At 66.1% G+C, this 56087-nt stretch carries 52 protein-coding genes; 43 read left to right on the top strand and 9 right to left on the bottom strand.

The window, feature by feature from the left end; genetic code table 11:
• From fusA to ACTIMF_RS14190, 6 genes are all read left to right on the top strand, one after another.
• The coding region (gene fusA / locus ACTIMF_RS14215; protein WP_442350947.1) for an elongation factor G at positions 1 to 1714 on the top strand (1714 nt) is incomplete at its 5' end.
• A gap of 202 nt (positions 1715 to 1916) precedes the next feature.
• A complete protein-coding gene (tuf, locus tag ACTIMF_RS14210; protein ID WP_442350946.1) occupies positions 1917 to 3107 on the top strand; it encodes an elongation factor Tu in 1191 nt (396 codons plus the stop codon).
• 219 nt (positions 3108 to 3326) lie between these two features.
• Complete coding sequence (locus tag ACTIMF_RS14205; RefSeq protein ID WP_442350945.1) at positions 3327 to 4154, top strand: mycofactocin-coupled SDR family oxidoreductase; 828 nt, start codon at positions 3327 to 3329, stop codon at positions 4152 to 4154.
• A gap of 79 nt (positions 4155 to 4233) precedes the next feature.
• Positions 4234 to 4986 (top strand): alpha/beta fold hydrolase, encoded by a 753-nt coding sequence (locus tag ACTIMF_RS14200; protein WP_442350944.1) that lies wholly within the window; start codon positions 4234 to 4236, stop codon positions 4984 to 4986.
• A 42-nt stretch (positions 4987 to 5028) separates the two neighbouring features.
• A complete protein-coding gene (locus tag ACTIMF_RS14195; protein WP_442350943.1) occupies positions 5029 to 5490 on the top strand; it encodes a flavodoxin in 462 nt (153 codons plus the stop codon).
• A 60-nt stretch (positions 5491 to 5550) separates the two neighbouring features.
• Complete coding sequence (locus ACTIMF_RS14190) at positions 5551 to 6231, top strand: nitroreductase (RefSeq protein WP_442350942.1); 681 nt, start codon at positions 5551 to 5553, stop codon at positions 6229 to 6231.
• A 28-nt stretch (positions 6232 to 6259) separates the two neighbouring features.
• Here ACTIMF_RS14190 and ACTIMF_RS14185 read toward each other — a convergent pair whose 3' ends face one another.
• A complete protein-coding gene (locus ACTIMF_RS14185; RefSeq protein ID WP_442350941.1) occupies positions 6260 to 7222 on the bottom strand; it encodes an oxygenase MpaB family protein in 963 nt (320 codons plus the stop codon).
• Between the two features lie 130 nt (positions 7223 to 7352).
• On the opposite strand from ACTIMF_RS14185, the gene ACTIMF_RS14180 reads away from it, so the two are divergent.
• The 10 genes from ACTIMF_RS14180 (at position 7353) to ACTIMF_RS14135 (ending at position 15547) form a co-directional block, all read left to right on the top strand.
• On the top strand, positions 7353 to 8414 hold the full coding sequence (locus tag ACTIMF_RS14180) for an o-succinylbenzoate synthase (RefSeq protein ID WP_442350940.1): 1062 nt from the start codon (positions 7353 to 7355) through the stop codon (positions 8412 to 8414).
• Between the two features lie 114 nt (positions 8415 to 8528).
• Positions 8529 to 9866 carry a cytochrome P450 gene (locus ACTIMF_RS14175; protein WP_442350939.1) on the top strand — a complete coding sequence of 446 codons (1338 nt, stop codon included), beginning with the start codon at positions 8529 to 8531 and terminating at the stop codon, positions 9864 to 9866.
• A complete protein-coding gene (locus tag ACTIMF_RS14170; protein ID WP_442350938.1) occupies positions 9866 to 10465 on the top strand; it encodes a TetR/AcrR family transcriptional regulator in 600 nt (199 codons plus the stop codon). Before ACTIMF_RS14175 ends, ACTIMF_RS14170 begins: the two co-directional genes overlap by 1 nt.
• Before the next feature lie 59 nt (positions 10466 to 10524).
• Positions 10525 to 11409, top strand: coding sequence for an SDR family NAD(P)-dependent oxidoreductase (locus ACTIMF_RS14165; RefSeq protein WP_442350937.1), 885 nt, complete (start codon positions 10525 to 10527; stop codon positions 11407 to 11409).
• 10 nt (positions 11410 to 11419) lie between these two features.
• Positions 11420 to 11986, top strand: a complete 567-nt coding sequence (locus ACTIMF_RS14160; protein ID WP_442350936.1) for a hypothetical protein — start codon at positions 11420 to 11422, stop codon at positions 11984 to 11986.
• The gene (locus ACTIMF_RS14155; RefSeq protein ID WP_442350935.1) at positions 11983 to 12477 is read left to right on the top strand and encodes a hypothetical protein; all 495 of its coding nucleotides are present in this window, start codon (positions 11983 to 11985) and stop codon (positions 12475 to 12477) included. Before ACTIMF_RS14160 ends, ACTIMF_RS14155 begins: the two co-directional genes overlap by 4 nt.
• Complete coding sequence (locus tag ACTIMF_RS14150; protein ID WP_442350934.1) at positions 12474 to 13058, top strand: hypothetical protein; 585 nt, start codon at positions 12474 to 12476, stop codon at positions 13056 to 13058. The genes ACTIMF_RS14155 and ACTIMF_RS14150 overlap by 4 nt, the downstream gene beginning before the upstream one ends.
• Positions 13055 to 13540: a hypothetical protein gene (locus ACTIMF_RS14145; RefSeq protein ID WP_442350933.1), complete on the top strand. Its 486-nt coding sequence runs from the start codon at positions 13055 to 13057 to the stop codon at positions 13538 to 13540. Before ACTIMF_RS14150 ends, ACTIMF_RS14145 begins: the two co-directional genes overlap by 4 nt.
• A 78-nt stretch (positions 13541 to 13618) precedes the next feature.
• A complete protein-coding gene (locus ACTIMF_RS14140; RefSeq protein WP_442350932.1) occupies positions 13619 to 14821 on the top strand; it encodes an NAD(P)/FAD-dependent oxidoreductase in 1203 nt (400 codons plus the stop codon).
• On the top strand, positions 14822 to 15547 hold the full coding sequence (locus ACTIMF_RS14135) for a DNA alkylation repair protein (RefSeq protein ID WP_442350931.1): 726 nt from the start codon (positions 14822 to 14824) through the stop codon (positions 15545 to 15547).
• 4 nt (positions 15548 to 15551) lie between these two features.
• On the opposite strand, the gene ACTIMF_RS14130 is transcribed toward ACTIMF_RS14135, so the two are convergent.
• The 3 genes from ACTIMF_RS14130 to mftR all read right to left on the bottom strand — a co-directional run bounded on the left by ACTIMF_RS14130 (position 15552) and on the right by mftR (position 17760).
• The gene (locus ACTIMF_RS14130; protein WP_442350930.1) at positions 15552 to 15950 is read right to left on the bottom strand and encodes a DoxX family protein; all 399 of its coding nucleotides are present in this window, start codon (positions 15948 to 15950) and stop codon (positions 15552 to 15554) included.
• A 69-nt stretch (positions 15951 to 16019) separates the two neighbouring features.
• Complete coding sequence (locus ACTIMF_RS14125; RefSeq protein WP_442350929.1) at positions 16020 to 17078, bottom strand: 2Fe-2S iron-sulfur cluster-binding protein; 1059 nt, start codon at positions 17076 to 17078, stop codon at positions 16020 to 16022.
• 76 nt (positions 17079 to 17154) lie between these two features.
• On the bottom strand, positions 17155 to 17760 hold the full coding sequence (mftR, locus tag ACTIMF_RS14120) for a mycofactocin system transcriptional regulator (RefSeq protein WP_442350928.1): 606 nt from the start codon (positions 17758 to 17760) through the stop codon (positions 17155 to 17157).
• 141 nt (positions 17761 to 17901) lie between these two features.
• On the opposite strand from mftR, the gene mftA reads away from it, so the two are divergent.
• The 4 genes from mftA to mftD all read left to right on the top strand — a co-directional run bounded on the left by mftA (position 17902) and on the right by mftD (position 21138).
• Positions 17902 to 17994: a mycofactocin precursor MftA gene (gene mftA, locus ACTIMF_RS14115; RefSeq protein ID WP_442350927.1), complete on the top strand. Its 93-nt coding sequence runs from the start codon at positions 17902 to 17904 to the stop codon at positions 17992 to 17994.
• Positions 17994 to 18368 carry a mycofactocin biosynthesis chaperone MftB gene (gene mftB / locus ACTIMF_RS14110; RefSeq protein WP_442350926.1) on the top strand — a complete coding sequence of 125 codons (375 nt, stop codon included), beginning with the start codon at positions 17994 to 17996 and terminating at the stop codon, positions 18366 to 18368. Before mftA ends, mftB begins: the two co-directional genes overlap by 1 nt.
• A gap of 20 nt (positions 18369 to 18388) precedes the next feature.
• Positions 18389 to 19642: a mycofactocin radical SAM maturase gene (gene mftC, locus ACTIMF_RS14105; protein ID WP_442350949.1), complete on the top strand. Its 1254-nt coding sequence runs from the start codon at positions 18389 to 18391 to the stop codon at positions 19640 to 19642.
• A 278-nt stretch (positions 19643 to 19920) separates the two neighbouring features.
• Positions 19921 to 21138 carry a pre-mycofactocin synthase MftD gene (gene mftD, locus ACTIMF_RS14100; RefSeq protein ID WP_442350925.1) on the top strand — a complete coding sequence of 406 codons (1218 nt, stop codon included), beginning with the start codon at positions 19921 to 19923 and terminating at the stop codon, positions 21136 to 21138.
• 49 nt (positions 21139 to 21187) lie between these two features.
• Here the strand turns inward: mftD and ACTIMF_RS14095 are convergent, their stop codons facing one another.
• Positions 21188 to 24736, bottom strand: coding sequence for an indolepyruvate ferredoxin oxidoreductase family protein (locus tag ACTIMF_RS14095; RefSeq protein ID WP_442350924.1), 3549 nt, complete (start codon positions 24734 to 24736; stop codon positions 21188 to 21190).
• Between the two features lie 230 nt (positions 24737 to 24966).
• On the opposite strand from ACTIMF_RS14095, the gene ACTIMF_RS14090 reads away from it, so the two are divergent.
• From ACTIMF_RS14090 to purH, 11 genes are all read left to right on the top strand, one after another.
• A complete protein-coding gene (locus ACTIMF_RS14090) occupies positions 24967 to 26553 on the top strand; it encodes a carboxyl transferase domain-containing protein (RefSeq protein ID WP_442350923.1) in 1587 nt (528 codons plus the stop codon).
• Between the two features lie 49 nt (positions 26554 to 26602).
• The gene (locus ACTIMF_RS14085) at positions 26603 to 28648 is read left to right on the top strand and encodes an acetyl/propionyl/methylcrotonyl-CoA carboxylase subunit alpha (RefSeq protein WP_442350922.1); all 2046 of its coding nucleotides are present in this window, start codon (positions 26603 to 26605) and stop codon (positions 28646 to 28648) included.
• Between the two features lie 64 nt (positions 28649 to 28712).
• On the top strand, positions 28713 to 29861 hold the full coding sequence (locus tag ACTIMF_RS14080) for an acyl-CoA dehydrogenase family protein (RefSeq protein ID WP_442350921.1): 1149 nt from the start codon (positions 28713 to 28715) through the stop codon (positions 29859 to 29861).
• A complete protein-coding gene (locus ACTIMF_RS14075; protein WP_442350920.1) occupies positions 29858 to 30376 on the top strand; it encodes a MaoC family dehydratase in 519 nt (172 codons plus the stop codon). The genes ACTIMF_RS14080 and ACTIMF_RS14075 overlap by 4 nt, the downstream gene beginning before the upstream one ends.
• Before the next feature lie 5 nt (positions 30377 to 30381).
• Positions 30382 to 31245 (top strand): HpcH/HpaI aldolase/citrate lyase family protein, encoded by an 864-nt coding sequence (locus ACTIMF_RS14070; RefSeq protein ID WP_442350919.1) that lies wholly within the window; start codon positions 30382 to 30384, stop codon positions 31243 to 31245.
• A gap of 28 nt (positions 31246 to 31273) precedes the next feature.
• The gene (locus ACTIMF_RS14065) at positions 31274 to 32929 is read left to right on the top strand and encodes an AMP-binding protein (RefSeq protein WP_442350918.1); all 1656 of its coding nucleotides are present in this window, start codon (positions 31274 to 31276) and stop codon (positions 32927 to 32929) included.
• 37 nt (positions 32930 to 32966) lie between these two features.
• Complete coding sequence (locus ACTIMF_RS14060; protein WP_442350917.1) at positions 32967 to 34916, top strand: acetoacetate--CoA ligase; 1950 nt, start codon at positions 32967 to 32969, stop codon at positions 34914 to 34916.
• Positions 34917 to 35054: 138 nt separating this feature from the next.
• Complete coding sequence (locus ACTIMF_RS14055) at positions 35055 to 36029, top strand: DUF5336 domain-containing protein (RefSeq protein ID WP_442350916.1); 975 nt, start codon at positions 35055 to 35057, stop codon at positions 36027 to 36029.
• Between the two features lie 13 nt (positions 36030 to 36042).
• Positions 36043 to 37554, top strand: a complete 1512-nt coding sequence (locus ACTIMF_RS14050; protein WP_442350915.1) for a cell division protein PerM — start codon at positions 36043 to 36045, stop codon at positions 37552 to 37554.
• Between the two features lie 91 nt (positions 37555 to 37645).
• A complete protein-coding gene (gene purN / locus ACTIMF_RS14045) occupies positions 37646 to 38281 on the top strand; it encodes a phosphoribosylglycinamide formyltransferase (protein WP_442350914.1) in 636 nt (211 codons plus the stop codon).
• A complete protein-coding gene (gene purH, locus ACTIMF_RS14040; RefSeq protein WP_442350913.1) occupies positions 38278 to 39843 on the top strand; it encodes a bifunctional phosphoribosylaminoimidazolecarboxamide formyltransferase/IMP cyclohydrolase in 1566 nt (521 codons plus the stop codon). Before purN ends, purH begins: the two co-directional genes overlap by 4 nt.
• A 100-nt stretch (positions 39844 to 39943) precedes the next feature.
• Here the strand turns inward: purH and ACTIMF_RS14035 are convergent, their stop codons facing one another.
• The 3 genes from ACTIMF_RS14035 to ACTIMF_RS14025 are packed head-to-tail and all read right to left on the bottom strand — an operon-like array spanning position 39944 to position 41948.
• The gene (locus tag ACTIMF_RS14035; protein WP_442350912.1) at positions 39944 to 40663 is read right to left on the bottom strand and encodes a hypothetical protein; all 720 of its coding nucleotides are present in this window, start codon (positions 40661 to 40663) and stop codon (positions 39944 to 39946) included.
• The gene (locus ACTIMF_RS14030; RefSeq protein ID WP_442350911.1) at positions 40660 to 41568 is read right to left on the bottom strand and encodes an ABC transporter ATP-binding protein; all 909 of its coding nucleotides are present in this window, start codon (positions 41566 to 41568) and stop codon (positions 40660 to 40662) included. Before ACTIMF_RS14030 ends, ACTIMF_RS14035 begins: the two co-directional genes overlap by 4 nt.
• Complete coding sequence (locus tag ACTIMF_RS14025; RefSeq protein ID WP_442350910.1) at positions 41565 to 41948, bottom strand: GntR family transcriptional regulator; 384 nt, start codon at positions 41946 to 41948, stop codon at positions 41565 to 41567. The genes ACTIMF_RS14030 and ACTIMF_RS14025 overlap by 4 nt, the downstream gene beginning before the upstream one ends.
• A gap of 90 nt (positions 41949 to 42038) precedes the next feature.
• Between ACTIMF_RS14025 and ACTIMF_RS14020 the strand changes: the two genes are divergently transcribed.
• The 8 genes from ACTIMF_RS14020 to mug all read left to right on the top strand — a co-directional run bounded on the left by ACTIMF_RS14020 (position 42039) and on the right by mug (position 48994).
• On the top strand, positions 42039 to 42422 hold the full coding sequence (locus ACTIMF_RS14020; protein WP_442350909.1) for a YchJ family protein: 384 nt from the start codon (positions 42039 to 42041) through the stop codon (positions 42420 to 42422).
• An 85-nt stretch (positions 42423 to 42507) separates the two neighbouring features.
• The gene (locus ACTIMF_RS14015; RefSeq protein WP_442350908.1) at positions 42508 to 42867 is read left to right on the top strand and encodes an ArsR/SmtB family transcription factor; all 360 of its coding nucleotides are present in this window, start codon (positions 42508 to 42510) and stop codon (positions 42865 to 42867) included.
• Positions 42864 to 43358, top strand: coding sequence for an SRPBCC domain-containing protein (locus ACTIMF_RS14010; RefSeq protein WP_442350907.1), 495 nt, complete (start codon positions 42864 to 42866; stop codon positions 43356 to 43358). Before ACTIMF_RS14015 ends, ACTIMF_RS14010 begins: the two co-directional genes overlap by 4 nt.
• Positions 43355 to 43918, top strand: a complete 564-nt coding sequence (locus tag ACTIMF_RS14005) for a maleylpyruvate isomerase family mycothiol-dependent enzyme (protein ID WP_442350906.1) — start codon at positions 43355 to 43357, stop codon at positions 43916 to 43918. Before ACTIMF_RS14010 ends, ACTIMF_RS14005 begins: the two co-directional genes overlap by 4 nt.
• Before the next feature lie 94 nt (positions 43919 to 44012).
• On the top strand, positions 44013 to 44951 hold the full coding sequence (locus ACTIMF_RS14000; RefSeq protein ID WP_442350905.1) for a TauD/TfdA dioxygenase family protein: 939 nt from the start codon (positions 44013 to 44015) through the stop codon (positions 44949 to 44951).
• Between the two features lie 59 nt (positions 44952 to 45010).
• Complete coding sequence (locus tag ACTIMF_RS13995) at positions 45011 to 46456, top strand: sigma 54-interacting transcriptional regulator (protein ID WP_442350904.1); 1446 nt, start codon at positions 45011 to 45013, stop codon at positions 46454 to 46456.
• Positions 46446 to 48416: a VWA domain-containing protein gene (locus tag ACTIMF_RS13990; protein ID WP_442350948.1), complete on the top strand. Its 1971-nt coding sequence runs from the start codon at positions 46446 to 46448 to the stop codon at positions 48414 to 48416. The genes ACTIMF_RS13995 and ACTIMF_RS13990 overlap by 11 nt, the downstream gene beginning before the upstream one ends.
• On the top strand, positions 48413 to 48994 hold the full coding sequence (mug, locus tag ACTIMF_RS13985) for a G/U mismatch-specific DNA glycosylase (protein ID WP_442350903.1): 582 nt from the start codon (positions 48413 to 48415) through the stop codon (positions 48992 to 48994). Before ACTIMF_RS13990 ends, mug begins: the two co-directional genes overlap by 4 nt.
• Positions 48995 to 49140: 146 nt before the next feature.
• Here the strand turns inward: mug and ACTIMF_RS13980 are convergent, their stop codons facing one another.
• Positions 49141 to 50073 (bottom strand): AEC family transporter, encoded by a 933-nt coding sequence (locus ACTIMF_RS13980; RefSeq protein ID WP_442350902.1) that lies wholly within the window; start codon positions 50071 to 50073, stop codon positions 49141 to 49143.
• 195 nt (positions 50074 to 50268) lie between these two features.
• Between ACTIMF_RS13980 and rpmF the strand changes: the two genes are divergently transcribed.
• The 4 genes from rpmF (at position 50269) to ACTIMF_RS13960 (ending at position 55926) form a co-directional block, all read left to right on the top strand.
• Complete coding sequence (gene rpmF, locus ACTIMF_RS13975) at positions 50269 to 50442, top strand: 50S ribosomal protein L32 (RefSeq protein WP_236999047.1); 174 nt, start codon at positions 50269 to 50271, stop codon at positions 50440 to 50442.
• 198 nt (positions 50443 to 50640) lie between these two features.
• On the top strand, positions 50641 to 52863 hold the full coding sequence (gene betT / locus ACTIMF_RS13970; protein ID WP_442350901.1) for a choline BCCT transporter BetT: 2223 nt from the start codon (positions 50641 to 50643) through the stop codon (positions 52861 to 52863).
• Positions 52860 to 54365 (top strand): aldehyde dehydrogenase family protein, encoded by a 1506-nt coding sequence (locus ACTIMF_RS13965; protein WP_442350900.1) that lies wholly within the window; start codon positions 52860 to 52862, stop codon positions 54363 to 54365. Before betT ends, ACTIMF_RS13965 begins: the two co-directional genes overlap by 4 nt.
• Before the next feature lies 1 nt (position 54366).
• Positions 54367 to 55926, top strand: a complete 1560-nt coding sequence (locus ACTIMF_RS13960) for a GMC family oxidoreductase (RefSeq protein ID WP_442350899.1) — start codon at positions 54367 to 54369, stop codon at positions 55924 to 55926.
• The last annotated feature ends 161 nt before the right edge of the window (positions 55927 to 56087 follow it).

The following is a 56087-nucleotide window of genomic DNA, read 5'->3' as shown; positions in this document are numbered from 1 at the left end:
CATCTGCTTCGTCAACAAGATGGACAAGCTGGGCGCGGACTTCTACTTCACCGTGCAGACGATCATCGACCGTCTCGGTGCCAAGCCGCTCGTCATGCAGATCCCGATCGGCGCCGAGGACAACTTCGACGGCGTCGTCGACCTTCTCGAGATGAAGGCCATCACCTGGCGCGGAACCGTCGCCATCGGTGCCGAGCCGACCATCGAGGAGATCCCCGCCGATCTGGTCGACAAGGCCAACGAGTGGCGCGAGAAGCTGCTCGAGACCGTCGCAGAGTCGGACGAGGCGCTTCTGGAGAAGTACTTCGGTGGCGAAGAGCTCACGATCGACGAGATCAAGGCCGCCATCCGCAAGATGACGATCAACTCCGAGATCTACCCGGTTCTGTGTGGCTCGGCGTTCAAGAACAAGGGCGTTCAGCCCATGCTCGACGCCGTCATCGACTACCTGCCGAACCCGATGGACATCGGCGAGATCTCCGGTCACGCCGTCGGCAACGAGGACGAAGTCCTCACCCGCAAGCCGTCGCGCGACGAGCCGTTCTCAGCGCTCGCGTTCAAGATCGCAGCTCACCCGTTCTTCGGCAAGCTGACCTTCGTCCGCGTGTACTCGGGCAAGGTCGCGCCGGGCACCCAGGTCCTCAATGCCACCAAGGGCAAGAAGGAGCGCATCGGCAAGCTCTTCCAGATGCATGCCAACAAGGAGAATCCGGTCGACGACGCCGTGGCCGGCCACATCTACGCGATGATCGGCCTCAAGGACACCACGACCGGTGACACCCTGTGTGATTCGAGCGCTCCGATCGTCCTCGAGTCGATGAGTTTCCCGGACCCGGTCATCGAGGTCTCGATCGAGCCCAAGACCAAGTCCGACCAGGAGAAGCTCGGCACCGCGATCCAGAAGCTCGCCGAAGAGGACCCGACGTTCACGGTGAACCTGGACGACGAGACCGGCCAGACTGTCATCGGCGGTATGGGCGAGCTCCACCTCGACATTCTCGTGGACCGGATGAAGCGTGAGTTCAAGGTCGAGGCCAACGTCGGTAAGCCGCAAGTGGCCTACCGCGAGACGATCCGTAAGACGGTTGAGAAGCACGAGTTCACCCACAAGAAGCAGACGGGTGGCTCGGGTCAGTTCGCGAAGGTCATCGTCAAGCTCGAGCCGTTGGTCGACGCCGAGGAAGAGGGCGCGACCTACGAGTTCAAGAACGCCGTCACCGGTGGTCGTGTCCCGCGCGAGTACATCCCGTCTGTGGATGCAGGCGCGCAGGATGCGATGCAGTACGGCGTGCTGGCCGGCTACCCGCTGGTCAACCTGAAGCTCACTCTCCTCGACGGTCAGTACCACGACGTCGACTCGTCGGAGATGGCCTTCAAGATCGCCGGTTCGCAGGCCCTCAAGGAGGCTGCGAAGATGGCTCAGCCTGTCATCCTGGAGCCGCTCATGGCCGTCGAGGTCACGACTCCGGAGGACTACATGGGCGACGTCATCGGCGACCTGAACTCCCGCCGTGGTCAGATCCAGGCCATGGAGGAGCGCAGCGGTGCTCGAGTCGTGAAGGCTCAGGTTCCGCTGTCGGAGATGTTCGGCTACATCGGCGACCTTCGGTCGAAGACTCAGGGCCGAGCAAACTACTCCATGGTCTTCGACTCGTACGCTGAAGTTCCGGCGAACGTGTCGAAGGAGATCATCGCGAAGGCGACGGGCGAGTAGTACTCGTCCGTAGTCTTGGCGGAAACCATTGGCGGACCACCCCAGCGTGGACAAACCAATACCCCGGTCGGCGGCTCCCGTCGCCGATCGGGGACCATGTAATAAGCCTCCCGGTAGCGTTGCTGAATAGTTTCGATACGGGGAACCCATACCGCCGACCGGGAACCACCCGGTGGCGCAGAGAAGTCCAGGAGGACATCAAGTGGCGAAGGCGAAGTTCGAGCGGACCAAGCCGCACGTGAACATCGGCACCATCGGTCACGTCGACCACGGCAAGACCACCACCACGGCGGCCATCACCAAGGTGCTGGCCGACCAGTACCCGGAACTGAACGAGAGCTTCGCTTTCGATCAGATCGACAAGGCGCCTGAGGAGAAGGCTCGTGGTATCACGATCAACATCTCCCACGTCGAGTACCAGACGGAGAAGCGTCACTACGCTCACGTCGACGCTCCGGGCCACGCCGACTACATCAAGAACATGATCACGGGCGCTGCCCAGATGGACGGCGCGATCCTGGTCGTGGCCGCCACCGACGGCCCGATGCCGCAGACCCGCGAGCACGTCCTCCTGGCCCGCCAGGTCGGCGTTCCCTACATCCTCGTCGCACTGAATAAGGCAGACATGGTCGACGACGACGAGATCATGGAGCTCGTCGAGATGGAGGTCCGCGAACTGCTGGCCGACCAGGACTTCGACGAGGACGCACCGGTCATTCCGATCTCGGCACTCAAGGCGCTCGAGGGCGACGAGAAGTGGGTCAAGTCGGTTCAGGATCTGATGGCTGCTGTCGACGAGTCGATCCCGGACCCCGTCCGTGAGACCGCCAAGCCGTTCCTGATGCCCGTTGAGGACGTCTTCACGATCACCGGTCGTGGCACCGTCGTCACCGGTCGTGTCGAGCGCGGTGAGATCAACGTCAACGCTGACGTCGAGATCGTCGGCATCCGCGAGAAGAGCACCAAGACCACCGTCACCGGTATCGAGATGTTCCACAAGCTGCTCGACTCGGCTCAGGCGGGCGACAACGCCGGTCTCCTGCTCCGCGGCCTCAAGCGTGAGGACGTCGAGCGTGGCCAGGTCGTCGTGCAGCCGGGCACCACGACTCCGCACACGGAGTTCGAGGGCCAGGCGTACATCCTGTCGAAGGACGAGGGTGGCCGTCACACCCCGTTCTTCAACAACTACCGCCCGCAGTTCTACTTCCGCACCACGGACGTGACCGGCGTCGTGACCCTCCCCGAGGGCACCGAGATGGTCATGCCGGGCGACAACACCGAGATGAGCGTCAAGCTCATCCAGCCGGTCGCCATGGACGAGGGCCTGCGTTACGCGATCCGCGAGGGTGGCCGCACCGTCGGTGCCGGTCGCGTCACGAAGATCATCAAGTGATCGAGTGACCAGCTGATCTCGTAACGAGTTCACCAAAGAGTCCCGCTCCGATTCGTCGGAGCGGGACTCTTTCGTTGTCGCCGGCCGAAGAGCGCCCGGCCGGGCTCGACCGCCGACTGGGCCCAGTTTGAAACTATGCATATGATTGATATTATCTGAGTCACCGATCAAGGGGCGCGCAACGACGCCGAGACTCGCGATACGACTGTGGAGGACACTATGGGACGGTTCGACGGCAAGAAGGCACTCATCACCGGTGGTGCTCGCGGCCAAGGGCGTTCGCATGCTCTGCGGCTGGCACGTGAAGGTGCCGACGTCGCGATCCTCGACATTGCGGCGCAAGTCGATTCGGTCGTGTACCCGACGTCTACGCTGGAAGACCTGGCGTCGACTGAGCGCGAACTCACCGATCTCGGCGCCCAGGTACTGGCGATCCAGTGCGATGTCCGTGACCAGGAGGCAGTCGAGGCGGCCGTGGCCCGCGTCGAAGCCGAGTTCGGCGGCATCGATATCGTCCTCGCGAACGCGGGCGTGATGGCGAGCTATGGCGAGAAGAAGCACGAGATGGCGGCGTGGGACGACTCGGTCGCGATCATGCTCAACGGCGTCTACTACACGCTTCGGGCGGTGACCCCGGGTCTGATCGAGCGCGATCGCGGCGGTGCCATCGTCATCACCGGCTCGACGTCGAGCTTCATCGGCGTCGCGTACAAGCAGGAGATGCTCAACCCAGGGCAGATGGGCTACGGAGCGGCGAAGAGCGGTGTGCTGTCGTTGATGCGGAACTTCGCGATGGTGCTGGGGCAGCACGGCGTCCGAGTCAACACCGTCATCCCGGCGGGGGTGTCGACCACGATGATCAAGAACGAGTTCTTCGAGAAGGACCTGTCCGACGATGCGCCCGGCGGGTGGATGGCGAATGTGATGGGGCACGGCCCGGTGGAGCCGGAGGAGATCACCAACGCCGTCACCTGGCTCTGTTCGGACGAGGCGCGCTTCGTCACCGGACAGTCGCTCGCCGTCGACATGGGCACCATGCTGCTCTGACGCCCTCGGACAGCTGAGAGTCTGCGGCGCACCCGAACCGGCAGGATCGGTTCAGCGGAGGGAAGCTAGGCTGGAGGCCATGCCTTCCTCCCGTCGAGTGTCCCCGCGCGGCGGTCTGTCGTCGTCGATTCAGATCTCCGGGCCGCTCGACTCGTCGAAGGTCCCGGTGGTCCTCGTGCACGGAATGGGCGGCGATCGCACGACGTGGCGGCCCCTGGCGAGTAGCCTTCGCAAGGCCGGCCGGACGGTGGTCAGCTTCGACCTGCGGGGCCACGGCCGTACCGGCCCAGCGGACTCGTACCGACTCGACGACTTCCGGGACGATCTCGCGAGGGTGATCGACGAAGTCGGTGCCGAACTGGTCGATCTGGTCGGGCACTCATTGGGTGCCCACACTGCCTTACGGTATGCAATCTCCGCACCGGATCGGGCACGGCGGATCGTGCTCGAAGAGATTCCTCCCATGCCGCGAGACGACACCGATCTCGCCGACGAGGTGACGCCCTCGGCGACTCTGGGTGAGCGCATTCGAGGGATCGGCGCCGTCGTCGCCAACCCCGCGCCCTTCCTTCGGTTCGATCGTGCGCTGGGCGAACCGGTGCTGTCGGCGTTCGCCGTCGCCGAGCCCACGTGGTGGTGCAGTCTGCAGAAGGTCACCGCGCCCACCCTGGTGATCTCCGGCGGGCGACGCAGCTTCCTGCCGTCGAAGCACCTGCGGGATCTGGCGTATGCGTTGCCGGCCGGCGACTTCCTGACGATTGACGCCGGACACAGCGTCCACCGTGATCGTGGTGACGAGTTCGCGGACGCCGTTCTCGCCCATCTGTCGTGACCATCACTGGCCTGGCGCCGCGTTCCGTGTGAAGATCGAGCGATGAACTCGCTGATCGTCGTCGCTTCGAAGTCGCACGGGAACACGCTCCGGATCGCCGAGGCGATGGCCGAGCCACTGGAGGCGACCGTGGTCGCACCAGATGACGTGTCCGACTCCGAGATCGATGCCGCCGATCTCGTCGGCTGGGGCTCGGGCATCTACTGGATGTCGTTCGCTCCGGGGCTGACGGCGCGGATCGAAACTCTCGCACCGCGTGATCGAGGCCGAGCCTTCGTCTTCTCGACGAGCGGATTGCCCGAGACGCCGTTGCGTCGGTACTCCCGCACGCTCTCGCGCTCGCTGAGCGACCGTGGGTTCGAGGTCGTCGACTCGGTTTTCAGTTGCCGAGGTCTCGACACGATGGGGCCGCTCGCATTGGTGGGCGGAGTGAACAAAGACGCGCCGACGACGAACGATCTAGCTGCCGCGCAGGCCTATGCGCGTCGGATCGCCACGTCCTGATCTGCTCGCACTCGCTCGGTCGGTTGCGGCGCGGTACTTCGCACATGCAAGAGTGTCGTTATGACGAACGCTGATTACGACGCCGTCGACCGTGTACTCGCCGGGCGGTACAGCTGCCGCGGGTTCCGTACCGATCAGGTGCCAGCCGAGACGTTGCGCGCATTGTTCGGGAGTGCTCAACGCACGGCATCGTGGTGCAATTCGCAGGCGTGGCAGGTCACGCTCGTCAGCGGTGCCGACGCCGCGGACTTCGGCGCGAAGCTCACCGAATGGGTCACGGCGGGCAACCCCGCGGTGATGGATATCGATCCGCCCAGCCGATACGAGGGCGTCTATCAGGATCGCCGGCGCGGCGCGGGTTTCGCTCTCTATAACGCGGTCGGCCTCGCCCGGGACGCTAAGGAAGGCCGGCCGCGGCAGATGGTGGAGAACTTCCGGTGCTTCGGCGCACCGCACGTCGCGGTGATCTCATCGCCGAAGGCGCTGGGAGCGTACGGGGCCGTCGACTGCGGCGCCTACGTGTCGTCGCTGTTGACCATTGCACAGAGCCTCGGGCTCGCGACGATCGCCCAAGCGGCGATCGCGATGCACTCGGACTTCGTCCACGATTACCTCGACATCCCCGACGACCGGAACATCGTCTGCGCGGTCTCCATCGGCTACGCAGACGAGGGGCACCCGGCGAACGGCTTCCGCACCGAACGTGCCGACCTGGCCGACGTCGTGGTCGGCTTGCCTTGATGTGCTGGTCTAAGCGGGACGTTCTGGCCTAAGCGGGGCGCAGGCTCTGCTCGCGTGGGGGAGTCGGTGTGTTGTAGAGCGTGCGCGGGTCGACGCCGGTCCGCTCCCACGCTTCGTAAGCCCACGGAACGTACAGCGCCTTGAGCGGCAGTCTGTTGATCAGCGGGTTGATCTTTCGCATGAACGCGGCGAAACGATCGAAGTTCCGTTGGTCGCGCTCGCTCCAATCGAGGTCGCAGACATCGCGCATCTGCTGCGGCAACGTTCCGACGACGACTGTTCTCAGTGCTGCATTCATGGGTACTGACACGATGCGCCACAACGGTTTCGGCATCCATTTCGGTCCGGGGACGCCCTTACGGAGGTAGCCGGTCGCATAGACGATGGTCCGAGTCGGGACGAATCGATCGAGCATCGACTCCCAGTACGCGCAGAACTCGTCGTATGTCTGCGGCTGGCTGCGGGCCGAGACGCCGTACAGCTGGTACCAGACCTTGCTCTCCTCGAAGATCTGAACCTTCTCCTCGTAGGACAGTCTGCGAATGAATGTGTCAGTGATGTACAGGACTTGGTCGACGAACGTGGCGTGCGCCCAGTAGAACAACTCCGGATTGAGTGCGTGGTAGCGCGATCCGTCGCTGATGGTGCCTTTGATGCCGCGGTGGAAGTCGCGGACCCGGTGCCCCCACTGGTGCGGTCGGTCGGAGTACACCGTTCGCATGATCGGCGGTCCGGATCTCTTTGCGCGGCCGAGGAAGTCGCTGAAGATGACCGAATGGTCCTCGACGCCCTGGGCGAGTTGCTCGATGCAGTTCTCGGTGCCCGCCAGGCGTTGGAATCCTAGGAGCCCCCGGGTGTCGCCGTAGAACTTCCAGACCAGTGAGTCGGCTCCGAGTCGGAGGTCGAGTGAATCGATGTCGACGTCGTCGCCGTCCACGACGGCGGGCTCCGCCTCGCGGACCTGTGCGTCGAAGTCTGCAGTAGAGGTCATGCCGACAGCGTAACGCGACTTTGGAACAAAATGAATAGATTGTGCCAAAACATGGTCTGTGACCCGAAGTCGCAGGCCGTCCGGGTCGTCAACCGATCACGCGCACCGGTGATCCCACTACGCTGGCGGCATGGTGTTCTCGCAGCCCTCCGGTAAGAACAAGCAGTCACCGTTCGGCACGTCCGACGACCGGCGCAACCCGAAGACGACGTTCCGGCTCAAACCGAAGGACGCCCCGCCGCCGTCTATGCCGACGGTAGACGACCTGATCGCCGCATCTCGGGTGGTGTCGCTGCCGATGCGGACCGCGTTCCGCGGCATCACGGTGCGCGAGGCGATGATCTTCTCCGGTCCGGCGGGGTGGGGCGAGTTCGCTCCGTTCACCGAGTACGACGATGCGGAGTCACGAGTGTGGCTCGCGGCCGGAATCGAAGCCGCGTATCTCGGTGCGCCGGAACCGTTGCGGGACGTGGTCGATGTCAACGCGACCGTGCCCGCGGTGTCCGCCGACGAGGTCGCCGAGATCATCGGAAGGTATCCGGGTGCGCGGACGGTCAAAGTGAAGGTCGCCCAGTCCGGACAAGTATTGGCAGACGACGTCGACCGCGTCGCCGCGGCGCGTGAACTCGTCCCGACCGTGCGAGTGGACGCGAACGGCGCGTGGAGCGTCGGCGAGGCGATCGAGGCCATTGCCGCGATCGGCGACGTCGAGTACGTCGAGCAGCCGTGCCGGTCTGTCGAGGAACTCGCCGAGGTCCGTCGGGCGGTGTCGGTCCCGATCGCCGCGGACGAGTCGATCCGTCGCTCCACCGACCCGATGCGAGTGGCGAAAGCCGATGCCGCCGACATCGCAGTCCTGAAGGTGGCGCCCCTCGGTGGTATGCGGTCGCTCCTGAAGGTCGCTGCCCGGTTGCCGATGGACGTCGTCGTCTCCAGCGCTCTCGACACAGCCGTCGGCATGTCCTCCGGCGTCGCCGCCGCGGCCGCGCTGCCGAACCTTCATCGCGCGTGCGGATTGGGCACCGGCGCGATGTTCACTCGCGACGTCGCGCCCTCGTTCCATGTTGAGGACGGTCGTGTGGCGCTCCGTAGTATCACGCCGATGGCGGATCTGCCGCTCGCGTCTGCCGAGCGCACTCAGTGGTGGCACGACCGATTGCGTCGATCCCATGCGTTGCTCGTCGGCGGATGAGAGTCCGTCGCGTGAAGCGAAACGAGACGAGGGGCTAGAAACAAATACGTAAATCTGTTCCAATGGAAGTGAGTGACGTCACGAAGGCGTCGCGCGACGGTTGGGAGAGAAGCGATGACGGATTTCCTCGCGCAGTCGGAGACCGACAGCGGACTGCTGCCGGTGCCGATGAGTGATCGCAATGGGGTCCTGGAAGTGATCAGCATGCGTCGCGATCCGTTCACGTTCGCCGACGAGAAGCTGCTTCGGTACGGAAACGTGTTAGGACTCAACGCACTCGGTGTGCGCATCGTGACTGCTGCCGGCCCCGAAGCTGCCAACGAGATCCTGATGAACAAGCAGAAGGCGTTCGCGAACGCGCCGGCGTGGAGCTACTTCATCGGCCCGTTCTTCAACCGCGGAGTCATGCTCCTTGACTTCGACGAGCACCGCCACCACCGACACATCCTGCAGGCGGCCTTCACACCCAAGATCCTCAAGGGCTATCTGGACGAGATGCAGCCGATGATCGCCGAGCGCATGACACGTTTCCCGACCGGTGACGTCCGCATGTTCACCGAACTCAAACAGATCACCCTCGACGTCGCCCTCGAAGTGTTCCTCGGACTCGAACTGCCCCAGGACGAAGCCGACCGCATCAACAAAGCGTTCATCGACACCGTGCGTGCAGGCGTCGCCTACGTCCGCAAGCCGGTGCCCGGTGGACGCTGGTGGAAGGGGTTGCGCGGCCGAAAGGTTCTCGAAGAGTTCTTCTACCGGCATATTCCCGCCAAGCGGGCCGCGCAGACCCCAGACCTGTTCTCGGTGCTCTGCCATGCTGAGAGCGACGACGGGCACACATTCACCGACGAGGACGTCGTCAACCACATGATCTTCGTTCTCATGGCCGCACACGACACGTCGACCATCACCATGACCCAGATGGCGTACCACCTGGCCAAGCATCCCCAGTGGCAGCAGTGCGCCCGGGAGCAGTCGCTCGAACTCGGCGACCGTCTCGCGTACGACGATCTCGCAGGCATGGACGTCATCGACCTCGTGATGCGCGAATCGCTCCGGCTGTGCCCACCGGTCCCCGCACAACCCCGCATGGCGATCAAGGACACCCAGGTCCAGGGCTTCTTCATCCCGAAAGGCACGATGGTCGTCGTGCCCCAGATGTCGAACCATCGCGACCCCGCGATCTACTCGCACCCGAGCCTGTTCGACCCCGAACGCTTCTCGCCCGAGCGTGCTGAAGACAAGGCACACCGGATGGCGTGGATGCCGTTCGGCGGCGGCGTGCACAAGTGCATCGGGCTGTACTTCGGACAGATGGAGATCAAAACCGTCATGCATCACCTGCTTCGCGATTACGAATGGACGGTGCCCGCGGACTACGAGATGCCGATGGATTACAGCGCCCTGCCGGTCCCGAGAGACAAGCTGCCCGTCCAGGTTAGGCGTCGCTGATGGCGACCGAGACCAGCCGGAAGGCACGGGTCACGTCGCCGCCGTCGGCGCAGGAGGCCGCGATCCTCGCGGCGGCAGCAGAGGAGTTCTCCGCCGTCGGCGCACGCCGTGCCAACATCGACGAGGTGGCGAGGGCTGCGGGCGTCAGTCGTTCGACGCTGTATCGCCGATTCCCGAACAAGGACAGCCTGCTGCTGTCGGTGGCCAACGACGCGTTCGAGAAGGGCTTGTCCCGGTTGGAGGAGACGGTGCGGGGCCTAGGACCGTCGGACGCCGTCGTCGCGGCGTTCACCGCGGGCGCCGAGATGGTCCACACCGATCCGCTGCTACGTCGCATGGTGCTCGAAGACGTCGAACTGCGCACCATCACCGCGACCACCATGAGCTCGCTGTTCATCGAGATGGTGACCGCGAGGGTGGCGACGACGTTGCGGCGTGCAGGCGCGCAGATGCCAGACGACGAACTGTCAGAAGCCGTCGAACTGCATGTGCGACTGGTTATCTCATTCCTTGAAGTCCCCAGCGCCGAACCCGGGCGACAGACTGTGGAGTATGCGCAGCACCTCGCTGCGACCTATCTGGCGCCGATGATCCGCTGATCTTCCGCGCTGCCGCCGGCCTCTTCGGCCCCACCTCGTACCGCCCATGAAGGAGTTCCATGTCTGTCCTCGATCGACTCTCGAGCGGGCGCGCCGACCGCCGACTCGCGAAGATCCGTACCGGAGTCTCCGGCAAAGTCGTCGCCATCACCGGTGGGGCGCGGGGTATCGGGTTCGAGATCGCCGAGCAAGTGATCGCGGCGGGCGGTCGGGTCGCACTCGGCGATATCGACGGTGACGCCGTCGGCAAGGCCGCCGCCGACCTCGGAGTGGAAGGCGTCGAACTCGACGTCACCGATGCGGCGTCGATCGACCGCTTCCTCGACGTCGTCGAAGAGCGAGTCGGGCCGGTGGACGTGCTCGTCAACAACGCGGGAATAATGCCGGTCGGGTCATTCCTCGATTACGACGAGTCGCTCATCCGCCGCACCGTCGAGATCGACTTCGTCGGCGTCATTCTCGGGACCCGCGCAGCAGCACGCCGCATGGTGACCCGCGGCGGCGGCCAGATCGTCAACATCGCCTCCGTCGCAGGCCGTCTCGCCGCGCCCGGGCTGTCGGTGTACAACGGCGCAAAGTCCGGTGTCATCGAGTTCTCCGAGACCGTGGACTTCGAACTCGCGCCGCGGGGTGTGCGTGTCTCGGCGGTCCTGCCGTCCTTCACCAACACCGCACTGGTCACCGGGCTGAAGACCAATTCCATGGTGCGCAGCGTCGACACCGACGTCGTGGGGCGCGAAGTGCTGACCACCATTGCGACGCAACGCGTGCGGGCCATGGCTCCGATGTCGCTGCGCTGGGTGGACGTCACTCCGGCGATGCCGATCGGCGTCAAGCGTTGGCTGGCCGGGGTGACCGGCACCAAGACGATGTTCGTGGACGCAGACCAGTCGGCGCGTGCCGCATACAGCAGGCGGATCGGTCAGGCGGGCAACACCGATTAGTGTTGCGCGCATGACCATCGATCGCCCGACCAGGAAGTGGAGAGCGGCGCGCAGGCTGGTGACTCAGCGCCGTCGGGAACTCGATTCGGTGCTCGACGGGGCCGGTGACTCCAGGCGCAAGCAGGGCCTCGTGATCGTGTTGACTGTGGTCGCTGTGGCGCTGGCAGGTGTCGCGGTCTGGCAGTACACGGTGGCCCCGCGCCGTTATTCGGACGCCGAGTACGTGGCCGCGGCCACCGACCGGGTGGCTCTCCTGTTGGAAGCCGACAGCGACGACCCAGGCCGCGCTGGTCGAATTCTGTCCGGGTCGACCGGCGAGTTCCACGATGCGTTCGCGCAGTCGGCCGATGCGTACACGCAGTTCGTCACGTCGGCTAAGACCCGCGGTGACGGTTCGATCGACGGGGTCGGGCTCGCCCGCCGAGACAACGACTCGGCGCTGATGCTCGTCGCCGCGAGCGTGCGCGTGGCGACCTCGACGGGGCAGGACGCCGCCGCAGGCGACTTCCGTATGCGGGTGCTGATGACCCCGGAAGACGACGAACTCAAGATCGCAGCGGTCGAGGTGCTCCAATGACGACGCGACTGGAGCAACCGATCACTCGGACGACCATCCTCGCGGCGACCGCAGCGGTGGTGCTCCTGGTGGCCGGGTTCGCGGTGTGCGTCGTCGGACTGGACCACCGATCGAACGTACGCGCCGCCGAATCGGATCGCGGTGCGGTGTCCTCTCAGGCAGGCGAGGCTCTTGCGCATGTCTTCTCGGTATCCGAGGGCACGTGGCGGCAGGACCGTCAGGAAGCGAGGACCTACCTCGCCGAGCCGATGTCGACGTCGCTGGCACCAGCTCTGGCAGTCGGCCCGCCGGACGGCGTCGTGTCGGTCTCGTGGGAAGTGCTGGACACGGCCGCCGTCGACGTCGACGGCGACTCGGCGACGGCGCTCGTCGTTGCACGAGTGCGCGTGACACCGCGCGGGAGCGCGGTCCAGACCACCGATCGGACCGTTCAGGCGAGTCTGGCCAAGGTCGACGATCGTTGGCTCCTGTCTGGGGTGGACGAACTGTGACGCCGGAGCCGATGCGGGTACGGCAGGCCCGCGCACAGTACGACCACGCAGTCCGCGACGAGCGTCTCGCCCGAATCGCTGCGGCAGCCGAACTGCGGCGACGGACGCGCCGTCGTCACGCGGCGTCCCGTCTCGCCGTCGTCGCGATGATCGTCGTCGCGGTAGTCGCGTTCGGTGTCGGTCTCTGGGGCCTGTCCGCGGACGACGTCGAGACCGCCGATGCCGTTCAGGACGCCACGTCTGCGGTCACGACGATGCTGACTCCGGATCCGGCTGACCCGCGGGGGTACGTCGACGCAATCGTCGACGGCAGCACCGGTGAACAGCGCGAACGGTTGAGCACGGGCCGAGACGCACTCACCGCCTACGTCAGCGGACTTCAGGTGCGCCCCGACGGTCGGGTGGTGTCGGCCGGAGTCGAGTCGGCCACTGGCGAGGCCGCGGACGTCATTGTCGTCGCGCAGGCGGCCGACCCGAGCCTGATCGGTGGTCGAGACGGGACGAGCCGGGTCACCGTGCGAGTGCGGATGACGCCGAGTGACGACGGGTGGCTCGTCTCGCAGACGCAGGTGATCTCATGACGCGGCGCAGGGTCTGCGGTGCGATCGGCACGTGTGCGGTGATCATCGCCGTCGTCTTCGGGATCCTGGCCGTGAACGCCCACCGGGAACCCGCGAGCCCGGACGCCGCGACTGCGCAGGCGGCGGCCTCCGCCGTCGGGAAACTGATGACGTTCGCGCCCGGCGACCCACCGGAGGGTCGCGCCGCGGTGCAGGCGTCGCTGACCGGGGCGTTGGGCGCCGACTACGCGCTCCGCGGACCCGACGTGGTCTTCCCCTCGGCGGTCGCGTCCAAGGTGACGATGACGGTCGACGTCACCGATGCCGCCACTGTCGACCACTCCGAACGGTCGGCCAGGGTGCTGGTCTTCGCCCAGCAGACCGTCATTGTCGGAGATCACACCGATTCTCCGGCTCAGGTGGGTGTCGCACGATGGGCATGGATGACTAGAGTCGAAGGTCATTGGCTGTTGGCGCGGCTCACACCCGTGTCGCCTCAGTGATATGCGTCGCTATGGAGCGATGCGTGGCGCTCGGCGCACGGACCGCGCCTGATCATCGAGACCTCGAAGGGCATATCTGTGAACGATCCCATCGTGATTGTGGGCGCAGGGCTGGGCGGTGTCCGCCTGGCTGAGAACCTGCGTAACGGCGAATACTCAGGCGACGTCGTGCTGATCGGGCAGGAGTCCCACCCGCCGTACGATCGCCCGCCGCTGTCGAAGAGTGTGGTGACCGGGGCCGACGAACGTGTCGACCTCAAACCTGCGGAGTTCTATGCGGAGCAGAACATCGATCTTCGGACCGATACTCGCGTAGTCGCGGTGGATCCGGACGGGCACACCGTGACCGTCGAACACGACGGCCAACGCAGCGACGTCGCCTTCGGGACACTCGTCCTGGCGACCGGACTCGCGGCACGGAAGTTCCCCGGCGTCGCCGACGACGTCACCGGGGTGCATGTGGTCCGCACGATCGACGATGCGCTCGCCTTGCGTGCAGCGGCCGGCTCGGCGACGCACGCAGCGGTGATCGGCGCGGGTTTCATCGGTTGTGAGGTTGCGGCGAGTCTGCACGAACTCGATGTCCCCGTGACGCTGATCGAACCGACGCCGACTCCACTGGCGACGGCGATCGGCGAGCAGGTCGGGCAGATGGTGACCCGTATGCACACGGGCGCGGGAATCGATCTGCGGACCGGCAGCGGGGTCGACGAGATCATGGTCGGTGACGACGGAGCGGTGTCCGGGGTGGTGCTCTCGGGAGGCGAGCGCGTGGACGCTGACCTCGTCGTCGTGGGCATTGGCGGCTATCCGGACCTGGACTATCTCGAGGGGTCGGGGATCGAACTCGCCCCTCGTGAGTCCGGCGGCGGCATCGCCTGCAACGGGGTGGGCCGCACGAGCGCGGCGGATGTGTACGCACTGGGCGACGCCGCGAACTGGACCGACGCGCACGGCGATCACCGTCGCGTCGAGCATTGGAACCATGTCGTCGACCATGCCGCTATCGTGGCCGCCCACCTACTCGGCCACACCATCGCCCATCAAGGCGTCCCCTACTTCTGGAGTGACCAGTTCGGCCTCAAGATCCAGATGCTCGGCGCGCCGCACCCGGACGACGAAGTCCACGTCGCCGACGAGGACGGCCTCAAGTTTCTCGCCTATTACAGCCGTGACGGCATCCTGACCGGCGTGATCGGCGCAGGCCGGGCCGGAAAGGTGATGAAGACGAGACGGTTCCTGCAGACACCGACGCCGGTGTCTGCAGTGTTGGAGGGGTGAGTGCTCGGCCCGGAGGCCTCAGCCGATGAGATCCTCGCCGTTCTCGTCGACCTCGGAGATCCGGTTCGCGCCGCGCAGTCACGGAGGTTCTTCAAGACGGGACAGGGGGAGTACGGTGCAGGCGACGAGTTCGTCGGCATCCGAGTGCCGGAACTACGTCGACTCGCCCGAACGCTCCAGGGGGCGCCCGCCGCGACGATCACCGACCTCCTCGACAGTCCGTTGCACGAAGCGCGTCATCTCGCACTGCTCACCCTGACGGCGAACTTCGACTCCCGGGGCGCCGATCAAGCCCTCTGGGTGGCGCAGTACCGCGACGCCGTCCGCGCTGGACGGGTGAACAACTGGGACCTGGTGGACTGCTCGGCTGATCCGATCCTGGGCGCGTATCTTCTGGCCCGCGGCGACTGCTCGGAGTTGTTCGAGTGGGCGGCAGAAGAAGACCTGTGGCGACGCCGTGTTGGGATCGTCGGTACGGCCGCGTTCATCAAAGCGGGGCGGGCGGACGCGATTCTCGGTGTCGCCCCATTCGTTCTCGACGATCGTCGCGACCTCATCCAGAAAGCGTTCGGATGGATGCTGCGCGAGGCAGGCAAACGCATCGACCGAACCGTTCTGACGGACTACCTGGACGGGTATGCCGCGCAGCTGGGGCGGACCGCGCTGTCGTATGCGCTCGAGCACCTGCCACCGGCGGACCGTGCGCGGTACCGCAGCATGCGGTGAATCGTCAGTCGATCGGCTTCTGCTGGGTCTCGGGCTTGCGTGCGGCTCGTCGCACGAGCAGTGCCAGCACGATCATCGGGATCTGCAGGGGAAGTCGTGCCCAGGCGATCGATTTCATCAGCGGGCTCTTGTCAACCCAGAGGCGAACCATGTTGACGTTCGCGGGGAAGACTGCGACGAACAGCATCGCGGCCAGTCCGGCCGCGGTGCGACGCGTTCGAGGGGCGAGGACCGCAGCGCCGATACCGACTTCGGCGGCGCCGGAAGCGTAGGTCCAGAGCCGCTTCGGGCCGGGGATCTCTTCCGGGACGATCGAGTCGAACGGTTCCGGCGTGAGGAAGTGCAGCACCCCGGGAAGCAGCAGCATGGCGGACAACGCGCGCACCAGACGGTCGTGAAGCATGGTTCGAGTCTAGCCGGAGGTCGTTTCGAATCCGCCCCGCCGAGCGCACTGATGCCGACAGGAGTTCGCTCAGAACTCGATGCGCAGCCTGTCCGATGTCGGGCGAGCCTGGCATCCGAGAATGTAGCCGTCCTCGATGTCCTCGGGATCGAGGGCGCCGGTGACCTCCATGTCGACGGTCCCCTCGGTGAGGGTGCAGGCACACGAGCCGCACTCACCTTCCTGGCACGAGTACGGCGCGTCTAGTCCGGCGGCCAACATGATGTCGATGAGGGTGCGCGAACGGGGCCACGACATCTCGTGGGTCTCCCCGTCGAGTTCCACCTCCACCTGCGCGGCCGCGGCCGCTTCGTCCTCGCTGACCTCACCGAGGTCGACGTCCTCGAACGGGTCGCCTTGGAGGGAATTGTAGATCTCGGTATGCACGTTGTGGTGATCGAACTTGGCCTTCGCGAGCCCGGCGTGCACCGCGTCCATGAACGGGCCGGGGCCGCAGATATACGCGGTGTGCGTCTGCGACATCGGACCGAACAGGGTCGCGAGTTTCTTCTCCGACGGCAGACCCTGGACGGACTCGAGCCAATGGACGACGGTGAGGCGCCCCGGGTGACGGTCCTGGAGTTCACGCAGTTCGGCGCCGAAGATGACGTCGTTCTCGCTGCGATTCGCGTAGAAGAACGTCACCGGCCCCGTGCCGTCGGCGAGCGCGGTCTTGAGGATCGACATGACCGGCGTGACACCCGATCCTGCGGCGATGAGCAGCATCGGTGCGTGGATGTTCGACGGCGTGAACACACCCGACGGAGGTAGCGCCTCGATCTGGGCGCCTGCCGCGAGGTTGTCGCAGATCCAGTTGGATCCGTACCCCTCGGGTGTGCGTTTGACGGTGACCTTCGGCAGATCGTCGTGTTTGGCCGCCGACGACAGCGAGTAGCAGCGGGCCACCGATCCGGTCCGCTCGCTCGGGATCCGCAGCGTCAGGAACTGGCCGGGTAGGTAATCCGCGAACTTGTCGCTGTGGACGTCGGGAACATCGAAGACGATGCTGCGCGCGTCTGCGGTCTCCTCGATCACCTCGGCGACGGTGAGGATCGCGCTGCGTGTGCTGTGCGGGGTCAGGTCGGTCATTCGTGCGCTCTCTATGAGAAGAACTAGAACGTGTTCTATTGAGAATATCAGTGGTCGTGCGGTCGGTCGACAACGGTCAGCGGCCTAGGCTGCCGACCCCGTCGACGAGTGTCTGTGATCCGGCCCACATGAGTTCGGCGAGGTCGGATCCAGGGGTCGCGAGCCACGTGTCGTAGGCGGCAAGAGCTGTTCCGAGGGTCATCCAGGCCACCGTCTGGGGAGTGTGGCCATCGGGTGCCGCACCGAGACGGTCGGCGCAGTGTTTGGCGATCACCTGTCGCCAGTCGCCGTACATCAGCATCGAATGCGCTTGGAGTGCAGGCACTGTCAGAAGCAGGGACATCCGGCGGCGGTGTTGTTCGATCATCTCGTCGGGAACTTCGTTGAATTCGACCAGAGCGTACCGCAGGCTCTCGCCGAGTGGCACGTCCTCGGGCGTCTCGGCGAGCAGGGCGCGAAGGCCGTCGAGGTGATCGCCGAACTCGCCCCACGCCAACGAGTTCTTCGACGGGTAGTAGCGAAACAGTGTGCGACGTGCGATGCCCGCGGCGGCGGCGATGTCGTCCACGCTCGTCTCGTCGAAGCCCTGTTCGGTGAACAGGCCGATCGCGATGTCGCTCAACCGGCCGCGAGTGGTGGCGGCCGGGCGGCCGCCGAGCGGTCCGGAGTGTTTCGCCGTCATGTACCACCCTTCTGATTGATCGCGTCTGTGCTGGTCGCATGCTACGTGGCAGATATTCTCGCGATTCCCTTGCGATTATGCACCCAGTGCCGTTACGGTGTGTCTCGAACCACAATTATCTACATCAGGAGGTTGGTTCACATGGCCGAGCAGGCAGCCCAGACTCACGACGATCTCGTCGCGGAGTCGCTGGTGGAGGAAGTGTCCATCGACGGGATGTGCGGCGTCTACTGATGACGACTGCAACGACCATTGCTTCCGGCGACCGTTCTGCGGTCGCCGGAAGCGAGCCGCACCCGCCGACCTCGCCCGTCTTCGATCCCGCCGCAGCGTGGACGCTCAACCCCAAGGTGGCGTTGCGCCCGGAACCGTTCGGTGCGCTTCTATACCACTTCGGAACGCGCAAGCTGTCATTCCTCAAGAACCTGACCGTCGTCGGAATCGTTCGCGATCTCGCCGAGCATCCGAGCGCCGACGCGGCGCTCGCTGCCGCGGGTGTCACCGACGACGCCCGTCCGTTGTACTCGCAGGCGCTGACCGCGCTGTGTGAGTCCGGAATGATCATCCCGCAGGCCGATCGTTCCGCAGATCAAGGAGTTAATCCGTGACCACCGTGGAATCCCCGGTCATGCCGTCGATGACCCCGCCGCTCGGCCTCGCGCCGCAGCAGCCGCCGAAGGTCGGACGCCTCGTCGACCAGTTCGAGAAGGGCCTCGACGCCCCGATCTGTTTGACGTGGGAGTTGACCTACGCGTGCAACCTGTCGTGTGTGCACTGCCTGTCGAGTTCGGGCAAGCGTGACCCGCGAGAGCTCAACACCGAGCAGTGCAAAGCGATCATCGACGAGCTGCAGCGCATGCAGGTGTTCTATGTGAACATCGGCGGCGGCGAGCCGACGGTCCGCCCCGACTTCTGGGAGCTCGTCGACTACGCGACCAGTCACCAGGTCGGCGTCAAGTTCTCCACGAACGGTCTGCGGATCACGCCGGAGATCGCCGACCGTCTCGCCGCATCTGACTACGTCGACGTCCAGATCTCGCTCGACGGAGCGACCGCGGAGGTGAACGATAACGTCCGCGGCCCCGGCTCGTTCGACATGGCCGTCCGCGCTCTCGAGAACCTCGCGAACGCCGGTTTCAAGGATGCCAAGATCAGCGTCGTCATGACCCGCGAGAACGTCTCGCAGCTCGACGATTTCAAGGCATTGGCCGACCGTTACGGGGCGACGCTGCGGATCACCCGTCTGCGTCCGTCCGGTCGTGGCGCCGACGTGTGGGACGACCTCCACCCGCTGCCCGAGCAGCAGCGCGAGTTGTACGACTGGCTCGTCGCGCACGGCGACAACGTGCTGACCGGCGACTCCTTCTTTCACCTTGCGGCGTTCTCCGAGTCGGGCGGAAGCGGTCTGCCCGGCCTCAACCTGTGCGGCGCGGGTCGCGTCGTGTGCCTGATCGATCCGATCGGCGACGTCTATGCGTGCCCGTTCGCGATCCACGAGAACTTCCTCGCGGGCAACGTCACCTCCGAAGGCGGATTCCAGGAGATCTGGCAGAACAGTGACCTGTTCACCGAACTCCGCGAGCCGCAGAACGCAGGCGCGTGCACCAAATGCCAGCACTTCGACGCGTGCCGCGGTGGCTGCATGGCGGCGAAGTTCTTCACCGGTCTGCCGCTCGCCGGCCCCGACCCTGAGTGCGTGCAGGGCTTCGGTGAGGAACTCCTCGCAGGCGACCGTTCCAAGCCGACGGCGAACAAAGATCATTCACGCGGAGTCCCGCTCACGCTGATGACTCGCCCGCCGACACGTGACTGTGACGAGAATCCCCTCGCAGGGTTCGCTCCGACCACCGCGAGTGGTTGCTCGTCCACCAACTGCTGCTGAGGTCGATCGCCTACCGCCGCCGCTGTTCGAGCTCCCCGCTGTTCGAGCTCCCCGCTGTTGATCGGGCTCCCCGCTGATCGGGCTCCCCGCTGTTGATCGAGCGGCCCCGCTGTTGATCGAGCGGCCCCGCTGTTGATCGAGCGGCCCCGCTGTTGATCGAGCGGAGTCGAGATCTCGACTCCGCTCGGTCAACGGAGGGACCTCGATCAACGGAGGGACCTCGATCAAGGGCCGCGACTCCGCCACCTTTATTTACTTACTAGGAAAGAAACTCATCCATGTCCAAGCTGTCCGAACTCGCCGAGAAGAATCCGTGGCGTCGTAACCCGTGGTTCGAGACCGTCGGCGAGGCGCAGAAGCGTGCTCGCAAGCGGCTGCCGAAGACCGTGTACTCCTCGCTGGTCGCAGGTACACAGGCCGGTATCACCGTGAACGACAACATGAATGCGTTCACCGAGTTGGGGTTCGCTCCGCACGTCATCGGCACCACGCCCGAGCGGAATCTGACGACGACGGTGATGGGTCAGGAGCTCCCGTTCCCGGTCATGATCTCGCCGACCGGTGTGCAGGCGGTCGACCCCGACGGTGAAGTCGCCGTCGCTCGGGCCGCAGCGAACCGCGGCACGGCCATGGGCCTGTCGAGCTTCGCCTCCAAGCCGGTCGAAGAGGTCACGGCCGTCAACGACAAGACGTTCTTCCAGATCTACTGGCTCGGCAGTCGCGAGGACATCCTGGCTCGTGCGATGCGCGCGAAGGAAGCTGGCTGCAAGGGCTTGATAGTCACCACCGACTGGGTGTTCAACGTCGGACGCGACTGGGGCAGTCCGGAGATCCCGGAGAAGGTCGACCTCCGCGCCGTCGCGAAACTGGCGCCGGAGATGATCACCAAGCCGAAGTACGCGCTGAGCTGGTTCCGCGACGGCAAACTCCTGGTTCCCGACTTGAGCGCCCCGAACATCGCGCACCCGGGGCAGCCCGGCCCGACGTTCTTCGATGTGTACGGGCAGTGGATGAACACGCCGCCGCCCACCTGGGAGGACCTGAAATGGCTGCGCGAGCAGTGGGGCGGCGAATTCATGGTCAAGGGCATCACGCGCATGGACGATGCCAAGCGTGCCCGTGACATCGGCGCCACCGCGATCTCAGTGTCGAACCACGGCGGCAACAATCTCGACGGCACCCCGGCCACGATCCGTGTCCTCGGGCCGATCGCCGACGAACTCGGCGGCGACCTCGACGTCCTCCTCGACGGTGGCATCCGCCGCGGCAGCGACGTGGCCAAGGCGCTCGCGCTGGGGGCGAAGGCCGTCATGATCGGCCGCGCCTATCTCTGGGGCCTCGCAGCGAACGGACAGGCGGGCGTGGAGAACGTCCTCGACCTGATGCGAATGGGTCTGGACTCCGCACTCATGGGGATCGGCAAGAACGACGTGGCTGACCTCTCGCGCGACGACCTGATCATTCCCGAGGGATTCGAGCGCGTCTTCGGTGCGTGAACGACGCTCACCGGTGTTAGGTCGACCGCCGGTCGAACCGTAGGGCCGATCACAGCGCGTCCAACTGCCGCCGCATCTCGGCGCGATACCGCGCGACATTGGCTGTCTTGACGCTCTCGTAGCCGCGGACCATGTCGGGTAGATCGGCGATCGCTGTCGCTGCGGCGACGCGCTCGGGCGACGGGTAGGTGCCGAGCGAGGCAAGGATCTCGTCGAGGGCGGCGCGATACTCGTCGATCAGTGCGCGCTCCATGCGGCGGACCTCGGCGCGGCCGAACGGGTCGAGTCGGGTCCCCCTCAGGCGCTTCATCTTCGCGAGGCAGCGCAGAGCCGGATCGGCCCAGGAGCCCAACGAGATCTTGCTCGTCATCCCCATCTCGCGGAGCATCGGCGGATGCAGTCGGACGGCGACCCTCGCGTCGTCGCCGAACTCGTCGGCGATCGTCGCAGCGAATGTGGCGTCGTCGGTGAGGCGGGCGACCTCGTACTCGTCCTTGTACGCCATCAGTTTGTACAGGTTGCGAGCCACCGCCGACGTCAGGCGGTCGCCGTGCCCCGCGTCGTGGACACGGCGAACTGTGCGCAGCCAAGTTCGTGCGTACGTCTCACTCTGATAGGCGATCAGCTCGTCGTATCGGCGCTCGAGGACGGCCGACAAGTCGTCACCGGAGCCGATGAGGCTCGACGCGGCCCGCTCGGCCGCCGCGCTCGGAGAATACTCAGGTACCGGCGTTCGGATCGACGCGATTGCGGTGACGACGTCGTCGGGGGAGACGACCGCCTGGCGTCCTCGCCGGAACGCCTGCAGGTTGGCGTCGACGGCGACCCCGTTGAGCGCGATGGCTCGCTCGATGGACTCCGCGGACAGGAGGAGCGAGCCGGTCTGAAAGGTTGCGCCCACCATGAGCATGTTCGCGTACTGCTCGTCGTCGAACAGGTCGTCGGAGAGCCGTCCCGCATTCAGGTACACCGAGCGAGCGACGTGGTCGTCGATGACCGACCGAATCGCGAACGCCTCCGGGAACTGCATCGACGTGTCGATGACCATCGATCCCGTCGGCACCTTGGTCGTCGACACGACGGCGGTGGTCTTCTCGCTCGACGCGACCTTCAGGTTGGCCGGGTCTGCTCCGACGAGCTGATCGCAAGCCAGATAGACGTCACAGTCGCCGGACGCGACTTTCGCCGCCTGTTCGAGAGGCGTCGAGGACACCTTGATGTCACTGACGACCGCGCCGCCCTTCTGTGCGAGGCCAGTCATGTCCACGGTGCGTGCGCTGAGCCCGTCCAGGGTCGCGGCTGTGGCGAGAACCTGGGACACCGTTACCACACCGGTACCACCGATGCCGGTGACGCGGATCGCGAAGTCGCTGGCGGCGGATGTGCGGGGCGGCAGCGCGATGTCGGCTGCGTCGATCGGCGCGACCTGCTCGCGTGAACGGTGCGTTCCCGGGGTGACGGTCACGAAGGCGGGGCAGTCGCCGGCCAGACACGAGAAGTCGAGGTTGCACGAACTCTGGTCGATCTGCGTCTTCCGGCCGAACTCGGTGTCTACCGGGTGCACTGACAGACAGTTCGACTTCGCGCCGCAGTCGCCGCAGCCCTCGCAGATCCGTTCGTTGATCATCACCCGCTGCTTCGGCATCGCGAACTGGCTGTTCGGTCCGTCCGCGTCTGCGTTCCCGCGACGGCGCTTGCGGCGTTTCTCGGCCGCGCAGTGCTGGTCGTGGACCAAGACGGTGACCCCGGTGATCTCGGCTAGTTCGCGCTGCACGGCGAGCATGTCGTCGCGGTGTCGGACCTCGACTCCCTTCGGCAGATCGAGAGCGCGGGTGCGCGACGGATCGTCCGAGGTGACGACGATCTTCGCGACCCGCTCGGCCTGTAGTGATGCGAGGATCTGGGGGAGACTCATCTGACCGACCGGATCCTGGCCGCCGGTCATCGCGACGGTGCCGTTGAACAACAGCTTGTACGTGATGTTCTCGCCGGACGCGACGGCCGCGCGCACCGCCAGCGAGCCGGAGTGCATGTACGTGCCGTCGCCGACGTTCTGGACGAAATGCTTCTCATCGATGAACGGAGCCATGCCCAGCCACTGCGCGCCTTCACCACCCATCTGGGTGACGCCCGCGATGTCGCCGACCTGCTCGGGCTCCATCAGCAGGACCATTGCGTGACAGCCGATCCCGGCTCCGACGATCGTGTCCGGAGTGACCTTCGTCGAGCTGTTGTGCGGACAGCCCGAACAGAAGTACGGGGTTCGCACGGCCAGCGGCAACAGGATGCGTTCGCGCGTCGCGTTCTTCCGGTCCATCCAGCGCTGCGCCGGTTCGATGCGGTGTCGGGACGCGAGGCGGGTCGCCAGGCCGTGGGAGACGGCGTCGACGTCGAGTTCGCCGAACCGGGAGAACAGGGTGGAACCGTCTTCGTTGGCCTTGCCGACGATGGCGGGCGCGTCCGTTCTGCGAAACAGGATGTCGCGAATCATGGTCTCGACGAAGTCGCGCTTCTCCTCGACGACGATCACCTCGTCGAGCCCGACGATGAAGCGGTCCAGGGTCTCTCGTTCCATCGGGTACACCATCCCGAGTTTGAGGATGCGGATCCCGAGCCGCCCGAGGTCGTCGTCGCCGATGCCGATGCGACGCAGTGATTCTCGGACATCGAGGTAAGTCTTGCCCGCGGCGACGATGCCGATCCGGTCGTCGCCGGTGGACTGCACGATCGGGTTCAGTCCGTTGAGTCGCGCGTACTCGGTGGCGCGGGGCAGTCGGGTGGTGAGCTGATTCTGTTCGAGCTCCATGAGGCTGGCGCCGAGGAGTCGGCCGGACGGGACGTGCGGGCTGGCTCCGAGGCCGCCGTACTCGACGGTGAACCGGTCGAGGTCGACGACGGCACTCGAGGCTCCGTCTGCGACGTGCGCGGAGATCTTCAATGACGTCCACAGCCCGGACACGCGGCTCATGAGTGCTGCGTGGACTCCGAAGTCGAGGATGTCGGCGCTGTCGGCAGGGTAGAGGATCGGCATGTACAGGTCTGCCAGGGCCATCTCGGACGCGCAGGGGACGGTGGAACTCTTGGCACCCGGATCGTCGCCGACGAGTGCGACTGCTCCGCCTCTCGGGTGGGTGCCGATCAGGTTCGCGTGCCGCAGTGCGTCGGTCGCGCGGTCGAGGCCGGGGGCCTTGCCGTACCAGTAGCCGACGATGCCGTCGCGGACTGCGCCCGACGCATCGGCCGACAGGGTGCCGACCTTGGCGGCGAGTTGCGATCCCATGACCGACGTCGCGCCGATCTCCTCGTTGAGTCCTGGTCGATGCGTGATGTCCCACGGGGCGAGAATTCTCGCGCGTCGAGCGATCTCGAGGTCGTAGCCCGCGAGCGGTGATCCTTCATAGCCGGAGATGAACGATCCGGTCCGCAATCGGTTGCGGCGGTCGACGGCGGCGCGGTCGCGGACCATGCGGACCAACGCCTGGATGCCGGTCAGATAGATGCTTCCCGACTCGCAAACGTAGCGGTCGTCGAGGCCCGAGGGGGTGGGAGAGCTTCCCGAATCGGAGTGCGTGCGCGCACTCTCGTCTGCGACGGTCATGGGTTCACCTGGCCTTGCGGTGTCGGCTGCGGTCGGTTCCCGGGGTGGTGGGACGTCACGGAGCGGGCGTTTACTGGCAGGCCGCGGGGGGTGTGCGACCTGCTTCTCACAGTATCGGAATCTGTGATGGACGTCACTGACGATTCGATGATCGAATGGGGGTCTGGCGGATGTGGCGTTCATCGCGTATCTTCAAGTTCAGTTAATTGTGAGTAACCGAAAGGGATGGCATGGCCTCGACTCCGCTCGACCCGCGTGGGGACTCGCTCGATCACCGGGGGCACGTCGCGCGACTTCGTGAGCGGCTGTCCGTGGCGGCTCGCGGTGGTGGGGACAAGGCTCGTGACCGGCATGTCGGTCGCGGCAAACTGTTGGTCCGCGACCGGGTCGACGCCCTCATCGATCCGGGGACCGCTTTCCTGGAGATCGCCCCGCTCGCGGCGTTCGGGATGTACGACGACAAGGCGCCGAGTGCGGGCGTCGTTGCAGGCATCGGTCGGATTCACGGGCGCGAATGCATGGTCGTCGCCAATGACGCGACTGTCTCCGGCGGAACGTACTATCCGATGACCGTCAAGAAGCATCTGCGCGCGCAGGAAATCGCCGCCGACAATCGGCTTCCGTGCATCTACCTCGTCGACTCGGGCGGCGCGATGCTCCTCAACCAGGACGAGGTGTTCCCCGACCGCGAGCACTTCGGTCGCATCTTCTACAACCAGGCGACGATGAGCGCGGCAGGCATTCCGCAGATCTCGGCGGTGCTCGGGTCGTCGACCGCGGGCGGCGCGTACGTTCCCGCGATGAGCGACGAGAACGTGATCGTTCGCAACCAGGGCACTATCTTCCTCGCAGGTCCGCCGCTGGTGAAGGCGGCGACTGGTGAGGATGTGAGCGCCGAAGACCTGGGCGGTGGGGCCATGCACAGTTCGGTCTCCGGCGTCACCGACCACCTCGTCGACAACGACGAACAAGCGCTCGCCAAGGTCCGCGACATCGTGAAGACACTCGGACCGCGTGTCCCCGCGCAATGGGAGACGTCGCCGACCGTCGCACCCCGACGCGAGCAGACCGACTTGTACGACGTCGTCCCCACCGACTCGAAGACGCCGTACGACGTGCGCGAAGTCATCGAGATCCTCGCCGACGGCGGAGAGTACTCGGAGTTCAAAGCCGACTACGGGACAACGCTCGTGACGGCGTTCGCGACGCTGCACGGGCACCCGGTCGGGTTCGTCGCCAACAACGGCGTGCTGTTCAGCGAGTCGGCACTCAAAGGCGCCCACTTCATCGAACTGTGCGACCAGCGACGAATCCCGCTGATCTTTTTGCAGAACATCACGGGCTTCATGGTCGGTCGGGAATACGAGCAAGGCGGCATCGCCAAGAGCGGCGCCAAAATGGTCAACGCCGTCGCCTCCGCGTCGGTCCCGAAGCTGACCGTGATGATCGGCGGCTCATTCGGCGCGGGCAACTACTCCATGTGCGGCCGCGCGTACTCGCCCCGTTTCCTGTGGTCGTGGCCCAATGCGCGCATCTCGGTGATGGGCGGGCCGCAGGCCGCCGACACCCTCGCCACGGTCCGGCGCGCAGGCATCGAACGATCGGGCGGCGAGTGGTCGGCCGACGACGAAGAGCTCTTCAAGGAGCCGATTCGCGCTCAGTTCGAGCGGCAGTCCGACGCCTACTATTCGACGGCCCGCCTCTGGGACGACGGCGTCATCGACCCCGCGGACACGCGCACCGTGCTCGGCCTCGCGCTCGAAGCGTGCCGACACTCGCCATTGCCTCAGCCCGGCTACGGCGTCTTCCGGATGTGATGGCCGTGCACTCGGCCACCATCGCTGTAGATTTCAGGAGGAGACTTCCATGAAGACCATCCGCAAAGTGCTCGTGGCGAACCGCGGCGAGATCGCGGTCCGCGTCATCGACACCCTGGACGCGATGGGCATCGAGTCAGTGGCCGTCTACTCCGATGCCGACGTGAACGCGCCGCACGTGCTCGCCGCGGGTGAAGCCGTCCGACTCGGGCCTGCGCAGGCGTCGCAGAGCTACCTCGACATCGAGAAGGTCGTCGCGGCGGCGAAAGCGACCGGCGCGGACGCCGTTCACCCCGGCTACGGCTTCCTCTCCGAGAACCAGGCGTTCGCCGCGGCACTGGCCGCCGAGGACATCGTGTTCATCGGTCCGCCGCCGGAGTCGATCGCGACCATGGGCGACAAGATCACCGCCCGCGCAGCCGTCACCGCCCGCGACGTGCCCGTCGTTCCGGGGCTGTCGCGACCAGGACTGACCGACGACGAACTCGTGGCGGCCGCTCCGGACATCGGCTTCCCCGTGCTGATCAAACCGAGCGCAGGCGGTGGCGGCAAGGGCATGCACCGGGTCGACGATCCGGCCGATCTGCCGGACGCGCTCGTCGCCGCGCGACGTGAGGCCGGAGCCGCATTCGGCGACGACTCACTGTTCCTCGAACACTTCGTCCTCACCCCACGCCACATCGAGGTGCAGATCCTCGCCGACACCTGTGGCAACGTCGTCCATCTCGGCGAACGCGAGTGCTCGCTGCAGCGACGCCACCAGAAGGTCATCGAAGAGGCTCCATCGGCGTTGCTCGACGAAGCGACCCGCGCCCGTATCGGTCGCGCAGCCTGCGACGCGGCACGCAGCGTCGGCTACACCGGCGCGGGCACCGTCGAGTTCATCGTCTCCGCCGTCGCTCCCGAAGACTTCTTCTTCATGGAGATGAACACGCGTCTGCAGGTGGAGCATCCGGTGACCGAACTCGTCACCGGCCTCGACTTGGTTGAGCAGCAGGTGCGGATCGCCCGTGGCGAACAGCTCTCGTTCACCCAGGACGACGTGACGCTTACCGGCCACGCGATCGAGGCCCGCGTCTACGCCGAGGACCCGGCAGCGGGGTTCCTGCCGACCGGTGGTGAGATCACCGACCTCGTCTGGCCGACGCACGGCACGCGCGTCGACTCCGGTGTGCGGGTCGGCAGCGTCGTCGGCAGCGACTACGACCCGATGCTCGCGAAAGTCATCGTGTACGGATCGGACCGCGCCGAAGCCGTCGACCGACTCGACGAAGCGCTCGCCCAGACCCGCCTGACTGGCGTCGTCACCAACATCGACTTCTGTCGATTCGTGCTCGCGCAGCCCGCGGTGCGGTCGGCCGAACTCGACACCGAACTGCTCGACCGACTGGTCGTCGACTACGCCGCGCCTGTCCCGCCGCCCGAAGCGCTGACTGCAGCGGTTCTCGGTGCGCTTGACCTCGGCAGCCCCGACGACCTGTGGTCCAGCGCGCTCGGCTTCCGCATCGGTGCGCCGTCGCCGTACGTGTCGCGGCTCGCGGTCGACGGGGCCGCCTACACGGTGAGTGCCGCGCTGCAGTCCTCGCCGGACGCGTCCTGGCTCGCCGCGGACGTCGCCGTGGAGTCCGACGGCGAGCCGTGGAACGCCCACGTCGTCGTCGCCCCGCGGCAGGACGGATCGATCGCGGTGGCCTGCGACGGAGTCCAGCAGCGGTGGACCGTTCGTGCCGCCGGCGGACGACGCTGGGTCGCGGGAAACGCGGGAACGTGGCAGGTGACGCCACTGAAGACCCTCGCCGACACCGATGCCGACGATGCGGTCGGCGACGTCGTCAGCCCGATGCCGGGCACTGTCGTCGCGGTTCCCGGCGTCGACGGCTCCACCGTCGAGGCGGGCGCGCCGCTGGTCGTCGTCGAAGCCATGAAGATGGAGCACACGCTGCGCGCGCCCGTCGACGGCGTGGCTTCGATCTCGGTCGGCGTCGGCGACAAGGTCGCGTCGGCGCAGGTGCTCGCTCACGTGGCTGTCACCGAAGCGACTGGGACCGAAGCGATTGGGACCGACGCCGCGATTGCGCTCGAAGAGCAGAAATGACGTACCCGGTTCGACGGGCGGGCATAGGCTTCCGCACGACGAGCGCTCACAAGAAGGAACAGACATGGAATTGACTCAGGACTACCTGGACCTCGTCGACAGCGTCCGCGACTTCGCGCAGTCGGCCGTCGCACCGGTCTCGGCGCAGCACGACCGCGACAAGACCTTCCCGTACGAGGTGGTCGCACAGATGGGCGAGATGGGCCTGTTCGGTCTGCCGTTCCCCGAAGAACTCGGCGGGATGGGTGGCGACTACTTCGCGTTGGCCCTCGCGTTGGAGGAACTCGGTAAGGTCGACCAGTCGGTCGCCATCACCCTGGAAGCCGGCGTCGGCCTCGGCGCGATGCCGATCTACCGGTTCGGCACCCGCGAACAGCAGGAGCGGTGGCTCCCCGATCTGCTGTCGGGTAAGCGGCTGGCCGGTTTCGGCCTCACCGAGCCGGGTGCGGGCTCGGATGCGGGTGCGACGGCGACTACCGCGCGCGCTGACGGTGACGAGTTTGTCATCAACGGTGCCAAGCAGTTCATCACCAATTCGGGCACCGACATCACCTCGCTCGTCACGGTCACCGCGGTGACCGGGCAGAAGGCAGGCGGGGGCAAGGAGATCTCGACGATCGTCGTCCCGTCGGACACACCGGGCTTCGTCGCCGAACCCGCATACGACAAGGTCGGCTGGCATGCGTCGGACACTCATCCGCTGAGCTTCACCGACGCCCGGGTCCCCCAGGAGAACCTCCTCGGTGACCGCGGACGCGGCTACGCGAACTTCCTGTCGATCCTCGACGAAGGGCGCATCGCCATCGCCGGTCTGGCGACCGGTGTCGCGCAGGGCTGCGTCGACGAGTGCATCAAGTACGCGAGCGAGCGCAGATCGTTTGGCAAGGCGATCGCCGAGTATCAGTCGGTGTCGTTCGCCATCGCCCGGATGGAGTCGCGGGCGCACGTCTCCCGAATGGCCTACTACGACGCCGCAGCCAAGATGCTCGCAGGCAAGCCGTTTAAGAAGGAGGCGTCGATCGCCAAGATGGTCTCGAGTGAGGCGGCGATGGACAACGCTCGGATGGCGACCCAGATCCACGGCGGCTACGGCTTCATGAACGAATACCTCGTGTCCCGCCACTACCGGGACTCGAAGATCCTCGAAGTCGGCGAGGGGACAACCGAGGTGCAGTTGATGCTGATCGCCCGCTCGTTGGGACTGCCCGCATGAGCACCGGGGCGAGAGCGACCGGCGATACCGGGGGGAGCAGGCGCATCCCGCAGCGCGGTCTCTGGTTCGAGGAGTTCGAGGTCGGGGCCGTCTACGAGCACAGCCCGGGACGCACCGTGACCGAAGCGGACAATGTCCTGTTCACGACGCTGACTATGAACACGCAGGCGCTCCACCTGGACGCGGCGTGGGCGGCCACACAGCCGGGCTTCGACGGTCAGCGGCTCATCAACTCGATGTTCACGTTGTCGACCATCGTCGGCCTTTCGGTGGCGCAGCTGACACAGGGAACGCTCGTCGCAAACCTCGGGTTCAGCGACGTCGCGTTTCCGTCGCCGCTGTTCGCAGGCGACACCCTGTATGCGGAGACCGAGTGCACGGGTAAGCGGGTCTCGTCTTCGCGGCCGGGGGAGGGCATCGTGAACATCACGCACATCGGCCGAAACCAGGACGGTGTGATCGTTGCCAAAGCGTCGCGCGCGACGCTCGTCCGACTCGCTCCCGAGGAGGGTTAACGCCCATGACAGTCGAACGCCGATCCCCGCTCGAGCCCTGGATTCCCGCAGGCCCGGCCCTTCTGTTCTGCCCGGCCGACCGCCCCGAGCGGTACGCCAAAGCGCTCGACCGCGCCGACATGGTGATCCTCGACCTCGAAGACGCCGTCGCACCCGGCAACAAATCGTCGGCCCGCGACGCTCTCGTCGACAATCCGCAGGATCCGGACCGGGTGATCGTCCGGATCAACGCCGCGGGCACGGCCGAGCACGACCTCGACCTCGCGGCGCTGGAGAAGACCGCGTACCGGCTGGTGATGCAGGCGAAGACCGAGGATCCGGCACAGGTCACCGCGCACGGGCTCGCGACGATCGCACTCATCGAGACCCCGATGGGTGCGCTCCGCGCCGAAGACATCGTCGCCGCGTCGAACTGCGTCGGGCTGATGTGGGGAGCCGAGGACCTCGTGGCAGGACTCGGCGGATCGTCGAGCCGGTACGCCGACGACGAGTCCGAACCGGGCGAGTACCGCGACGTCCCGAAGTACGTCCGTGCACGTGTCCGCCTGGCTGCAGGTGCTTACGGGAAGGCAACGGTCGACGCGATCCACGCCGACATCGGCGACGTCGACGGACTCGTCGCCGAGGTACGTGACGCGGTCGCGCTCGGCTACACCGCTACCGCCTGCATCCACCCGTCGCAGGCCGCTCACATCCGTGACGGCTATGCGCCGTCACCGGAACGAGTCGACTGGGCTCACCGAGTGCTCGACGGCGCAGCCGAGCACGACGGCGGCGTGTTCGCCCTCGACGGCGACATGATCGACGGCCCCATCATCGCCCAGGCTCGCGCGACGCTCACTCGCGCCGGGCAACCACCAACCGATTGACGAGACCCTGCTGAGTCCCGGAGGAATGATGTCTGACACGTACACCGCAACCGACTCCTACAGCAAGGGCGACGCCGAGTCCGCGCTGCTCACCGACACGATCGGCGGAGTGCTCGCGCGTACCGCCGCGCGCGTTCCCGACTCGCTCGCCCTAGTGGACGCCGCCGTCGACCGTCAGTGGACGTACGCCGAGTTCCGTCGGGACGTCCGCGCACTGGCGGCCGGTTTGTTGCGACTGGACGTGAAGCCGGGCGACCGTGTCGCACTGTGGGCGCCGAATCGGTTCGAGTGGGTGCTCACCCAGTTCGCGGCTGCCGAGATCGGCGCGATCCTCGTGGTGATCAACCCGTCCTACCGTCGTCACGAGCTGGCGTACGTGCTGGCGCAATCGGGGACTTCGGTGGTGCTCGCGGCCGAGCGCTTCCGCGACGCCGACTACGCGCAGATACTCGCCGAGGTCCGTGCCGACGCGCCCGACCTGCGTACCGTCGTGCTGTTCGAGTCCGCCGAGTTCGCCGGGCTGCTCGCCGAGCCGACGGTCGCCGAGTCGGCGGCGATCGACGAGATCGCGTCCGGGCTGTCGGCCTCGGATCCGGTCAACATCCAGTACACGTCGGGAACCACCGGGTCACCGAAGGGCGTCACGCTCTCGCACCTCAACATCGGCAACAACGGATACTTCGTCGGCGAACTCGTCGACTACACCGAGGCCGACCGGATCTGCCTTCCGGTGCCGTTCTATCACTGCTTCGGCATGGTGATGGGCAACCTCGCGGCCACCTCGCACGGCGCCGCGATGGTGATCCCCGGGCAGGCGTTCGATCCACGCGCCACGTTGACCGCCGTCGAGAAGTACCGGTGCACCAGTCTGTATGGCGTGCCGACGATGTTCATCGCCGAACTCGCCCTCCTGGACACCGGAGCGCAATTCGATCTGTCGTCGCTGCGGACCGGGATCATGGCCGGGTCGCCGTGCCCGGAAACGGTGATGCGGCGGGTCATCGACGAGATGAACATGTCGCAGGTGTCGATCTGTTACGGCATGACCGAGACGAGTCCGGTGTCGACGCAGACGCGGACCGACGACCCGCTAGATCTGCGAGTCGGCACCGTCGGCCGGGTCGGGCCGCACCTGGAGATCAAGATCGTCGACCCGCTGACCGGTGCCGTCCTTCCTCGCGGGGAGACCGGCGAGTTCTGCACACGCGGCTACTCGGTGATGCAGGGCTATTGGAACGAACCGGAGAAGACGGCGGAAGCGCTTGACTCAGACGGGTGGATGCACACCGGCGACCTCGGCGTGATGGGCGACGGCTCCCATGATGACGACGGCTACGTCCGTATCACCGGTCGAATCAAGGACATGGTGATCCGTGGCGGCGAGAACATCTACCCGAGGGAGATCGAAGAGTTCCTCTACACCCATCCCGACATCGTCGACGCACAGGTGATCGGCGTCCCAGACGAGAAGTACGGGGAAGAGTTGATGGCGTGGATCCGGGTCCGCGAGGGTGCGGAGTCGTTGGACGTCGACGGGATCCGGGAGTTCGCCGCAGGACAGATCTCCCGGCACAAGATTCCGAAGTACGTCACCGTCGTCGACGAGTTCCCGATGACGGTGACCGGCAAGGTGCGCAAAGTCGAGATGCGCGCGAAATCGATCGAGATGTTGGGGCTGACATAGCAGCACGGCACCGGTTTCAGCACAGGAAAGGGAATTGATGAGCAGGTCCCGGATGGACGTCTTCGCGAGCGATCTGAGTGAGCGCGTCGGTCGCGACCTGACCGATTACGCCGATCTGTGGGAGTACTCGGTCACCGACCTCGACGGCTTCTGGCGCGCCGTGTGGCACTTTTTCGACCTCGACTCCGTGACGGGACAGTCGTTGACCGACGACGACGAAGTACTCGCCGATGCGCGCATGCCGGGTGCGCAGTGGTTCCCGGGAGCGCGACTGAACTACGTCGACGCGGTACTGGCGCACGCTGATAGGGAGTCCGTCGCGATCGTCGGCCTCACCGAGGACGGCGAGCGGACCGAGATCACGTGGAACGGCCTTCCGCGACTCGTCCGCGCGATCGCACGGACTCTCGCAGACGGCGGTGTGGGGGAGGGCGACGTCGTCGCCGCCTACCTGCCGGACATCCCCGAAGCGGTGATCGGGTTCCTAGCCACTGCGTCGCTCGGCGCGGTGTGGTCCGGTTGCGGCCAGGACTATGCGCCCGAAGGCGCGGCTGGTCGTCTCGCGCAGTTGAAGCCGAAGGTCCTGATCTCCGCGGCCGGTTACCGGTTCAACGGCAAGGACGTCGACAAGCGCGAAGACTCTGCGGAGCTCGCGCGCCTGCTCGGTGTCGGCACGCACGTCGTCGTCGGAGATCGGGCCGACACGCGCGACGGCACGACAGCTTGGGAGGACGCGCTCGCGGCCCCGGGAGATCGTCCCGACGATTCGGCGACGGTGCCAGTCCCGTTCGATCACCCGCTGTGGATCCTGTTCTCCTCCGGCACTACCGGAAAGCCCAAGGGGATCGTTCACGGACACGGCGGCGTCGTCCTCGAGCACCTCAAAGAGACGGGATTGCACGCCGACCTCGGCCGAGAGTCGGTCTTCTTCTGGCATACGGCGCTCAGTTGGATGATGTGGAACTACCAGATCGCCGGGCTGCTCGTGGGCGCGCGGATCGTCTGTTACAGCGGATCACCGCTGTATCCGGACGCGGACCGGCTTTGGCAGATCGTGGCCGACGAGAACGTGACCTATTTCGGTACGAGTCCCGGCCAGCTTCAGGCGTCCCGAAAGGCCGGGCTCGTGCCGTGCCGCGACCACGACTTGTCCGCGTTGACGACACTCGGTAGCACCGGATCCACGCTCGCCGCCGACTTGTTCACATGGGTCGACGACAACGTGCAGAAGGGTCTGCCGGTCTCGTCGATCAGTGGCGGCACCGACATCGTGTCGGCGTTCGCCGGCGGCTCGGTGGGGATCCCGGTCGTGGCGGGTGAACTCTCTGTGCGGCACCTCGGCGTCGCACTGGAGAGTTGGTCGCCGCAGGCGAGAGGGTTGATCGACGAGGTCGGCGAGATGGTGGTCACCGAGCCGATGCCGTCGATGCCGGTGAGCTTCTGGGACGACCCCGACGGTGAGCGCTACCGGAAGGCGTACTTCGCGTACGAGTGGGATCGCGACGACGCACAGGTCGTCTGGCGGCACGGCGACTGGGTGACTCTCACCGATCGCGGGTCGCTGGTGATCCACGGCCGTAGCGACGCGACACTGAACCGCAACGGCATCCGCATGGGGTCCGCCGACATCTACGAGGTCGTCGAAGCAGTCGACGAGGTCGCCGAGGGATTCGTCCTCGGCGTCGACGGCCCCGACGGCGAGTATTGGATGCCGTTGTTCGTGACGCTCGTTGAGGGAGCCGACCTCACCGACGAACTCACCGCACGAATCGCTGCCGAGGTGAAGACGCGGTTGTCGGCGCGTCACGTACCCGATGAGGTGATCCTCGCGCCGGGGATCCCGCACACGCGGACCGGCAAGAAGCTCGAGGTCCCGGTCACCGCGATTCTCGCAGGCCGCAGCGATGTCAACATCGATCCGAAGTCGGTCGACGATTACCGGCTCATCGACTGGTACGCGGACCAGGGGCGTGCCCACGACTGGTGAGTTCGTCGTCGGCCAGGTCGCTGTGTTCGGCTGTCGCTGTCAGACGGGCGCACGACCCTCTCAGCTTGTGTGTATTAGCGTGGACGACGTTCGTCGCAACGACGGACGAGGCGAGTTCCATGCGTGAGGAGTTAGACGATGAGCTATCCCCAGTCCGGCGGATACGGCTACGGCCAGAACCCCCCGGGGGCACAACAGTACGGTCAGCCCGCTGACTACGGGCAATATGGCGGCCAGCAGTACGGCGATCAGCAATATGGCGGCCAGCAGTACGGCGATCAGCAGTATGCCGGCCAGCAGTACGGGGGCCAGTACGGCCAGCAGCAGGGCTACGACGCCCAGGCTCAGGCGCAGTACGGCCAGCAGTACCAGCAGCAGGCTCAGTATGGATACGGCGTGCCGCAGCAGCCGTCCAACCCGGGCCTGCCGGCGAACACCCCGACGATCATCGCCGCAGTCATCGGCGCACTCGGCATCATCACCCTGTTCTGCGGGTTCCTGGACGCGGTCGGTGTGCCGGACGGATACAGCGGTAGCGCACCGAGGTTGTACGAGTCCTTCTACGTCGGGCCGTACATTCTTATCGCCGCCGCCGGTGTGGTCGCGTTGACGACGTTCATTCTCGGTGTCGAGAAGTGGGTCGTCGGCTCGGTCTTCGCATTGACGGTCGTCAGTGCGTTGGTCACGATCTTCCAGTTCTCCACGGCTGAGGGTGACAAGGGCGTCGGCGGGATCATCCTGCTGATCACCTCGATTCTGTCGGCGATCGCCGCTGTCGTGTGGCTGCTGGTCGAAGGCGGTCAGGTCAAGCTCGCATCTGCCGAGGCGACGCAGAGCGTCCCCGTCGACGCATCGCAGTACGCCGCACAGCAGCAGGCCGCTGCCGCGCCCGCCGTCGATTACGGCTACGGGCAGCAGTACCAGCAGCAGGCACAGGCCCAGCAGGCGCAGGCAGGTCAGGCCCAAGCAGGTCAAGCACAGCCGGGGCAGTACAACCCGACCCAGTTCGGTCAGTCGACTCATGCACAGCAGCCGGGCGATTCGAGCGCGACGACTGCCTTCGTGAAGCCTCCGACCGACCCGGGTGCCAACCCGCAGTCTGAGCAGCACTAGGTCTCGCTGCGGCGTGAGTGCAACGTCGAATTCTCTGGCCACCCGCCTTCGGCAGGTGCGCCTGGCTCGTCGTGCGGACACCGCGCCACGGAAGGCCGCCACCTGGGACCTCGTCAAGGTGGCGTTCCTCGTCCCGGGACTGTCGATCATCGCGATCGTCGTCGTCCTGGGCCTCGTCCGTCTCCTGGCAGGCGACGGGCTGTCTGGCATCATGTCGGCGACGGCAGCCGGCTGGCTGGCCGTCAACCAGGTTCCGGTCACGATCAGCGGGGTCACGCTCGGCGTCCTGCCGTTGCTCCCGACCCTGCTGGTGTGCGCCGGAACCGTCAAGGTGGTCGCCGAAGGCGCATCCACCGCACGTGAGCTGCCCGACCTCGTCGGCATTGTCGGCGCGGCGATCGGCGGTTCCGTGCTCGTGACGGCACTGTCCTTGGCAGTGGTGGCCGACGGGGCAGCGGTCAGCGCGGTCGGGCAACCCGACCCGCTGGCAGCGTTCGGGTACACGATTCTGATCCAGGGTGCAGCCGTCCTCGTCGGTATCGCGATCCCCAGCTTGCGGCCGATCCTCGAAGAGTTCGCGGTCCCCGCGACTGAGCGGGTCGGCGCCCGCGGCGGCGTCGTCGCGTTCGGCGTATTGATTGCGGGCGGCGCGCTCCTCGTCTTCGGCAGCATCGTCATGCACTGGGGTTCGGTGTCGACGATGATCTCCGACGGCAACTCCTTCGACGGCTACCTGGGACTGACCGGGCTGAGTATCCTCTACCTCCCGAACATGGTCGTGGGTGCCGCCGCCGTCACCACCGGAACCAACGCGCAACTCGGGGACACCGTCCTCGACGCATTCGACGTCTCGCGGGGAGCCGTCCCACCGCTGCCAATCGTGTCGGCGCTCCCCGAGACTGGTCTCGGGGGCCTCGGCGGCCTGCTGTTCGTCGTCCCGCTCGCCGCTGGGGTCCTGCTCGGTTGGTATTGCCGCAGTACCGACCCGGTCCGTCACTTGCGAGCCGTGGCCATTGGTGCGGCCGTCGCTGCGGCGCTAGTCGTCGTGGCGAGCTTGGCGTCCGGCGGTCGCCTCGGCGAACTCGGTCGCACAGGCGTCAACACCGCTACGGCCGGCGTCTTCACCTTCGCGTGGCTCATGCTGGCCGGTGCACTGGTGGTCGGCGCGATGTGGGTCGCAAGCGGGGGAATCACCCGCGCCCGACACGGCGACGACCTCGACTCCTGGCTCGACGACGTCGCGACTCCCGACGAGGAACACCCGGACCGTGGTCCGAGCGAGACCGAGACCGACGACGACACCGAGACCGGCGACGACACCGAGACCGGCGACGAACACTGGTCGACGCGAGTCGAGACCACCGACCCCGAAGTCGAGACCACAGGCACCGACGTCGAGACTGCAGGCACCGACGTCGAGACCACCGACTCCGAAGTCGAGACTGCCGACACCGATGAACTCGGACTCGGCCCCGAACTCGATTCGGGCGCAGCGTCCGAGCCCGAACCCGATCGACGTGACTGACCGGTTGTCCCCAGTGGTGCCTGCCACAGCGGTTCTGCCTCGGGTGATACCACTCCGAGCTTCCTGATCGCATTGCCCTAAACTGGTCGGCGTGACAGACGCCCCCCGCGACACAGCGGATCTCGACCGCTCGCCCGTCGTGGTACTCGCGTCGGGTACTGGGACGCTGCTCGCGGCGATCATCGACCGGGCGGCCTCCGTTGAGGCCTCGTTCACCGTGGTCGGCGTCGTCGTCGACCGGCCGTGTCCGGCTATGCAGATAGCAGCCGACGCAGACATTCCCGTGGTCGAGTGCATGCTGAAAGAGCATCCCGATCGCGCGACCTGGGACGGCGTGCTGACCGACGCTGTGGCGGCATTCGCCCCCCACTGGGTGGTGACCGCGGGTTTCATGAAGATCCTCGGTCCGTCGTTCCTGCAGCGATTCGGGGGGCGCGTCGTCAACTCGCATCCCGCGCTCCTCCCGTCGTTCGCCGGAGCGCACGGGGTCGCCGACGCACTCGAGTACGGCGTCAAAATCACCGGCACCACCGTCCACCTCGTCGACGACGGAGTGGACACCGGTCCGATCCTGGCCCAACGGACCGTCGAGGTGAGCTCCGACGACACCGAAGCCAGCCTGCACGAACGCATCAAGACCGTCGAGCGCGCACTGTTACCAGAAGTGGTGGACGCGCTCGCCGCCCGCGGCGTTGTCACCGATGGACGAAAGGCACATCTCAAGTGAATGCAACTGCAGATCGTCGCGCCGTACGGCGCGCCCTGGTCAGCGTCTATGACAAGACCGGACTGAGCGAGCTCGCGACCGCGCTGCACGCCGCGGGCGTCGAGATCGTCTCCACCGGGTCCACCGCCAAGACGATCGCAGGCGCCGGTGTCCCGGTGACCGAGGTCAGTGAGCTGACCGGCTTCCCCGAATGCCTCGAGGGCCGCGTCAAGACGCTGCACCCGCGCGTGCACGCGGGCGTCCTCGCCGACACGCGCAAGGACGACCATCTGGCGCAGCTCGAGGACCTGGGCATCGCCCCGTTCGAGCTCGTGGTGGTGAACCTGTATCCGTTCACCGAGACCGTCGCCTCGGGAGCGACGCCGGACGAGTGCGTCGAGCAGATCGACATCGGCGGTCCGTCGATGGTCCGCGCGGCAGCCAAGAACCATCCGTCGGTCGGTGTCGTCGTCGACCCGTCCGACTACCCGCGGGTCACCGAGGCGGTCGCTGCTGGCGGGTTCTCGTTGGTCGAGCGTAAGTCGCTGGCCGCCAAGGCATTCCGCCACACGGCCGACTACGACGTCGCAGTCGCCTCGTGGATGACCAATGTCGTCTCGCCCGACGACTCCACCGACTTCCCGGTGTGGACGGGCGCAACCTGGCAACGCGCCGACGTCCTGCGCTACGGCGAGAACCCGCATCAGGCCGCTGCCCTGTACACGTCGACGTCGGGTCCGGTCGGCCTCGCACAGGCCGAGCAGCTCCACGGCAAGGCCATGTCGTTCAACAACTTCACCGACGGCGACGCCGCGTGGCGGGCCGCCCACGACCACGCCGATCCCACTGTCGCGATCGTCAAGCACGCCAACCCGTGCGGTATCGCTGTGGGCTCGGACATCGCGCAAGCGCACCGGCGGGCCCACGCGTGCGACCCGGTCAGTGCGTACGGCGGCGTGATCGCCGCCAACCGTGAGGTCAGCGTCGAGATGGCCGAACAGGTCGCCGAGATCTTCACCGAGGTCATCATCGCCCCGTCGTACGCTGCCGGAGCCGTCGAGGTGCTGCAGCGCAAGAAGAACGTCCGGATCCTCGTCGCCGAGGCGCCGAGCGCCGATGTCGCCGAGATGCGTCCGGTATCGGGTGGGGTCCTGCTGCAGCAGCGGGACCTGGTCGACGCCGAGGGTGATGATCCGGCCAATTGGACGCTCGCGACCGGCGAAGCCGCCGACGAGAAGACCCTCGCTGACCTCGTCTTCGCGTGGCGTGCCTGCCGCGCGGTCAAGTCGAACGCGATCCTCCTCGCCGCTGACGGCGCGTCGGTCGGTGTCGGCATGGGGCAGGTCAACCGTGTCGACTCCGCACACCTCGCGGTGAACCGTGCAGGCGAGCGCGCCGAGGGATCGGTTGGCGCGTCGGACGCGTTCTTCCCCTTCCCCGACGGCCTGCAGGTGCTGATCGACGGCGGCGTCCGCGCCGTGGTCCAGCCGGGTGGGTCCATCCGCGACAACGAGGTGATCGAGGCGGCCAAGGCTGCGGGCATCACCATGTACCTGACGGGGTCACGCCACTTCGCTCACTGACCGTCGACTTACTTCCGCTCCGCTTACCTCAACGACGTTCGCTCCCCTCGGGAGGGGAGCGAACGCAGCCGAGATGGGCGGGAGTCGGCGAAGTGAGCGATTACGGGATCGCTCGTCGCAGAGTCAGATACGACGTTCCGGCGAACAGAAGATCGAGCGCGAACACGATGCCGACCAGGCTCAGTGGACGAAGGTCGACGATCCACCGGCCGATGGCCGGCCAGCCGCCCGCCATGCTGATGGACAGGCAGGCCAGGACGATCACCACAACGATCACCAGTCCCGCGACGATCACCCACAGGGTCCCGAACCGCTTGTAGAGTGTGGCGCCCCAGAACCCGACGGCGAACGCAAGCATCGCGATCGTGAAGTACAGCAGCAGTGCGACGAACGGACCCTGGTCCCAGATCCACGGCAGGTAGAAGAAGTAGCCGTCGATGCCCCAGCCGTCGGTGGCACGCTCGATGAGGCCGCCGATCAGGAACGTCACGGCGAGCGTCGCCGAGGTGAGGGCAGCAGTCGCATACGTTCCCAAGAAGTACTCGCGACGCGTGATGCTCAACGCCTGTGAGAACGGAAACGTGAACGAGAGCGCCTGGACGCCGACCACGAGGAAGTACCAGAGCGGTGCCTGCGAGCCGCCGCCGTAGATGGGCTCGTCCATGTCGTCGACCGAGAAGACGATGACCGCGTAGATCATCATGCTGATCGCGAACGAGCTGCCCAAGATCAGCATCGGCAGCCAGACGAACGTCTGCTTGTTGAGCAGTTGCATGCGGATCACGTTGCGTGTGCGGTCCGCGGGTTCGGTGGTTGTCATCGGACGACTCCCGTCTGGTCGGCGTGTTGGGTGAAGCGGACGATCAGTTCCTGTAGCGAGACCGACGACGTCGTCAGGTGCAGCCGCTCCAGCGTGCGAGTGTCGTCCTCGCTGAGGACGCCGAGCACGGTTGACGACGCGACCGGCCCGAGGCTCTCGCGATGCAGTTCCTCGCGGCCCGCCACGAACTCGTCGACGGCTCTCGCATTGCCCACGACGGTCACGGCGCGACCTCGGAGGTCGTCCGCGTCCTCGTTGAGGACCAGGGCGCCGTCGTCGACGACGAGTACCCGTTCGATGAGGTCGGCGATCTCGTCGATGAGGTGACTCGAGAGCACGATGGTGCGGGGGTGCTCGGCATAGTCGGAGAGCAGTCGATCGTAGAAGATCTGCCGCGCAACGGCGTCCAGGCCGAGATAGGGCTCGTCGAAGAACGTGATCTCGGCACGTGAGGCGAGTCCGATGATGACGCCGACCGCCGATAGCTGTCCGCGGGAGAGCTTCTTGATGCGAGTCTTGGTCGGGAGTCGGAACTCGGCGATCAGCCGTTGCGCGAACTGTTCGTCCCAATGAGGAAAGAACAGGCGTGCGGCCGCGAATGCGTGGACCGGACGAGCATCGTCCGGGTACCGCTGCCCTTCACGGACGAAGCATATGCGCGACAGTGCGCGCTGGTTCTCGTACGGCTCCTCGCCGAAGATCCGAGCTTGGCCTGCGGTGGCGAAGTTCTGCGCGGTCAGAATCGACATGAGCGTGGTCTTTCCCGCACCGTTGCGCCCGAACAGGCCGCAGATGGTGTTCGCCGGGATGTCGAAGTCGACGGAGTCCAGGGCGACGGTGTCACCGTAGTGTTTGCTGAGGCCGCGGGCGCTGACTGCTGCGACGTCGTTGGACGTGTCGGTCATCGCGGGTCTCCTTCCTCGGAGTGCTGGTGGGATCGGTCACGGATCAAAGCGATGAGGTCCTCGGGTGCCAGGCCGAGTCGATCGGCCTCGCCGAGGAGTGGCTCGATGAACCGGTCGGCGAATGACTCCTGGCGCTCGCGACGGAGCAGGTCCTGCGCGCCAGTCGACACGAACATGCCGACGCCGCGACGTTTGTAGAGGACTCCCTTGTCGACCAGCATGTTGACTCCTTTCGCTGCGGTGGCCGGATTGATTCGGTAGAAGGCGGCCAGCTCGTTGGTAGACGGTGCGCGGGTCTCTTCGCCGAGGCTCCCGTCGATGATCGAGTCCGACACGTTGTCCGCGATCTGTTGGAAGAGGGCTCTGCTGTCGTCGATCACGAGCGCCTCCTGTTCTTTGGTTAGTTAGTTGACTAACTAACCATTACACCCGGTGGGATCCGTGTCAAGGGCTGTGGCAGGCTGGCGATCGTGGATGGACAGTCGTGCCCGTGTGGACGTGGTGAAGTGATCGAGTCGTGCTGCGGCAGATACCTGTCGGGCTCGTCGACTCCGCCGACTGCGGAAGCCTTGATGCGCAGCAGATTCGCGGCGTTCGCCGTGGGTGACGAGGAGTACCTGCTCGCTACCTGGCACCCGGATACGCGGCCGACGTCATTGACCGTCGACCCGCAGACGCGGTGGTTGCATCTCTCGATCGTCGATGTCGTCGACGGATCGCCCTTCCATTCGAGCGGAGTCGTCGAGTTCGTCGCCGTATATCGGGATGCGGACGGGCGGGGTGAGCTACATGAGCGCAGCGTGTTCGAGCGGGTCGACGGGCGCTGGTTCTACGCGTCCGGTGTCCACCGCTGACTCGTATTCAACCGAATCGTTGACAAAGCCGGAGCTTGGGTGTCTACTTGTATTCAACCGGAGTGTTGATTAAGGAGTTCAAGCGATGTCCGACGATCAGTTGTCACGGGTGTTCTCGGCGCTGGCCGACCCCACTCGGCGTGACATCGTCGCCCGGTTGACCACGGCCGACGCCACAGTGAACGAACTGGCCCAGCCGTACGACGTGAGTCTGCAAGCCGTGTCCAAGCATCTGCGTGTGCTCGAGGGTGCTGGTCTGGTGACTCGCACACGCGATGCTCAGCGCCGTCCGGTCCACCTGGAGGCGCAGGTCTTCGACCTGATGACCAAGTGGATCGAGCGCTATCAGCGCCGAGCCGAGGAACGGTATCAGCGGCTCGACGCGGTACTCGCGGAGATGAACGAGACAACCGAGGTTTCACGTCCAGAGGAGGACGCATCATGACAATCCAATCGCACCCGACAGCATCGATCGAAGCGGATCCGGCGCTGCCGATCATCCGCATCACCCGCGACTTCGCGGCCACGCCCGCTCAATTGCGCGCAGCGCACGTCGACCCGGAATTGTTCGCGCGGTGGGTGGGACCGGACGGCATGAGCAACCGGATCCTCACCTGGGACGCCCGCGACGGCGGTGAGTGGCGGTACGTCGCCGGACGCGACGGCGAGGAGTACGGGTTCCGCGGATGCTTCCACACGGTCGGCGACGACGTCATCGTCCAGACGTTCACCTTCGAGGGAGTGCCCGACGCCGTGGCGTTGGAGACGATGCGGTTCGAGGAACTCGGCGACGGACGTACGCGCCTGCACGCACAGTCGTTGTGCGACAGCATGGAAGGTCGCGACGCCTGGCTGGTGTCCGGCATGGAAGTGGGTGTCGACCAGGGCTATGCGAAGCTCGACGGTCTCCTCGCCGACGGAACAGTCTCGGCGTGAGCGCGCTCGGCGAGGCGTCGCCCGCCGAGCGGCACCGCATCGTGGCCGCGGGATTCGCTCGGGAAGCGGCCGCCACCGCCGACTGGACGGCGCAGACGCCGGTACCCGAATGGAACGCGCGCGACGTCGTCGCTCACCTCGTGGAGTGGTTCCCGTCGTTTATGGCGGCGGGCCATGTGGTGCTGCCCGCCGTGACCGCCGACGATCCGGTGGACGCGTGGGCACAGCAGACGGCGTCTGTTCAGGCGCTGCTCGACGGCGACGAAGCGGGCCGCGACTTTACGCATCCTTACGTCGGCACGTCGTTGCTGCGGGACGCGGTGGACCGGTTCTACACCGCCGACGTGTTCATGCACACCTGGGATCTCGCGCAGGCGAATGGGCGACGACCCGACCTCGACCGCGGGTTCGCGGCCGAACTGTTGGCCGGATTGAGTTCGATGGAGGAGGTGCTGCGATCCTCGGGCCAGTACGGGCCCGCCCGACAGGCGCCCACCGACGCCGATCCGGTCGTCGCGCTCGCCGCGTTCATCGGCCGGAATCCGGAGTTCGCGCGCTGACCCGCGCAGCGTCGAGCGGCCACGGACTCCGAACGTTAAACCCGCGGAGGTCGTAACCCTTCTCGCTGTACACACCGCGCGGCATGCTCGACGTGTGAGTACAGACAGTCAGACCATCGATCGCACAGCAGGCATCACCTCCGGCGTCGAACTCGACGTCGCTCGGCTCGGACCAACGCATGGCGCCGAGATCTCGGGAGTCGACATCGCGTCGGCGACCGGTTCTCAGATCGCCGCGATACGGGTCGCACTCGCGGAGTACAAGGTGCTCGTCATACGCGGGCAGGACCTCACGGACGCCGAGCACGTCGAGTTCGCGACCCGGCTCGGTGACGTGACGGCAGGCCATCCCGTATGGGACAGCGGCTCGGAGGTCCCGGATGAGATGTACTCGCTCGACAGCACCGACAACGGGTTCGCCGATGTCTGGCACACCGATGTCACATTCATGCCTCGCCCGCCTGCAGCGTCGATCCTGCGGCCGGTGATCCTGCCCGACCTGGGCGGCGACACCAACTGGGCCGACAGCGAGGCCGCGTACGCCTCGCTTTCCTCGCCGCTGCAGCGGCTTGCCGACCAACTCGTCGCGGTGCACGACGGCAATCGCGAGTTCGGGTACTACCTGCGCCAGCGTCGCGCCGGGCGTGGGAACGTGTGGGACGGGGAACAGGTCACCAGCCTGCCGCCCGTCCGGCAACCGGTGGTCCGCATCCACCCGGAGACCGGCCGCAAGGCGTTGTTCGTCAATCCTGGATTCACCTCTCACATCGAGGGCGTGTCCGATGCGGAGAGCCGCGGACTACTCGACGCGTTCTACGCGCATCTGACCAAGCCGGAGCACGTCGTACGACACCGTTGGAGTCTCGGCGACGTCGTCCTGTGGGACAACCGGAGCACGGCCCACTACGCGAACCGTGACTACACGGAGCGCCGCGTGATGCATCGGGTCACGTTGCGAGGTGATCGTCCCGTCGGGCCGCAAGGCCTCGTCGGCCCGGACCACCCGGCGGAATCAGTCGGCGTCGAGCGCTGACACTGTGCAATCGGTCTTGCCCCGTAGCGGATCTGGAATCTGCGGGTAGCGTGGATCACGTGCCTGACGAATCCACTCGACCTTCTCAGATCAGTACTCTCGGCGAGCTTCGCGCCACCGATCACGTGCAGCGCAGCGTGCGCGACGAGATCCGGCACAACCTGCTGAGTGCTCTCCGTTCCGGCGGCGATCCGTGGCCCGGTGTCGTCGGATTCGACGACACCGTCATCCCACAGCTTGAGCGCGCCCTCATCGCCGGACACGACGTCGTCATGCTCGGTGAGCGCGGTCAGGGCAAGACGCGCCTGTTGCGCACGCTCGTCGGACTGCTCGACGAGTGGACGCCGGTGATCGCCGGCTCCGACCTCGATGAGCATCCGTACGAGCCGATCCTGCCCGAGTCGATCCGCCGCGCGGACCAACTCGGCGACGACCTGCCGATCGACTGGCGGCACCGCAGCGAACGGTACAGCGAGAAGCTCGCGACACCGGACACCTCGGTCGCCGACCTCGTCGGCGACATCGATCCGATGAAGGTCGCCGAAGGTCGCAGTCTGGGCGACCCGGAAACCATTCACTTCGGGCTGATTCCGCGGGCGCACCGCGGCATCGTCGCCATCAATGAGCTTCCGGACCTCGCCGAGCGCATCCAGGTGTCGATGCTCAACGTGATGGAGGAGCGCGACGTCCAGGTCCGCGGCTACAGTCTGCGGCTGCCGCTCGACGTGCTCGTCACAGCGAGTGCCAACCCAGAGGACTACACCAACCGCGGCCGCATCATCACCCCGCTCAAAGACCGCTTCGGGGCCGAGATCCGTACTCACTACCCCCTCGAACTGGACGATGAGATCGACGTCGTCGAACAGGAGGCCGACCTCGTCGCGAGCGTCCCGACGTATCTCATCGAAGCTCTCGCGCGCTTCACCAGGTATGCGCGTGAACATCCGTCGATCGATCAACGGTCCGGTGTGTCTGCGCGATTCTCGATCGCTGCGGCCGAGACGGTCGCGGCGGCAGCACTGCACCGGGCCGCGGTCACCGGCGAAGAATTGCCGGTCGCTCGCCCCGTCGACCTCCAGTCGGTGATCGACGTGCTCCGCGGCAAGGTGGAGTTCGAGTCGGGCGAAGAGGGGCGCGAACTCGAGATCCTCGACTATCTGCTCCGGAAATCCGTCGCCGACGTCGTACGTGCGCACCTCGGCGGCGTCGACATGCGTCCACTCGTCGAGGCTCTCGACGCCGGGCACCCCGTGTTGACCGGCGACCGCGTGCCCGCCACTGAGGTCGTCGAGGCCATCGGCGACGGAGCGCAGGTACTCAAGGTGCTCGACGAGATCGCGAGCCGACTCGACGCACTCGAACCCGCTGAGCGCGCCAGCGCCCTCGAACTGGCATTGGAGGGGCTGTACCTGGCGCGTCGTATCGGAAAGGACGAGGACGACTACGGGCGGACGACGTACTCGGTGTCCTCGCCCGACGACGAACTCGAACATGATGGCGCGTAACCGTTTCCATCGGTCCCGGTACAGCCGTTACACGGGTGGACCGGATCCCCTCGCGCCGCCCGTCGACCTGAGGGAAGCGCTCCGTGCGATCGGCGACGACGTCATGGAGGGTGTCTCGCCCGAGCGTGCGATGCGGGAGTTCCTACGCCGCGGCGGATCGTCGGCGCGCGGTCTCGATCGGCTCGCCGAGGAGGCGAACCGGCGACGCCGCGAACTCTTGCGCGATCGGAACCTCGACGGCACGTTCGACGAGATCCGCGATCTCCTCGATTCGGCCGTCCTCAACGAACGCAAGCAACTGGCCCGCGACCTCGACGACGACGCACGCTTCGCGGAGATGCAGATCGGCAGTCTGCCCGCGTCGACGGCGCAGGCCGTCCGCGAGCTCGCCGACTACGACTGGCGCAGCGCACAGGCGCGGGCCGACTACGAGAAGATCTCCGACCTCCTCGGCCGAGAAGCCCTGGACCAGCGGTTCAGTGGCATGAAAGAAGCGCTCGAAGGCGCGACTGAGGAAGATCGGCAGCGGATCTCCGACATGCTCGGCGACCTCAACGAGTTGCTGGCCAAGCACAACGCCGGGCAGGACTCGCAGGCGGATTTCGACGAGTTCATGGACAAGCACGGCGAGTTCTTCCCCGAAGGCCCGGAGAACATAGACGAGCTCATCGACGCCTTGGCCCGCCGGTCAGCCGCAGCCCAACAGTTCTTCAACTCGCTCACTCCGGAGCAGCAGGCCGAGTTGGCCGAGTTGTCGCAGCAGGCATTCGGGTCACCGGAACTCATGAGCGCGCTCGGACAGATGGACGACGCGTTGCGGCAGGCGCGCCCCGATCTGAACTGGGACGGATCACAGGAATTCTCCGGCGATTCGCCGATGGGGATGGGAGAGGGCGCCGCTGCGCTTCGTGACATCGCAGAACTGGAAGAACTCGGTGAACAGCTGTCGCAGGGCTATGCGGGTGCTCAGATGGAGGACATCGACCTCGACGCGCTGGCTCGTCAGCTCGGCGACGAGGCCGCCGCTGACGCGCGGACCCTGAGTGAACTCGAGAAGGCCTTGCGGGATCAGGGCTTCTTTCGACGAGACTCCGATGGCAGTCTCAAGCTCAGTCCGAAGGCGATGCGTCGACTCGGGCAGTCGATTCTGCGGGATGTCGCCGCACAGTTGTCATCGCGGGGAGGGGACCGTCGCACCGATCTCGCAGGTCGCCTCGGTGAGCCGACCGGTGCGACCCGTGAGTGGGCGTTCGGCGACACCGAACCGTGGGATGTCACACGCACTGTGACGAATGCGGTGCTGCGCACGGCGACTGATCGGCAGGACGCGTCTCACGGGGTGCGGATCGATGTGCGCGACGTCGAGGTCACTGAGACGGAGGCGCGCACGCAGGCCGCGGTGGTCCTCCTGGTCGACACCTCGTTCTCCATGGTGATGGAGGGGCGTTGGACGCCGATGAAGCGGACTGCGCTTGCGTTGAACCAGTTGATCTCGACTCGGTTCCGGTCGGACGAACTGCACCTGATCGAGTTCGGCAGACACGCCCGGTCGACGAACGTCGACGAGTTGACCGGCCTGGAACCGCGGATGGAGCAGGGCACCAATCTGCACCACGCCCTCATGTTGGCGCACCGGCATCTGCGCCGGTTCCCGAACGCCCAGCCGGTGCTGCTGATCGTGACAGACGGCGAGCCGACGGCCCACCTGGAACCGGACGGCGAGGCGTTCTTCTGGTACCCGCCGCACCCGCAGACCATCGGCCTCACCGTGCGCGAACTCGACCACCTGTCGCGGATGGGCACCCAGATCACGTTCTTCCGGCTCGGCGACGACCCGGGTCTTGCGAATTTCGTCGACCGCATCGCGCGACGCATCGGTGGACGCGTCGTCGCGCCGGACATCGACGGACTCGGCGCCGCAGTCGTCGGCGACTACCTGCGGGCGCGACGCGCGCGGTGAGCTTCACGCGGGCCCAGCTCCTGACGTTCGCCGAACGGTCGGTCCCCGATCTGATCGGCCCCGACTGTCGGCTGTTGCTCTGCGGGATCAACCCCGGGCTGTGGACGGCCGCGACCGGGGCGCACTTCGCGCGGCCGGGCAACCGGTTCTATCCGGCGCTGTACGCGGCGGGTATCACCGACCGGCTGATCGACGCGTCCGACGGCATGTCAGAAGCTGACGAGGCGGCACTCGTCGGAGCCGGGGTGGGGATCACCAACGTGGTGGCTCGTGCGACGGCGAAGGCGTCCGACCTCGCGCGAGACGAATTCGTCGAGGGCGGGAAGAAGTTGGTCCAGACGGTCGAACGAGTGCGCCCGCGCGTCCTCGCGATCCTCGGCGTCACGGCCTATCGCACGGCGTTCGGAGTGCCGAAAGCCACCGTCGGCGAGCAGCCGGACGGGCTGGGCGGCGCCCGGCTCTGGGTCCTGCCGAACCCGAGTGGCCTCAACTCCCACGAGAGTGTCGCGTCGTTGGCTGCTGCGTACCGAGCGGCCGCGGTGGCGGCCGGTGTGCGCCGAGCCGCTGTGGACTTGTAGACCGACCACGCAGCCTCAGATCTGTTGTCGCACACTCAATGCGTCTTAGCAGCCTGGGCCCAGGCTGCTAAGACTCATTGATGTTGTGATGACGAAGGTGAATGTGCGATGAAGCAGTTGAGGCTGCGGCTCGCCTGCCGAGGCTGCTACGCCAGCAGCCACGCGGTCACTGCGATCACCGGGATCGACAGCAGCGTCGTCACGAGGGCGGAGTCGCGAGCGAGGATCTCACCGCGCCGATAGCGGGTCGCGTACACGAGGACGTTCTGTGCGGTCGGCAGTGCGGCGATCACCACCTGACCGAACAGCTTGTGCCCGGTCATTCCGAACATCCAGCGCGCCGTCGCATAGGCGAGAAGCGGCATCGCGACCATCTTGAGGATCGAGGCCAGGACGATGTCGCGGCGAGGGCTCTCGCCCTTCTTGAACACGGTCACGCCGGTCAGCGTGAGCCCGAACGCGAGAAGGGCGAGCGGGGCAGACGCCCGACCGAGCATGTCGGCCGACTCGAGGATCGATTGGGGAGGTGTCCATCCCGACACCGACACGATCAGTCCGACCGCGCCGCCGATCAGGATCGGGTTGCGCAACGGCACGGCGACCGTCCGCCATACGGATGTTCGCGTCGACCCGTCGAGTGCGGTCAGATCGAGGGTCGCCAACGCGACAGGTGAGTAGAACACGATCTGGAAGAGCAGCAGAGGAGCGATGAACGACGCGTCGTCGAGGACGAAGATCGCGATCGGCAGGCCGAGGTTGACGGTGTTCACATACGACGCTGAGAGCGCACCGATCACCAGTTCGGGGATCTCGCGTCGCAGCCACAGGCGCGCGATGACGAGGTACACGAAGCCGACAGCCAGCGCGCTGATCGACGCAACGGCGAGGGTCGACGAGAAGACCGCGGACAAGTCACTCGTCGCCAGCGAATGGACCAGGAGCGCGGGGGTGCAGACGAAGAAGACGAGTCGCGACAGTGTGGTGGAGGCGTGGTCGCCGAGAGTGCGGGTGCGGCCGAGTAGGTAGCCGAGACCGACGATTATGAAGATCACGGTGAACCCGGATACGACGCCTGACACCCCGCAATACTAGGGTCCGTCGCCGCATGTCGAAGGTCTCACCTCCCACGTTTTGCCATGCGAGGCTTCGGCCGGTTAGTCTGTTCAGGTTGTGTGCCGCGGTCGGATTGCCGTGGATGCAGGCGATCAGCGGGCGAGGCGGTCGGGACAGACCCATACCCATACCCGCGCCGAACGTGAGGAAGGGCGAGAACCATGGCAGTACCGAAGCGCCGGATGTCGCGGGCCAACACCCGCAGTCGTCGGTCGCAGTGGAAGGCAGACAATGCTCCGCTGCAGGAAGAAAAGATCAATGGCGTCACGCAGCGCGTGCCGCGTCGTCTCGTCAAGGCCGTCAAGCTCGGCCTCGTCGATCTCGACCGTCGCTGAGACTACTCGCGACGAACTGATGTGAACGGCTGCGGCCGACGAGTTTCGACTCGTCGGCCGCAGCTGTTTTTCTGACACAAGCATCTCGGAACGGTAACGCCGCCGATGGATTCTCGGCCTCGTCAGCCGCGTAAGACGCGGTATGGGCGCCGAGTAGTGTCGGGTGCGGCCGCAGACTCGCGAATAGGGGATCCACTGGTGGGTACAGGTAAGTTCTCCGACGGATTGTCCGGGAAGCCGGTAGACGTCGCCAAGGTTCCCGGAATTCCGGTCAACAAGCGCGTCTTCTTCGGTGCCAGCGCAGGCATCATCGGCATCATCGTGTGGGCACTCATCGACACCGACGGCGCGGACCGCGTCATTCAAGCCGCGGTCACCTGGGTCGCCGCTGAACTCGGATGGTTCTACATCGGGCTCGTCGTTACCGTGCTGTTGTTCGTCCTCTGGGCGGCCCTCTCGCGCGTCGGCGGAGTCAAGCTCGGCCCTGATCACTCCAAGCCCGTCTACAATCTGTTCTCCTGGACGGCGATGTTGTTCGCCGCCGGAATCGGCATCGACCTCATGTTCTTCTCGGTCGCCGAACCCGTCACCCAGTGGATGCAGCCGCCGACCGGCGACGGGCAGACCCTGGAGGCCACCCGGCAGGCCGTCGTGTGGACCCTGTTCCACTACGGGATCATCGGCTGGGCGCTGTACGCGCTCATCGGCATGTCGCTCGCCTACTTCGCCTACCGCTACAACATGCCGTTGTCCCTGCGGTCCGCGCTCCGGCCCGTCTTCGGCGACAAACTCGACGGGATCCTCGGCGACTCGGTCGACATCGCCGCTCTACTCGGTGCCATCTTCGGTTTGGCGACGAGCCTCGGCATCGGTGTCGCGCAGCTCAACGTGGGTCTCGAAGACCTGTTCGGGATCGCGCAAAGCCACTGGGCGCAGGCCGGACTCATCATCGTCGCGGTCGCGATCGCGACGTTGTCGGCGGTGTCGGGCGTCGACAAGGGCGTCAAACGGCTCTCCGAAATCAACGTGATCATCGCGCTCGGTCTGCTGCTGTTCGTCCTCATCGCCGGCTCGACGACCTACCTGATGAACGCACTCGTTCAGAACATCGGCGACTTCGCCAGCCGCTTCCCGTCGATGGCGCTCGACACGTTCGCCTACCAGGACACCGGTGACTGGAAGGCGACGTGGACGCTGTTCTTCTGGGCGTGGTGGATCGCGTGGGCGCCGTTCGTCGGCCTGTTCTTGGCGCGGATCTCCCGCGGCCGCACCATCCGGCAGTTCGTGTTCGGCACTCTTACCATTCCGTTCGTGTTCATCCTCGTCTGGATCTCGATCTTCGGTAACAGCGCGCTCGAGATCGCTCGCGGAAACAGCGACTTCGCCGACACCGCGGTGAACACGCCGGAGGAGGGGTTCTACGCACTGCTGCACGAGTACCCCGCAGCACCGGTCCTGGTGGTCGTCGCGACGTTCACGGGCCTGCTCTTCTACATCACGAGCGCCGACTCGGGCGCCTTGGTGATGTCCCACTTCAGTTCCCACGTCACCGACAACGAGTCGGACGCCGCCCGCTGGGTACGAGTCTTCTGGGCGGTCGTCACCGGGCTGTTGACCATGACGATGCTGTTGATCGGCGGCATCACCACGCTGCAGAACGCGACGGTGATCATGGGCCTGCCGTTCGCGGTCGTCATCGCGCTGATGATGCTCGGGCTCTTCGGAGCGTTGCGTGCCGAAGGCGACTGGGTGGATTCGCGGCGGAGCGCCATGACGCACGCGCTGTCGCATCGGTCGTCAGGCGGTACCGCGTTGAACTGGCGGCAGCGGGTCGAACGACTCGTCCGATACCCAGATTCCAATGACGTCAGGAAGTACTCCGAAAGCGTTGTGCGGCCGGCACTCGATGAGGTCGCGGCCGAACTCGTCGCGTCGGGCATGGACGCGAAGGCCGGATCCGCCCACGTCGACGCCTACGACTTGGAGAGCCATCACCTCGACGTCGACTTCGGCGGCGGCCGCACGTTCCACTACCAGGTGTATCCGACGCGGCACCCGACACCGGTGTTCGGGCGCTCGCCCGACTCGGGCGACATGTTCTTCCGCCTCGAAGTGTTCACGGCGCAGGGCAGTGAGGGCTTCAACGTGTTCGGACTCACCGAACCGCAGATCATCTCGAACGTCCTCGACCAATACGAGCGTCATCTGCACTATCTCGAGTTGGTCGGCGGCGACACCGCGACGATCGTCGGTGAGCAGGTCGTCGACTGGTCCGCCGACTTCCCGGACGGATCCGACGTGGCGCCCACGCAACCGGGATCTGCAGCAGAATCGGCGAGTGCAGGCCGAGAATCACTCGACGTAGAACCAGGACTCGCATCAGAGGCCGGAGCCACGGGCCCGGCGAAGGAGGAATCGTGACTGCACAGACGCTGTTCGTCGACGGACGGTGGGAGGCCGCAGCCGACGGCGCGACCCGCGACATCCGGTGTCCTGCAGACGGAAGCCTGGTGGCGACCGTCAGTGAGGCGAGCGCGGCCGACACCGAGCGTGCCATCGCGGCAGCGCGACGCTCGTTCGACGACCGCCGCTGGGCGTCGGTTCCGGCGGCCGAACGAGGCAAGCTCCTGGCGAGGCTCGCCGACGGCATTCGGGAACGTCACGAGGAGTTCGCCCGCGCCGAAGCGCTCGACACCGGTAAACGGATCGTCGAAGCACGCATCGACATGGACGACATCGTCAACTGCTTCGACTACTTCGCCGAACTCGCGTCCAAGGACGCGGGGCGGCTGGTGGACGCCGGATCGGAAACGGTCGTCAGTCGAATCCAATACGAACCTGTCGGCGTGTGCGGCCTGATCACACCGTGGAACTACCCGCTCCTGCAGGCGGCGTGGAAAATCGGTCCGGCGCTCGCCGCAGGCTGCTCGTTCGTTCTCAAACCTGCTGAGCTGACGCCGCACACTGCCATCCTGACGATGACGTTGCTCGACGAACTGGGGCTTCCGGCGGGGGTCGCGAACCTGGTGACGGGTGCGGGCGCTCAGGCTGGCGCCCCGCTGTCCGAGCATCCGGACGTCGACATGGTCTCGTTCACGGGAGGGCTCGTGACGGGCCGGGTCGTCGCGGCGTCGGCGGCAGGCACAGTCAAGAAGGTGGCGCTCGAACTCGGCGGCAAGAATCCGAACGTCGTGTTCGAGGACACCGACTTCGACGCGGCGGTCGACAACGCGCTCAACGCGGCATTCGTCCACTCCGGGCAGGTGTGCTCGGCAGGCGCACGTCTCGTCGTCGAGGAGTCGATCGCCGAGCGGTTCGTCGACGCACTCGTGGAGCGCGCCGGGCACATTCGGATCGGCGGGCCGTTCGACGACGCCGCCGAGACCGGACCGCTGATCTCGGCGGCTCACCGCGACAAGGTGCACGCCTACGTGCAGGCCGGCGTCGCCGAGGGGGCCCGACTTCGCTGCGGTGGCGAATTCGCCACCGGCACATCGGGTTCCACCGACCTGGATGCCGGTTTCTACTACCGGATGACGGTGCTCGACCAGGTGCGGCGCGGTATGTCGGTCGTCGTCGACGAAGCGTTCGGACCAGTCGTCACCGTCGAGACGTTCACCGACGAGGACGACGCCGTCACGATCGCGAACGACACGGCCTATGGTCTCGCGAGCGCGGTGTGGACGCAGGACGCGGGCAAGGCGCAGCGGATCGCGAACAGGCTGCGCCACGGCACCGTGTGGATCAACGACTTCCATCCGTATCTGCCGCAGGCCGAATGGGGCGGCTTCGGGCAGTCGGGGGTCGGGCGTGAACTCGGCCCAACCGGACTCGACGAGTACCGCGAGGCCAAGCACGTCTATCAGAACATCGCACCAGAGGTGACCGGTTGGTTCGCCGACCGGACAGACGAGGGGAACTGACATGAGCACCGACTCCTTCGATTACGTCGTCGTCGGCGGCGGTTCGGCAGGCTGTGCGGCGGCCTCCCGGCTCTCCGAGGATCCGTCGGTCCGCGTCGCGCTGATCGAGGCCGGTCCCGACGACCGCGGCGTCCCCGAGGTACTCGCGCTGAATCGTTGGATGGAGTTGCTCGAATCGGGATACGACTGGGATTACCCGGTGGAGCCGCAGGCCTCGGGGAACTCGTTCCTTCGGCATGCTCGTGCGCGTGTCCTCGGCGGCTGCTCGTCGCACAACTCGTGCATCGCGTTCTGGCCCCCGCGCGAAGACCTGAACGATTGGGAGACCAGGTTCGGCGCGACCGGCTGGAACGCCGAGAATCTGTGGCCCGTCCTCAAGCGACTCGAGACCAACGAGGACGCGGGCCCCGACGCGCCGCACCACGGTGACAGCGGTCCGGTCCAATTGATGAACGTGCCGCCGAACGACCGATGCGGTGTGGCGCTCCTCGAAGCAGCAGCCGAGGCGGGGCTGCCGACCACCCCGTTCAACACCGGGAGCACGGTGACCCGCGGCGCCAACTTCTTCCAGATCAACCGCCAGGCCGACGGCACTCGCGCATCATCGTCGGTCTCGTATATTCACCCGATCGCCGACCGCGAGAACTTCACGCTCCTCACCGGACTGCGTGCGCGTCGACTCCTGTTCGACGGCACCCGCTGCACGGGCGTCGAGGTGGTCGACAATCAGTTCGGACAGGCACGGACGATCACCGCCGAACGCGAACTGGTGCTCTCGTCGGGTGCGATCGACACCCCGAAGCTGTTGATGCTGTCCGGTATCGGGCCGGCCGACCACCTCCGCGAGAACGGTGTCGATGTTCTCGTCGACTCGGCCGGAGTCGGGCTGAACCTGCAAGACCATCCGGAAGGCGTCATCTCGTGGGAGGCGAAGCAGCCGATGCCGACCGACTCCACCCAGTGGTGGGAGATCGGGATCTTCGACATGGTCGACGACGGCCTCGACCGGCCGGACCTGATGATGCATTACGGAAGCGTGCCGTTCGACATGCACACGGTGCGGCAGGGTTATCCGACCCGTGACAACGTCTTCTGCCTCACTCCGAACGTGACGCACGCGCGGTCGCGCGGCACCGTCCGTCTGCGCTCGCGTGACTTCCGAGACAAGCCGATGGTTGACCCGCGCTACTTCAGCGACCCCGAAGGGTACGACATCCGCATCATGACGGCGGGCATCCGGCGAGCCCGCGAGATCGTCGCCCAGCCCGCACTCGCCGGATGGGCGGGAGAGGAGTTGTTCCCGGGTCCAGGGGTCGTCGACGACGCGAGCCTGGCCGACTACATCCGCGCCACCCACAACACCGTGTATCACCCGGTCGGAACGGCGGCGATGGGATCGGCCGACAACGCTCCCGTCGACGCCGACCTCCGCGTCAAGGGCGTCGAAGGCCTTCGTATCGCCGACGCCTCCGTCTTCCCCGAGCACATCTCGGTGAACCCGAACATCACCGTCATGATGATCGGCGAACGCTGCGCCGACCTCGTGGCAGGAAAGGCCTGACCGAGTCCTACTCGGTGATCGAGCGGTACCGCCCCGTCGATCGAGCGGTACCGCCCCGTCGATCGAGCGGTACCCAGGACGGCGCCACCCACGCTGCAACGGGGGGGGGGAGCACAGCCAGCAAAATGGGGGGGGGCCACACGCGCTCCAACTGGGGGGGG

It is taken from the genome of Gordonia sp. (in: high G+C Gram-positive bacteria) (assembly GCF_052106715.1).
GTDB lineage: Bacteria > Actinomycetota > Actinomycetes > Mycobacteriales > Mycobacteriaceae > Gordonia.
Note: the sequence above shows the minus strand (reverse complement) of the source record. Positions and strands in the feature narration are given on the sequence as shown.

Excerpts from the sequence above, each read along its gene's own strand:
- ACTIMF_RS14085 (WP_442350922.1), top strand. The coding sequence starts at position 26,603 with ATGAAGACCATCCGCAAAGTGCTCGTGGCGAACCGCGGCGAGATCGCG.
- ACTIMF_RS14175 (WP_442350939.1), top strand. The coding sequence starts at position 8,529 with ATGACGGATTTCCTCGCGCAGTCGGAGACCGACAGCGGACTGCTGCCG.
- ACTIMF_RS14035 (WP_442350912.1), bottom strand. The coding sequence starts at position 40,663 with ATGACAACCACCGAACCCGCGGACCGCACACGCAACGTGATCCGCATG.
- ACTIMF_RS14030 (WP_442350911.1), bottom strand. The coding sequence starts at position 41,568 with ATGACCGACACGTCCAACGACGTCGCAGCAGTCAGCGCCCGCGGCCTC.
- mftC (WP_442350949.1), top strand. The coding sequence starts at position 18,389 with ATGCCGTCGATGACCCCGCCGCTCGGCCTCGCGCCGCAGCAGCCGCCG.
- mftA (WP_442350927.1), top strand. The coding sequence starts at position 17,902 with ATGGCCGAGCAGGCAGCCCAGACTCACGACGATCTCGTCGCGGAGTCG.
- ACTIMF_RS14090 (WP_442350923.1), top strand. The coding sequence starts at position 24,967 with ATGGCCTCGACTCCGCTCGACCCGCGTGGGGACTCGCTCGATCACCGG.
- ACTIMF_RS14165 (WP_442350937.1), top strand. The coding sequence starts at position 10,525 with ATGTCTGTCCTCGATCGACTCTCGAGCGGGCGCGCCGACCGCCGACTC.
- ACTIMF_RS14010 (WP_442350907.1), top strand. The coding sequence starts at position 42,864 with ATGACAATCCAATCGCACCCGACAGCATCGATCGAAGCGGATCCGGCG.
- ACTIMF_RS14205 (WP_442350945.1), top strand. The coding sequence starts at position 3,327 with ATGGGACGGTTCGACGGCAAGAAGGCACTCATCACCGGTGGTGCTCGC.
- ACTIMF_RS14160 (WP_442350936.1), top strand. The coding sequence starts at position 11,420 with ATGACCATCGATCGCCCGACCAGGAAGTGGAGAGCGGCGCGCAGGCTG.
- ACTIMF_RS14145 (WP_442350933.1), top strand. The coding sequence starts at position 13,055 with ATGACGCGGCGCAGGGTCTGCGGTGCGATCGGCACGTGTGCGGTGATC.
- rpmF (WP_236999047.1), top strand. The coding sequence starts at position 50,269 with ATGGCAGTACCGAAGCGCCGGATGTCGCGGGCCAACACCCGCAGTCGT.
- ACTIMF_RS14185 (WP_442350941.1), bottom strand. The coding sequence starts at position 7,222 with ATGACCTCTACTGCAGACTTCGACGCACAGGTCCGCGAGGCGGAGCCC.
- mftD (WP_442350925.1), top strand. The coding sequence starts at position 19,921 with ATGTCCAAGCTGTCCGAACTCGCCGAGAAGAATCCGTGGCGTCGTAAC.
- ACTIMF_RS14075 (WP_442350920.1), top strand. The coding sequence starts at position 29,858 with ATGAGCACCGGGGCGAGAGCGACCGGCGATACCGGGGGGAGCAGGCGC.
- ACTIMF_RS14080 (WP_442350921.1), top strand. The coding sequence starts at position 28,713 with ATGGAATTGACTCAGGACTACCTGGACCTCGTCGACAGCGTCCGCGAC.
- mftR (WP_442350928.1), bottom strand. The coding sequence starts at position 17,760 with ATGACGGCGAAACACTCCGGACCGCTCGGCGGCCGCCCGGCCGCCACC.
- mftB (WP_442350926.1), top strand. The coding sequence starts at position 17,994 with ATGACGACTGCAACGACCATTGCTTCCGGCGACCGTTCTGCGGTCGCC.
- ACTIMF_RS14015 (WP_442350908.1), top strand. The coding sequence starts at position 42,508 with ATGTCCGACGATCAGTTGTCACGGGTGTTCTCGGCGCTGGCCGACCCC.
- ACTIMF_RS14170 (WP_442350938.1), top strand. The coding sequence starts at position 9,866 with ATGGCGACCGAGACCAGCCGGAAGGCACGGGTCACGTCGCCGCCGTCG.
- ACTIMF_RS14130 (WP_442350930.1), bottom strand. The coding sequence starts at position 15,950 with ATGCTTCACGACCGTCTGGTGCGCGCGTTGTCCGCCATGCTGCTGCTT.
- ACTIMF_RS14065 (WP_442350918.1), top strand. The coding sequence starts at position 31,274 with ATGTCTGACACGTACACCGCAACCGACTCCTACAGCAAGGGCGACGCC.
- ACTIMF_RS14155 (WP_442350935.1), top strand. The coding sequence starts at position 11,983 with ATGACGACGCGACTGGAGCAACCGATCACTCGGACGACCATCCTCGCG.
- ACTIMF_RS14060 (WP_442350917.1), top strand. The coding sequence starts at position 32,967 with ATGAGCAGGTCCCGGATGGACGTCTTCGCGAGCGATCTGAGTGAGCGC.
- ACTIMF_RS14095 (WP_442350924.1), bottom strand. The coding sequence starts at position 24,736 with ATGACCGTCGCAGACGAGAGTGCGCGCACGCACTCCGATTCGGGAAGC.
- ACTIMF_RS13960 (WP_442350899.1), top strand. The coding sequence starts at position 54,367 with ATGAGCACCGACTCCTTCGATTACGTCGTCGTCGGCGGCGGTTCGGCA.
- ACTIMF_RS13990 (WP_442350948.1), top strand. The coding sequence starts at position 46,446 with ATGGCGCGTAACCGTTTCCATCGGTCCCGGTACAGCCGTTACACGGGT.
- ACTIMF_RS14195 (WP_442350943.1), top strand. The coding sequence starts at position 5,029 with ATGAACTCGCTGATCGTCGTCGCTTCGAAGTCGCACGGGAACACGCTC.
- ACTIMF_RS14125 (WP_442350929.1), bottom strand. The coding sequence starts at position 17,078 with ATGACCGACCTGACCCCGCACAGCACACGCAGCGCGATCCTCACCGTC.
- ACTIMF_RS14190 (WP_442350942.1), top strand. The coding sequence starts at position 5,551 with ATGACGAACGCTGATTACGACGCCGTCGACCGTGTACTCGCCGGGCGG.
- ACTIMF_RS14200 (WP_442350944.1), top strand. The coding sequence starts at position 4,234 with ATGCCTTCCTCCCGTCGAGTGTCCCCGCGCGGCGGTCTGTCGTCGTCG.
- ACTIMF_RS14070 (WP_442350919.1), top strand. The coding sequence starts at position 30,382 with ATGACAGTCGAACGCCGATCCCCGCTCGAGCCCTGGATTCCCGCAGGC.
- ACTIMF_RS14055 (WP_442350916.1), top strand. The coding sequence starts at position 35,055 with ATGAGCTATCCCCAGTCCGGCGGATACGGCTACGGCCAGAACCCCCCG.
- ACTIMF_RS14180 (WP_442350940.1), top strand. The coding sequence starts at position 7,353 with ATGGTGTTCTCGCAGCCCTCCGGTAAGAACAAGCAGTCACCGTTCGGC.